We start from the raw sequence: 56,448 nt of genomic DNA on the forward strand, positions 1-56,448 counted from the left end.
GCGGGGGCGGGGGGCGGGGGGAAACGAAACGGGGAAGACGAACGACGGCGGTCACCTCATGGGTGACCGCCGTCGGCGTGACAGGACTTCGGGTGCTGTTGGGGTGACGCTACTTCGTCGGCTTCTTGCCGGTGATGCCCAGGTGCACCAACAGCGCGAGATTCGGCTTCAGTTCGGCCTGCTTCACCCCCCAGGTGGTGAAGCCCTTCTGGTGCGAGGCGACCGCGGCGAGCATGGCCACGAGCGATCCGGCCATGGCGGCGGGACTCACGTCCTTGTCGACCTTGCCCTTGGACTGGAGCTCCTGCACCGCGTCGGTGAGGGAGTTGGTGACGGAGTTGAGGATCTTCATGCGGATCTTGTAGAACCGCTTGTCGCCCTCCGCCGCGCCGAGGTCGACGACGCGCAGGATGGCGTCGTTGCGGCGCCAGAAGTCCAGGAAACCCTCGACCAGTTGCTCCGCGGTCTGCCAGCCCGCCTTGCCGACCCAGGAGCGCCCGGAGACCAGCTCGGTCAACGAAGCGCCTTCCTTGGCCATTTCCTCGGCGATCTCGAGGACGGCGCCTTCCACGTCGGGGAAGTACTGGTAGAACGTGGCGGGTGAAGTGCCCGCTTTCCGGGCCACGTCGATGACCTTGACGTCCCGGTACGGCGAGGAGCTGAGCATCTCGCTGAGGCAGTCGAGCAGCTTCTGCCGCGTCGCCTGACCGCGTCGTCCGGCCACGCGGCCGTCGACGGTGCGTACTTGTCCTGTCATGCCGTCAGCTTACCGAGGGGTGATCGGCGCGCGATTCGGCCGACTGCAAATGGGGTGGGGGCGTGCGACGGCAATAGTGTTATCAACAGCCTGTGGACAACTTCGGTGGACAACTCATCGAGGCGGCCCGTCGCGCACGGTCACCGGACACCCCCGATGTCCCACCTTCTGTTCAATTGTTCGATTTCATTCCGCGCGCCCCGCGTCCTGCGACGTTAGCTTGATGTGACGGGCACCACACGGAAGGAATCACGTCCATGGCCGTATTCACCGAGGGCACGCCCTGCTGGGTGGACGCTTCCCTTCCCGACGTCGAGGCCGGCAAGCGCTTCTACGGCGAGCTCTTCGGCTGGACCTTCGCCGAGGGCGGCGGTGCCCCGCTCCCCGGCGGCGGCTCCCGCGGCCGGTATGCCGACGCCTACAGCGGCGGCCGCCTCGTCGCCGCCCTCACCCCCAAGCGAGACGGCCGTATGCCCACGGTCTGGGGCGTGTACCTGGCCACCCCCGATGCCGCCGCGCTCGCCCGCCGCATCGCCGCGGCCGGCGGACAGGTGATCAACGACCCGCTGCCGGTGGGCCCGGCGGGCACGGCCGCGGTCGTGGCGGATCCGGGCGGCGCGGTCTTCGGACTGTGGCAGGCGGGGGAGCGCACGGGCTTCGAGAAGCAGGGCGAGCCCGGCTCGTTCTGCTGGACGGAGGTCTACACGCGCGACAAGGAGCGCGTCGACGCCTTCTACGAAGGAGTCTTCGGCTTCCAGGGCACCGACCTGCCCGGCATCACCTCCAGCGACTTCCGCATGTGGTCTCCCGCGGGCACGGAACCGGGAGAGAGCACCGCCGTCGGCGGCCGCAGCGTGATCACCGACTCCCTTCCGGCGGAGATGCCCGGCCACTTCCTCGTCTACTTCTGCGTCCAGGACTGCGACGCGGCGGCCGAGACCGTGGCCCGGCTCGGCGGCCGGGTGCGGACGGCGCCGTTCGACATTCCGTACGGCCGGATCGCGGTCCTCACCGATGACCAGGGCGCGACCTTCGCCGTGCTGGCGGAGGCCAGGGCGGAACGGGAGGCGCCGGGTCGGGCGTCCGCCGGGACAGGAGCGGAGTCCGCCGAGACGGGGGCGGGCGCGCCGGAGGGGCCGCCGGTGCCCGGGCAGGACGAAGGACCGCTGGCCCGCCCCGCGCCGGAGCCGGGCATCGACCCGGGGCCGCGGCTCGACCCCGAGCTGCACCCCGAGGCCGAGTTCGGCCGTGCCCGCGGACCGGCTCCCGAGCGGGCCGGTGACGAGCCGGGGCCGGAGGTCCACGAGACCGGGGCGCGGCCCGCTTCCGGGCCGGAGACGCCGGCGCGGTCGGCTCCGGAGCCGCGTCCGACGTCGAAGCCCGGGCCTGGGCCGGTGCCTGCCCCGGAAACGCGGTCCACTTCCGAGGAGCCGGAGTCGGAGCCGGAACCCGACGATTCTTAGCGTCCCCCTGCGGTACGGGTCGAGCCGGAGCCGGATCCGGCGGCAGGCCCGGCAGGCCCGCAGGCCCGGTGCGGACGGCAGGCCCGGTGGGCCGGGTGCGGACGGCAGGTCCGGTGGGCCGGGTCGTCCGCCGGGAGCCGGGGCGGGGCGGCAGGCGCCTGAACGAGGCAGCAGGGCGTCGTTCCGCCGCTGGACGGTGAGCAACCAGGGGCGGCCGGTCCGCGTCCCCACCGAGTGCGGGCCGGTTGCGCCCGCCGACGTGTCCGAAACGGGGTGAGACACCCCGATCCGCCCCCGGGTTCGCAACCGCCGCCCCGGACAGGAAGAATCAGGGTGCTCACCGCAGACGGGCTCAATGGTGAGACCCTGCACGGGGCTGTAGATGACGGGCTCCCTTTCGACGGAGCCCGTACGGGGAGGTGGCACGCAAGTATGGAGCAGCTGACGCAGCACGACCCGAGACGGATCGGTCCGTTCGAGGTGCTGGGCCGGCTCGGTGCCGGCGGCATGGGACTGGTCTATCTCGCCCGGTCGGCGTCCGGCCGCCGGGTCGCGATCAAGACCGTGCGCACCGAGCTCGCCGAGGACCAGCTGTTCCGCGTCCGTTTCACGCGCGAGGTGGAGGCCGCCCGCGCGGTCAGCGGCTTCTACACGGCCGCCGTCGTCGACGCCGACCCGCGCGCCGCCGTGCCGTGGCTCGCCACCGCCTACGTACCCGCGCCCTCGCTCGAGGAGATCGTCAACGAGTGCGGGCCGCTGCCGGCCCAGGCCGTGCGCTGGCTCGCCGCGGGCATCGCCGAGGCCCTCCAGTCCATCCACGGTGCGGGCCTGGTCCACCGCGACCTCAAGCCCTCCAACGTGCTCGTCGTCGAGGACGGCCCCCGCGTCATCGACTTCGGTATCGCGTCCGGCGTCTCCAACACCCGCCTGACCATGACCAACGTCGCCGTCGGCACGCCCGCCTACATGTCGCCCGAGCAGGCCCGCGACTCGCGCAGCGTCACGGGTGCCAGCGACGTGTTCTCCCTCGGCTCCACCCTCGTCTTCGCCGCCACTGGCCACGCCCCCTTCCACGGTGCGAACCCGGTCGAGACCGTCTTCATGCTGCTGCGCGAAGGGCCCGACCTGGAGGGCCTGCCGGACGAGCTGCGCCCGCTGATCGATTCCTGCATGCAGATGGAAGCGGCCCGGCGGCCAACGCCCGAGGATCTTCAGGCCCAGCTCGCCCCGCATCTGTTCTCCTCCGGCGGCGACGACAGCGGCACGGCCTCCGCGTGGCTGCCCGGCCGTGCCACCGCGATGATCGAGGCCCGCCGCGGCGGCGGGCGCGCTCCGGCCCCCGCCGCCCGCCCGGCCGAGCCCTCCCGTCCCGCCCCCGTTCACCAGGCACCCCCGCCGCCCCCGGCACCGCCCGCTCCCGACCGCGAACCGGCCTGGCACGGTGCCGGCGACCCACGCTCCGGCCAGGTCCCCGCCCACTCCGGCGGCGGACCCGTACGGCTGGCAGGCGCCGCCGTGCCCATCGGGCCGGGGCTGCGCGCCGTCGGCGCCGGGCACGCGCCGGTCGCCGACGCGGGCCCCGCCACGGGCTGGATCCGCCCGCCGGGTGGGCTGAACGGCGCCGAGGCCGCGACCAGCGCCGTATCCGCACCGGTGCCCGCGCCCGCGCCGCCGCAGGAGAACGGGCCCGGGCACTGGCGTCCCTGGCGTTTTCGCATGTCGAACGATGTGTGGGGGACGCCCGTCGTCTCCGGCGACCTGTTGTACGTCACCTCCTTCGAGGTCCACGCACTCGACGTCGGCACCGGCCGCCGCCAGTTCAAGACCCGTGACGTCGCCTGGTCCATGGCCGTGGCGGGGGGCCGTATCCATGCCTCCGACGGGCCCACGCTGTACGCGCTCGACGCCGCGAGCGGCGGCGAACGCTGGCGGCTGCAGACCGACGCCTGGGTGTACTCCCTGAAGGCCGACCGCGGCACCGTGCTCACCGGCACCCGCGGTGGCGGCGTCCAGGCGTGGGAGGCGTCCAACGGCGAGAAGCTGTGGGAGACCACCGGCGCCCAGACCGACTTCGAGACCCCCGAGGCGGGGCCCGCGATCTTCGGCGACACCGTGTACGTGTGGAAGGACGCCCGGCTGCGGGCCCTGGAGGCCCGTACCGGTGACGAGCGCTGGTCGTACCCGGTGGGTGACGACGCGTCGTGCGGCAGTGTGCCCGTGCGCGTACAGCCGGCGCCCGACGGCTACGTCTATGTCTGCGCCGGCACGCGGGTCCTCGCCATCGAGGTCACCTCCGGCCTGGTGCGCTGGCACTTCGAGGCGCCCGCCGTCTTCCTCTCCCCGCCGGCGTTCGCGCCCGGGCCCGCCGTGACCGGCGGCGGCGTGTACCTGGCCGACTACCTCGGCACGGTGTACGCACTGGACGCCACCACCGGCAAGGACCGCTGGCGCATCGCCACCGAGCCCCGCCAGTCCATCGAGCCCGTGCTCGTCGCGGCCGGCAACATCCACGTCGGCAGCGGCAGCGCGCTCTACACCCTCGACGCCGTCACCGGGACACCGATGTGGCGGTTCGCGGCGGGCGGCGAGGTCGTCGGCACGCCGGTCGTCGCGGACGGCCGTGTGCACTTCGGCTCGGCCGACCATGTGCTGTACACCCTGGACGCGAGCGGCGGCCAACTCCGTTGGAAGCTGGCCACCGGCGGCGAGATCACCGGGTCGCCGGTCGCCCAGAACGGCGTCGTGTACGCGTGCAGCAGGGACCGCTGCGTCTACGCACTCGACGCGGCCAAGGGCACGGCGACGGGCCGCGCCACACGCTAGGTGGTGTCCCGCAGACCCTCGCCCGGCCCGCGACGCCCTGCACGCTCCCCCCACGGCCTCCGGCGTGGGAGGTGCCCCCACCCCGTAGCCCTGGCCGGGCACGGGAGGCGCCCCCACACTGCGTTGGCCGAAGCCGAGTAGCTCCGCTACGAGGGCCTTTGGCCGCCTTGCGCTCCCCCGCAGCCCTTCGGCACGGAGGTCCCCCAGCGCCGGGCATCGCGCGCACCCGCCCTGCGGCGGACGGCGATGCCGTGCGGACACTCCCAGAGCCTCCGCATGACATCCGGCTCCGGGCGCGCCCGGCCGCGGCCGCGTGTCCGGGACGTGTGGCCCGAAGCGCGCCCGCCACCGGCCGGAGCCGTGAATGCAGCCCCGTATCCCCGGCCTGCGCCGCACCGCGGACGCCGCGCCTCCACGCGCCTTGCACCGCATGCGGATGCCGCGCCTCCACGCGCCTTGCGCCGGGCCGGGGCGCATGGGTGCCGCATGGCGGGGTACTCGCGGCGGGCGTAGCGTCATGACCGAGAGCGGTCATGGCCGGAGCGGCTGACACAAGGAGGCCGGCGATGATCCGCAACGTCATCGGGTCGGTCCTCGCTCTCGCAGGGGCGACGGCCGCCGTATGGAGCCCCTTCCGTGACTGGTACGACGGCCGTCACGGACGCGACTACCGCGTCCAGGACCTCTTCAACGGCATCAGCGGCACCGACGGCCCGCTCGTCTCGTCGATCCTGCTGCCGCTCGCCTTCGGCGCGCTCATCACGCTGCTCGGCGTCCTTATGCGCTCCCGCCTGCTCGTCACCCTGTCCGGCCTTATCGTGCTCGGCTTCACCGTCCTGTGGATGGTCCGCCAGGGCCAGGCGGCGGGCAGTCTGACCGTCGGTGGCGACGGAGCCGGCCTCGGCACAGGCGTCGCACTCGCCGCGGGAGGCGGCGTCCTGCTGCTCGTCGCCGCCGTCGTGATGAGCGGCCGTCGGCGCGAGGAGGCGTACGACGAGGAGGTCCACGCCCCTCCGCAGGAGGACTGGGGGCCGTACGGACCCGACGCCACCGGACCCGTTCCCTACCGTGGCAACAGCTCTTACCCGCCCAGCCCCTACGACGACGGGCACGGTAGGGACGGCCCGCCGACGCTTCCCGCACCGCCCCGGCAGGACGAGCGCTGAGGCGGTCGTCCGCGGCGGATGCGGTGGGACGAGCGGTGCTCCGCGCGCTGCTAGGGTGACGTGCGCTCGTCAACGAGCCCATCTGCCGACACTTTCAACGGGGGTTGAAACGTGAAGATCCGTCATGTCCGCGCGCTCGCCGTCTTCGGAATCGCGCTCGTCGCTCTCACCGGGGCCCGCGGCTCCAGCGGCGGCGGCTGCGACAACAGCAGCAGCTCCAGCAGCTCCAGCTCCGGCGGCAGTGGCCACCGCGACGACGACAGCTCCAGCAGCACCGGCGGCGGTTCGCTGCCCGGCGGCGGCTCCAGCGCCGACAAGGCCGCGCGCGACGTCACCATCGACGAGTGCAAGTACGACACCGCGACCAAGAACCTCACGGCAAGGATCACCGTCACGAACAGTGGCGCGCTGGACTACGACTACGACGTCACCATGAAGTTCGTGGGCGCCACGGGCAGCTCCGTCGTCCCGGCCTCCGCGACCAAGACGGCGATCGCCGTTGCCGCGGGCGCCTCCGAGAGCGCCGTGCTCACCACCCCGTACGCCGGCTCCGGCGACGGCTCCGAGTACACCAAGTGCGAGGTCTCCCGCGCCTCCCGCAGCTGAAACCGGGCCGTTGAGCCGGGCCGTGGAAACCGGGTTGCTGAACCGGGCCGCTGAACCGGGCTCCCTCAGCGCAGTGTGAAACCGCCCTTGCCCCGCTCGCCCCTGCCCCGCCCGTCCGTGAAGAGCTCGGCCTGCCGCTCCGGTGGCAGGTTCCCGAGCACGACCAGGTGCGGGGCAAGGGCCAGCGCCCTCGCGCGTGCGGACTCCGTCGCCGCCCACAGCGCGCGCACGGTCCCCTGCACCGCGTCGGTCGGGTACGAGGCGATCACCGCGGCGGCCCGCAGCGCCGCCGCCACGGCCCCGCCCGGCTCGGTCAGCTCCGAGACCAGCCCCGTTTCGTACGCGCGCCGGGCCGACAGCCGCTCCGCCGTGCCCATCAGCGCCATCCGCGCCGCCTCGCCCGGCGGCATCCGCAGTGCCGTGTACGCCGACTCGTAAGCGCTGACCATCCCGTACGTCGTATGCGGATCGAAGAACGTCGCCTGCCGCGACGCCACCACGAACTCGCTCTCGCCGAGCAGGTAGAACGCCCCGCCGCAGGCCATGCCCTCCACCGCGGCGACGACCGGTTTCCACAGGTCGTTGGCCTTCGGGCCGATCCGCAGCAGCGGGTCGTCCACGGAGTACGGGGACGAGGGCTGCGGCACCTCGGCCGTACGGTCGATGCCCGTGCAGAACGCCGCGGTCCCCGCACCCGTCACGACCGCCGCGCGCACCGTGTCGTCGAACCGGAACCGCTGCCAGACAGCGGCCAGTTCACCGGCCATGGCGAGGTCGATCGCATTGTGCTTCGCGGGCCGGTCGAGAGTCACGAGCGCCACCCCCGCGTCCCGGTCGGTCTCCGCCCGGACGTTCACGGCCGCTCCAGCAGCCAGCGGGGGACGCCCGTGCGGTCGAACGCCACGCTGACGGCGGCCCCGATGCGCAGCCGCCCCGGGTCCACGGAGTCCAGCCGCGCGTCCGGCGAGGCGACGACGTTGCCGACGAGGCGGATGCGGGGCGCGTCGCACAGCTCGACGAGGACCACGTTGTACGGGGCCTGGTCGGCGTAGTCGGGCAGGAGCGGCGGGTGGGGGACCACGAAGGACCAGATCCGGCCGTGGCCGGACACCGGCCGCCACTCGCTGTCGAAGGAGCCGCAGTGCGGGCAGCACGGGCGGGGCGGGAAACGCAGCTCGCCGCAGGTGGGGCGGGCACAGGACTGGACGCGCAGCTCCCCGCGGGCGGCGTACTCCCAAAAGCGGGCGCCGTCGTCGTCGACCACTGGTGCGAGCATCTCAACTCCTCAGCAGAAGGGCCGATGTGGGCACGCCCTCGCCCGCCGTGACCAGGCACGTCGTCGCGCCCGCCACCTGCGCGGTCGATGTGCCCCGCAGCTGCTTCACACCCTCGTTGATCAGGTTGAAGCCGTGCACGTACGCCTCGCTCAGCCCGCCGCCGCCGGTGTTGACCGGCAGTCTGCCCCCGATCTCCAGCGCACCGCCCTCGGTGAACGCCGCGCCCTCGCCCCGACCGCAGAAGCCGTAGCCCTCCAGCGAGAGAGGGATCAGCGGCGTGAACGCGTCGTAGATCTGGGCCACGTGAATGTCGCCGGGGCCGAAGTCGGCCTGTTTCCACAGCTGTCGGGCCGCGGTCCAGGCCGGTCCGGTGAGCGGGTCCTCGTTCCAGTAGTTGACCATCCCGTGGTGCTGGGCGGGCAGGCCCTGGGCGACGGAGTGGACGTACACCGGTCGGCGCCGGCAGTCGCGTGCGCGCTCGGCTCCGACGACGACGCAGGCCAGGGCCCCGTCCGTCTCAAGGCAGTTGTCGAACAGGCACAAGGGTTCGCTGATCCACCGGGCCGTCATGTACATCTCGCGGGTCAGCGGCCGGTCGTACATGATCGCGGCCGGGTTCTGGTTGGCCCGGTTGCGGCAGGCGAGGGCGACGTTGAAGAAGTGGTCGCGGGTCGCGCCGTACTGGTGCATGTAGCGGCGGGCGAGCATGCCGATCTCGTCGGCGGGCCGCAGCAGTCCGAAGGGGCGCGTCCACTGGGCGGGGGTCGGCAGCTGTGTGCCGGTGTTCTTCCAGGGCCGGGGGCCGCTGCCGCGCTTCCGCGACCGCCAGGCGACGCCTACGCTCGCCTGGCCGGTGGCGATCGCGGCGGCGAGATGGGCGACGGTGGCGCAGGAGCCGCCGCCGCCGAAGCCCACCCGGCTGAAGAAGGTGACGTCCCCGGCGCCGATGGCCTTCGCCACCTCGACCTCGTCCGTCTCCTCCATCGTGTACGCGGCGAAGGCGTCGACCTCGGCAGGGGCGATGCCCGCATCGTCGAGGGCGGCGAGTACCGCCCGGCAGGCCAGGGTCTTCTCCGAATCGGGGAGGCGCTTGGCGAAGTCGGTCTGTCCGATGCCGGCGATGACTGCCCGGTCCTTGAGGGTCGCCATGCGGGGGAGCGTACAGCTAATCTGACGTACCGTCAGCAACTCGGCCGGGAGGGGCGTGCGATGGGGCGACGACAGGGCGACGTGGAGTGGGGAACCGTCCCTGAGCTGGTGCGTGCGGCCGCCGAGCGGTACGGACAGCGGGAGGCGGTCGTCGAGGGCCGCAGCCGGATCCCTTACGCCGAGCTGGGCGAGCGCGTCGAACGCGCGGCCGCCGCCTGCATGGCCGCGGGCGTCGTCAAGGGAGACCGGGTCGCCATCTGGGCGCCCAACACCCTCGACTGGATCGTCTCCGCTCTGGGCGCGGTCACCGCGGGCGCCGTCCTCGTACCGCTCAACACCCGCTTCAAGGGCAGGGAGGCCGCCGGCGTGCTCCAGCGCTCCGGCGCCCGGCTCCTGTTCGTCACCGGCACCTTCCTCGGCACCTCCTACGTCGCCTCCCTGCGGCGCGCGGACGTGGAACTGCCCGCCCTGGAACAGGTCGTGGTGTTCGCCGACAGCGCGCCGGACGATCTCCGCTACCGCACCTGGAAGGACTTCCTCGCCGGTGGCGACACGGTGACCGGTGCCGAGGTCCGCGCCCGCGCGGCCTCGCTCACCCCCGCCGACCCCTCCGACATCATCTACACCTCGGGCACCACCGGCCGCCCCAAGGGCGCGGTCATCACCCACGCCCAGACCCTGCGCTGCTACGACTTGTGGAGCGAACTCGCCGGCCTGCGCGAGGGCGACCGCTACCTGATCGTGAACCCGTTCTTCCACACCTTCGGCTACAAGGCGGGCATCATCGCCTGCCTCACCCGCGGCGCGACGATGGTGCCCCAGCCCGTCTTCACCGCGGACACGGTCCTCGCCAACATCGCCGCCGAACGGATCTCGGTCCTGCCCGGACCGCCGACCCTGCACCAGTCGCTGCTCGACCATCCCGCCCGGGAGACGTACGACCTGTCCGCCCTCCGCCTCGTCGTCACCGGCGCGGCAGTCGTCCCTCTCCGCCTCGTGGAACGCCTCCGTGGCGAACTCGGCATCGACACGGTCCTCACCGCCTACGGCCTGTCGGAGGCGAGCGGCATCGTCACGATGTGCCGCCGTGGGGACGACCCGTCGGTGATCGCCACGACCTCGGGCCGCGCGATCCCCGGCACGGAGATCCGCGTCGCGGCCGCCCCGGGCGAGCCGGGCGAGGTCCTGATCCGCGGACACAACGTGATGCGCGGCTACTTCGAGGACCCGGCCGGAACGTCCCGCGCCGTCACCCCGGACGGCTGGCTCCGCACGGGAGACGTGGGCGTCCTCGACCCCGCGGGCAACCTGCGCATCACGGACCGGATCAAGGACATGTACATCGTCGGCGGCTTCAACGCCTACCCGGCCGAGATCGAGCAACTGCTCGGCCTGCATCCCGACATCGCCGACGTCGCGGTCATCGGCGTCCCCGACGCCCGCCTCGGCGAGGTCGGCAAGGCGTACGCGGTCCGCCGCCCCGGCGCGACGCTGACGGCGGACGACCTGATCGCCTGGTCACGCCGTGCGATGGCGAACTACAAGGTCCCGCGGCAGGTGGAGTTCGTGCCGGAACTGCCGCGCAACGCGAGCGGGAAGGTGGTGAAGGGGGAGCTGCGGGTGCGGCACGGGAAGTGAGGGAGCCCGGACATGCCACGGCCGCGGCGGCTCCCCCTCCGCGCCGCCGCGGCCGTTCCCCGTCGTGGGTGGCTCAGTCCCGCGGGGGCGCCGGGATGTGGTTGTCCATCGTGATGATGGCCCCGTCCTGCGGCGGCGTGGGGATGTGGTTGTCCATCGTGCTGATGGTGTCGTCCTGCGGCGGCGCGGGGATGTGGTTGTCCATCGTGGTGAAGGCCCCGTCCCGCGGGGGCGCGGGGATGTGGTTGTCCATCGTGGTGAAGGCCCCGTCCCGCGGCGGCGCGGGGATGTGGTTGTCCATCGTCGTGATCTCTTCGCGCTTCTGCTCGTTCGTGCTCATTGCTGTCCCCCATGGGATCGTGCTGATGTCAGAAGGCGCCTTCCGCCCGGAGACTCCCCCGAGGGCCGCCGGACGGAAGGCCAGTGGACCTTTCGGTCCCGGTGATCCGTCTGCCCCCCGACGCGACGGATCGACTGCCGTTGACTATGTCGGACGAGCATAAACAAACGCTGAACGCGCAGGAGGGGACTTTTGTCAGGCTGCTGCGAGAGGTGACAGCAGTGCCCGGACCTGCTCCGCCTCATCGGCTCCCACGAGCTCGTAGACCGTGAGCGCCTCTCGCCAGCACGCGCGGGCGCGGTCCGTCTGGCCGAGGGCAGCAAGGGCCCGGCCCAACGTCGTCAGGACGTTGCCCCGCATCCGGTCGCCGCCGATGCAACCGCTTGCGAGGGCCTGTTCTGCGTGCTGCGCGGCGGTGGCCGGCTTGAGTATCCGCAAGTAGGAATCCGCGATGCGGAAGTGGGTTGTCCCTTCCCACAGCCGCTGCCGATCGCTGGCGAAGATGTCCAGGGCTTCCGAGAACTGCTCCAGGGCCTCGGTGTGACGGCCCGCGTGCGTGAGTGCGACTCCGAGTGCGTACATGCCGTTGGCCAGCCGCACGGTGAGACCCATCGCGTCGTAGATGGCGATGCCCTGCTGCGCGAGGTCTATGGCGCTGGCCGTGCGGCCGAGCAGCAGGTGCACCCGGGAGAGGTTGCACAGCGCGGTCGCCGCCCCGGGCAGGTTGTCGTCGGCCCGGTAGCCCTCGACGGCCTTGAGGAGGTGTTGTTCCGCGTCCTCGTAGCGGGCCTGGGTGAAGGCGATGATTCCGCGGTCGTTGTCCGACCAGGAGACGGGTGCGGTGTCGCCGGACGAGACCGCCAGCAGCCGGGCGCTGCGCGCCTCGTCGTCGGCGTCCTTGTACCGGCCCGCGACCAGGTGCGAGTTGGCGAGGGTGGTCCTGGCCCGTCCCTCCGCGAGGGCATCCCCGGCGGCGCGCGCGGCGTCCCGGGCGGCGAGCGCAGCCGACTCGTACTGCTTCGCATTCGCGCCGGATTCGGCGAGGTCCTTGGCCGCCCAGAGCAGGTCCACCGCTCGACGGAGCCCCACGCCGTGCGTGGCCTGCCGTGCGCACGCCAGGAGGCAATTCGCCTCGGCGTAGAGCCAGTCGAGAGCTTCCTGGCGCTCGGTGAACGACAGCCCCGCGTCCCCCGTCGGCTCCAGGTGGGCCACCAACCGGTCCCCCGGGCGCTCGATGGCGAACACCCGCGCCGCCGTCCCCAGGTAGAAGTCCAGCAGCCGCGACAGCGCCGCCGCGCGCTCCTGCGGGGGCTGTTCGTCCCTCTCGGCGCATGCACGCGCGTAGAGCCGCACCAGGTCGTGGTAGCGGTACCTGCCCGGGGCCGCCGACTCCAGCAGGGACGTGTCGACCAGGGCCTCCAGCAGGTCCTCCGTCTCGTGGAGGGGGAGCGCCAGCACCGCCGCGGCAGCCGCCAGCGACATGTCCGGGCCGTCCGCCAGGCCCAGTAGGCGGAAGGCGCGGGCCTGGGCCGGCTCCAGCTGGCCGTAGCCCAGTTCGAACGTGGCCTTCACCGCCAGGTCGCCCGCCTGGAGTTCGTCCAGCCTGCGGCGCTCGTCCGCGAGCTTGGCCGCGAGGACGGAGACGGTCCAGGTGCGGCGCGCGGCGAGGCGGGACGCCGCGATACGGATGGCCAGCGGCAGGAACCCGCACGCCGCCACGACGTCCAGCGCCGCCTCCCGCTCCGCACGCACTCGCTCCTCGCCCACGATCCGCGTGAAGAGCTGGAGCGCTTCCTCCGGTGACATCACGTCCAGGTCGACCAGGTGCGCGCCCGCGAGGTCCACCATGCGCACCCGGCTGGTGATCAGCGCCGCGCACCCGGCCGTGCCGGGCAGGAGGGGCCGGATCTGGGCGGCGTCGCGCGCGTTGTCCAGCAGGACCAGCACCCGGCGTCCGTCCAGCGCCGAGCGGTACAGCGCGGCCCGCTCGTCCAGCGTGTCCGGGATCGCGGAGTCCGCTGTGCCCAGAGCGCGCAGGAACGCGCCGAGCACCGTCTCCGGTTCGGCAGCCCTGTTCCCCGCGCCCTGGAGGTCCACGTACAGCTGACCGTCCGGGAAATGCCTGCGCGCCTGGTGGGCGACGTGCACCGCCAGTGTCGTCTTGCCGACGCCCCCGATGCCCGCGAGGGCGGAGACGGCCATCACCGACCCCTCGGCAGCGGCCAGTTGGTCGCCGAGCTCCCGCACGAAGGAGGCTCGCCCGGTGAAGTCCGGCACCGTCGCGGGCAGTTGCGCGGGCCGTGTGACCTGCGGAACGGGCGACGGCTCCTCGACCGGCCTGGCCAGCTCCGCGTCCGCCTCCAGGATGCGCTGTTGCAGACGCGCCAGCTCGGGCCGCGGGTCGACGCCCAGTTCGTCGGCGAGCAGGCGCCGGGTGTCGGCGTAGACGGCCAGCGCCTCCGCCTGGCGGCCGCTGCGGTACAGCGCGAGCATCAGCAGCTCCCGCAGCCGCTCGCGCAGCGGGTGCGCGGCGGTGAGCGCGGTCAGCTCCGAGACGGCCTCTGCGTGGCAGCCGACCTCCAGGTCCAGGTCGAGGCGGGTCTCGAGCAGTTGCAGACGCCACTCCTCCAGCCGGGCGCGCTCGTTCTCCGCGTACGGCCCGGGGACGTTGGCCAGCGGTTCGCCGTCCCAGAGTCCGAGCGACTTGTTGATCAGAGTGCGTGCCTGGCAACGGTCGCCGCCCGCGCGGGCCTTGTCCGCCTCCACGGCGAGTTCCTGCGCCACGGCGAGGTCGAGGGCGTCGCGCCCGACCCGCAGGGCGTAACCCCCGGACTCGCTCACCAGCGCGTCGGCGGGCAGGGACTTGCGCAGCCTGGAGGCATACGTACGGACGGCGGCGAGCGCCTGCGAGGGCGGTTCATCGCCCCAGATCGCGTCGATCAGCTGGGCCGCCGTCGCGGTCCGTCCATCGCGCAGCAACAGCGCGGCCAGCAGGGCGCGTTGCTGCGGCGAGCCGGGCGGCAGGGTCTGGGCGCCACGCCTGACCCGTACCGGTCCGAGCACGCTGAAGTGAAGCTGGGCCGCGTCGTTTGCGCTGCCGCTGTGCAGCGGAGCGCGCTGATTCGGTACGCGTGGCCCGCTGTCACGGTCCATTGGCTGCCCCCTGCCCGTACTGCCGGAAATCGCCCTCGACAGTCTGCCCTGAAGGGGGCGGCCCCGTCAGCAGCGGGGCACCTCGGTCTCCCGCCTGCCCGTGTGAGCCTCGTCCCAACCCTGATCAGGGACGATAGACCGTTCCGGGCTCCGGCTCGGCGGGTGCGAGGAGTTCGGGGACCGTGACGAAGGTGTAACCGCGCTTCTTCAGCTCCGCGATGATGCCGGGGACGGCGGGGACGGTTCCGTCGTAGATGTCGTGGAGCAGGATGATGCCGTCGCGTCCGGCCTGGTCGAGTATGCGCTTCTCGATGAGCGCGGAGTCGGTGGTCGAGTAGTCCTTGGCGGTGGCGCTCCACAGGATCTGGGAGAGGCCGAGCTCCTTGCTGACGGCGGTCACGTCGTCGTTGACACGGCCCTGGGGCGGACGCATCAGTGTGGGCTTCGTGCCGGTGATGTCGGCTATGGCGTCCTGGGTGCGGCCCAGTTCGTCGCGTATCTCGTCCTTGCTGAGCTCGTCGAGCCGCCGGTGGGTCCAGGTGTGGTTGGCGACCTCGTGGCCCTCGGCGGCGAGGCGGCGTACCACGTCCGGGTGCTTGAGCACGTGGTTCTTGCCGAGGAGGAAGAAGGTGGCGTGGACCTTCTCCTTCTTGAGGATGTCCAGCAGCCGCGGAGTGTCCTTGCCGGGGCCCGCGTCGAAGGTGAGGGCGATGCACTTGGCCTTCTCGCAGTCCACGGCCGGCCCGGCCCCGACGCCCTTGCCGCTGCCGCCCCCTGACGTGGCGCCCTGCGAGGAGGCGTTGTCGCGGGCGTCCGCGCGGGCGTCGGCCGGTGCGGTGGTGTCCATCGAGCAGCCGCCGAGGACGAGGGCGAGTGAGACGGCGGCGAGCGCGGAGACAACCCGCGGCCTGCGTATGTGCGTCTTGACGGGCATGACGAGGTTCCCCCTGCGTGGTGGTCGCGGCGTGCGGCGGTGTGCCGCTGGTCTGCCGTGTGGTCCGAGCCTGCCTGCGGCTCGCACTATACACACCATGTATACGCGTGGTGTATAGCTGACCCTCAGCGAGGGTCGTGCGGAGTTGCTGACGAGTCGTCAGATCGGCGCTACGGTGAATCCATGGAGACCTTCCCCAAGATCATCTCGGTGGACGATCACACGGTGGAGCCCCCCAATGTCTGGCGGGACCGGCTCCCGTCGAAGTACCGCGACATCGGCCCGCGCATCGTCCGGGCCCCGCTGAAGGAGATGACCTTCCTCGGCGGAAAGTTCTCCCCGGTCATGGGGACGCCCGGCGACGAAGGCCCCATCGGCGACTGGTGGGTGTACGAGGACCTGCACCGGCCCCTGACCCGGCTCGACACCGCCGTCGGCTGCGACCGCGACGAGATCCGGCTGGAGATCATCACGTACGAGCAGATGCGGCCCGGTTCGTACGGCGTCCCGGACCGGCTCGCCGACATGGACGTCAACCACGTCCAGTCGGCGCTCTGCTTCCCCACCTTCCCCCGTTTCTGCGGCCAGACCTTCACCGAGGCCGCCGACCGCGAGCTCGGGCTGCTGGGGGTGCGGGCGTACAACGACTGGATGGTGGAGGAGTGGTGCGGCCCCGAGGCGCGCGGCCGGCTGATCCCGCTCACCCTCGTCCCGCTGTGGGACGCCCGTCTCGCCGCCGACGAGGTGCGGCGCAACGCGGCGCGTGGCGTGCGCGCCGTCGCCTTCTCCGAGATACCCCCGCACCTCGGGCTGCCCTCGATCCACACCGACGACTGGGACCCCTTCCTCGCGGCGTGCGACGAGACCGGCACGGTCGTCGCCATGCACATCGGCTCCTCCAGCCGTATGCCGTCCACCTCGGCGGACGCGCCGCCCGCGGTCGGCTCCACGATCACCTTCGCCAACTGCTGTTTCTCCATGGTCGACTGGCTGATGAGCGGCAAGTTCGAGCGCTTCCCGAACCTGCGGATCATGTACGCGGAGGGCCAGATCGGCTGGATCCCCTACATCCTGGAACGGGCCGACGTGGTCTGGGAGGAGAACCGCGCCTGGGGCGGCGTCGCCGACAAGGTCACGCGCCCGCCCTCCGAGCTGTTCGCCGAGCACGTGTACGGCTGCTTCTTCGACGATGCGTTCGGCCTGCGCAACCTCGACGCGATCGGGGCGGGCAACGTGCTGTACGAGACGGACTACCCGCACTCGGACTCGACGTGGCCGAAATCCAAGGAGGTCGGCGAGTCCCAGATGGGCCACCTGCCACCGGAAGTGGTGAACCGCATCGTGCGCGGCAACGCCATCGAGCTGCTGGGCCTGACGGAGGACGGGCTCTGGCCGGGGGCGTGAGCCCGGACCGGGCCGACGGGAGCCGCGTGGCGGGCGTCAGCCTTCGGCCGGCGCCTGGAACCCGGTGGTGTCGACGTGGCAGTCGAACGGCCGTATCCACCAGGGAGGCCTTCGCGCACGGGCCGGGCCGCTACCGGGACGCGCTGCGGACCGGCACCATCGGGGCATGACGCTCTCCATCGCCGAAGCCGACAAGATCCTCGCCGACAACTTCGCACCCTGGGTCCTCCAACTCGGGCTGTCCGTCCAGGAGGCGGGCGAGCTGCATGCCGTACTGCGGCTGCCCTGGTCCGACCTGCTGGCCCGGGAGGGCGGGGGGCTGAGCGGGCAGGCGCTGATGGCCGCCGCCGACACCGCGACCGTGATCGCCGTGTCGTCCGCCCGCGGCGGCTTCGTCCCCATGACCACGGTCCAGCAGTCCACCACCTTCCAGCGGGCCGTCGTCGGCGCCGACGTACTCGTCGAAGCGCGGATCACCAAGCTCGGCAAGCGCATGGCGTTCGCTGACATCACCATGACTGCTGAGGGAGCGCAGGAGCCGGCGGCACGGGCGTCGACGGTGTACGCGCTGATGGGCTGACGTGCGGGCGGCGGGCCTCTTGCCTGTTGCCGCCGCAGCGATGACGATGACCCCCACGCAGTTTATGACGGTCCGTCAGGTGCGAGGGAGTCCCCATGGTGGTGTACGGGATGCAGCTTCCGGTCCAGTCGCAGAGCAGCCTCTACGCGGAGCCCTGGGAGGCCGAGGCGGGCCCGGACGACCTCGCGGAGATCGCCCGCACTGCCGACCGGGCGGGCTTCGCGTACGTCGCCACCTGCGACCACGTCGCGATCCCGCGCCGGCTCGCCGACGCCATGTCCACCGTCTGGTACGACCCCGTCGCCACGCTGTCCTTCCTCGCGGCCGCCACGGAGCGGGTCCGTCTGCTCAGTCATGTCGCTGTCGTCGGCCTGCGCCACCCCTTGCTGACCGCCAAGCAGTACGCGACCCTCGACCACCTCTCCGGCGGGCGGCTGGTCCTCGGCGTCGGCGCCGGGCACGTACGGGAGGAGTTCGACGCGCTCGGTGTCGACTTCGACGACCGCGGATCCCTGCTGGACGAGACGGTCGACGCGCTGAGGGTCGCGCTCGGCCCGGGGGAGTACCCGGAGTTCACCGGGGAGCGCTTCTCGTTCGCCGGGCTGGGGCAGCGGCCCCGGCCCGCCCAGGAGCGCATACCGCTCTGGGTCGGCGGCTCCTCGCCCGCCGCCGTGCGCCGTGCCGCTCTCAAGGGCGACGGCTGGCTGCCGCAGGGCGACCCGCGCGACCGGCTGCCCGCGCAGATCGCCCGCATCAGGGCGCTGCGCGAGCGGGCCGGCATCGAGGCGCCCTTCGTGATCGGCGCCATCACCGAACCGCTCTACGTCGGCGAACCGGCCTGGCGCACCGGTCGCAGGACCCTGACCGGCAAGCCGCAGGCCCTCGCCGATTCGCTGCGTGCGTACGCGGGGACGGGCGTGGACCAGATCCAGGTCCGCTTCCGCAGCCGGAGCGCGGCCGAACTGACGGACCAGATGGCGGCGTTCGCCGCCGAAGTGGCCCCCCACCTCGAATGACCAGGGAGTCGGCATGGGCAAGCTGGACGGACGCGTCGTGTTCATCACCGGGGCCGCGCGCGGGCAGGGCGAGGCGGAGGCGCGGCTCTTCACGGCGGAGGGCGCCCGCGTGGTCCTCGCCGACGTCCTGGACGAGCAGGGCGCGACGCTCGCCGAGGAGCTGGGGGCTCTCTACGTCCACCTGGACGTGAGCCGGGAGGACGACTGGACCGCGGCCGTCGCCGCCGCCAAGGACGCCTTCGGCGGGATCGACGGGCTGGTCAACAACGCGGGCATCCTGCGCTTCAACGAGCTGGTCAGCACGCCGCTGGAGGAGTTCCAGCTGATCACGCAGGTGAACCAGGTGGGCGCGTTCCTCGGGATCAGGGCGCTCGCCCCCGAGATCGAGGCGGCGGGCGGCGGGACGATCGTCAACACCGCCTCGTACACGGCCCTGACCGGTATGGCGTACGTCGGCGCGTACACGGCCTCCAAGCACGCGATCCTCGGCCTGACCAGGGTCGCCGCCCTGGAGCTCGCCGCGCGGGGGATACGGGTCAACGCCGTGTGCCCGGGGGCCGTGGACACCCCGATGAGCAATCCGGACGGTACGGATCCGGGCGCGATCGAGGAGCTGTACCGCACCCTCGTGCCGATGGGCCGGGTCGGGCGGCCGGAGGAGATCGCGCGGCTCGCGCTCTTCCTGACCGGCGAGGACTCCTCGTACATCACGGGCCAGCCGTTCGTCATCGACGGGGGATGGCTCGCGGGAGTCAGCGTGCTGTGACGGGCCGTCAGGTATTGACGCGCCCCAGGGGCGGTGGAACAGTCGGAGCCATCCTGATCTGACGGAGCGTCAGAAATCGATTGGGCGGTGAACCCCCGTGGAATTCGGCATCTTCGTACAGGGATACCTCGGCAAGCGCGCCGAGACCGATCCGCTCGCCGAGCACAAGGCGCTGATGGAGGAGACCGAGTACGTCATCCAGGCGGACAAATCCGGGTTCAAGTACGCCTGGGCCTCCGAGCACCACTTCCTGGAGGAGTACTCCCACCTGTCGGCCAACGACGTCTTCCTCGGCTACCTCGCGCACGCCACGGAGCGCATCCACCTGGGATCGGGGATCTTCAACCCCCTCGCGCCCGTCAACCACCCGGTCAAGGTCGCCGAGAAGGTCGCGATGCTCGACCACCTGTCGGAGGGACGCTTCGAGTTCGGCTCGGGCCGGGGCGCCGGCTCGCACGAGATCCTCGGGTTCATGCCGGGCATCACCGACATGAACCACACCAAGGAGATCTGGGAAGAGACGATCTCCGAGTTCCCCAAGATGTGGCTCCAGGACGAGTACGCGGGCTTCCAGGGCAAGCACTGGTCCCTGCCGCCGCGGAAGGTCCTGCCCAAGCCGTACGGGAAGGCCCACCCGCCCATGTGGTACGCGGCCGGGTCGCCCTCCTCGTATGCGATGGCGGGCCGGAAGGGCCTCGGCGTGCTGGGCTTCAGCGTCCAGAAGGTCTCGGACATGGAGTGGGTCGTCGAGTCGTACAAGACGGCGGTCGCGGAGGCGAATGCGGTCGGCGCCTTCGTCAACGACAACGTGATGGTGACGTCGACGGCGATCTGCGCGGAGACGCACGACAAGGCGGTCGAGATCGCGGTCGGTGGCGGGCTGAACTACCTGCAGTCGCTGCTGTTCCGCTACCACGACACCTTCCCGCGGCCGGAGGGGATCCCCGAGTGGCCGGAGCTGCTGCCGGAGTACACGGCGGAGATCATCGAGCTGCTGATAGCGGAGGAACTGATGATCTGCGGCGACCCGGGCGAGGTCCTCCAGCAGTGCAAGAGGTGGGAGCAGGCGGGGGCGGACCAACTGTCCTTCGGGCTGCCGATCGGGATTTCGTACGAGGACACGATGACGACGATCCGCCTGATCGGCCACCACGTGATCCCCCAGATCGACACGGACCCGGTGCACCGGACGACCCGCTTCCGCGAGTCTGCGCCGCCCGGATGAGACCGGGCCGGGCACTGGGGCTCCGCCCCGGACCACGCGCCTCGAACGCAGGCGAGGCCGGGTTCCGCTGCACGCAATCAGCCTGTCCGGGGCTACTCCCCCTGGCTTCGCCGGGGGACCCCCACCCACGGCCGCCGGGCCGTAGGCGAGATGGAGTGCACCGCGCGAGGCGCGGTACGGGGTCCGGGGCTTGCCCCGGCTCGGGAAAGGGCGGGTAGGGGAGACCCCCGCCCCCACAGACCGCGGGTGGCGTCTTCCCGGACCGCCATCCGCGTCCCGCCCGGCCGGAGGGCGTCGCGTTCGCGGCCGGACGCCACGCCCTCCGACCGGGCCACGACCCGTCGGGACGCGCGCAGCGGGAACGGGCCGTGCTCGCCCGTCGGGACGCGCACCCGGGAACGGGCCGTGCTCGCCCGTCGGGACGCGCACCGGGAACGGGCCGTGCTCGCCGTCGGGACGCCCACCGACACCAGGCCAGGACCCGCCTGCCATGCCCGCTCAACGTCACCGCCAGAAGGGACGACGCCCCATGCTCGACCATCTCGTCCGGAACGCGACTGTCGTCGACGGGAGCGGCGGGCCCGCCTACGCCGCCGACGTCGGCATCCGCGGCGGCCGCATCGCCGTCATCGCGCCGCCCGGCAGCCTCACCGAGGACGCCCGGAGCCGAGAGGACGCCACCGGACTCGTCCTGGCCCCCGGCTTCGTCGATCCGCACACGCACTACGACGCCCAGCTGTTCTGGGACCCGTACGCCACGCCCTCCCTCAACCACGGCGTCACCACCGTCGCGGGCGGCAACTGCGGTTTCACCCTGGCCCCGCTCAACCCCGCCCGGCCCGAGGACGCCGACTACACCCGGCGCATGATGTCCAAGGTCGAAGGCATGTCCCTGGTGGCCCTCGAACAGGGCACGCCGTGGACATGGCACACTTTCGGCGAGTACCTGGACGCCCTCGACGGGCGGACGGCCGTCAACGCCGGGTTCATGGTGGGGCACTGCGCCCTGCGCCGCCACGTCATGGGCCCGGACGCCGTCGGGGGGCAGCCCACGCCAGCACAGCTCCGGCAGATGACCGGTCTTCTCCACGACGCCATGGACGCGGGCGCCTGGGGCCTGTCCACCACCCAGTCGTCCACGCACTCGGACGGCGACGGGCGGCCCGTCGCCTCCCGGCACGCCGGGCGTGACGAGCTCATCGCGCTGTCGAGGGCCGTGGGGGAGCACGAGGGCACCCAGCTGGAGGCCATCGTCGCGGGCTGCCTCGACCGGTTCGCGGACGAGGAGATCGACCTCCTCGTCGAGATGAGCGCCGCGGCCGGGCGGCCCCTCAACTGGAACGTCCTCACCATCGACGCCGCCGTCCCCGAGCGCGTACCGCGCCAGCTCGTACCGAGCGAGCGCGCCCGGAAGGCCGGTGGGCGGATCGTCGCGCTCACCATGCCGATCCTGACGCCCATGAACATGTCGCTCGGCACGTTCTGCGCGCTCAACCTTCTGCCCGGCTGGGGCGAGATCCTCGGCCTGCCGGTCCCCGAGCGGATCGCGAAGCTGCGTGATCCGGCGGTACGGGCGGAGATGCTGCGGCGCGCGGACTCCGAGGAGGCCGGCGTCTTCCGGCGGCTCGCCGACTTCGGCCGGTACGTGATCGGGGACACGTACGCGAAGGAGAACGACTGCCTGACCGGACGGGTCGTGCAGGACATCGCCGCCGAACGCGGCCAGGATGCCTTCCGGTGCCTCGTCGAGATCTGCGCCGACGACGAGCTGCGGACGGTCCTGTGGCCGATGCCCCCCGACAACGATCCGGCGTCCTGGGCCCTGCGGGCGGAGACCTGGCAGCACGAGGACGTCCTGCTCGGCGGGTCCGACGCGGGCGCGCACCTGGACCGGATGTGCGGGGCGCCGTACACGACGCGGTTCCTCGGCGACTGTCTGCGCGGCCGCGGGCTCCTCGGCCTCGAGCAGGCGGTCAGGATGCTGACGGACGACCCGGCGCGGCTGTTCGGCCTGCGGGAGCGCGGCCGGATCCAGGAGGGCTGGCACGCGGACCTCGTCCTCTTCGACCCCGAGCGCATCGATGCCGGGCCCGCGCGTCTGGTGCACGACCTCCCCGGGGACAGTCCGCGGCTGGACGCGAAGGCGATCGGCATCGTGTCCGTCCGGGTCAACGGCGTCGAGACCATCAGGGACGACCGGGTCACCGGGGCCGTGCCGGGCATCGTGCTGCGCTCGGGACGGGACACGAGGACGGTGACGACGCGATGAGACCGCAGAAGCTGTTCATCGGCGGCGCGTGGGTCGAGCCGGACCTCGGCCACTACGAGGTGATCGACCCGGCCACGGAGGAGGCCGTCGGTCTCGCGCCCGAGGCGAGCCGCGCCCAGGTGCACCAGGCCGCCGCCGCGGCCCGCGAGGCGTTCGCCGCCTGGTCGCGGACGAGGCCGGAGGAACGCGCGGCGGTCCTGGACCGGGCCGCGGACCTCGTCCGGCGGGACGTCGAGGCGCACACCGCGCTCGCCCGCGCGGAGAGCGGCGCGACCACGGCCACCGCCCGCGGTATGCAGGTCACCGTCGCCGCGGCCCGCTTCCGCCGCTATGCCCGGGGCGCGCTGGAGCCGGTCGAACAGCCGCTGCTGCCGCAGATCAGCACGGCAGGCCCGATGGGGAGTGCGGGAGTGTTCGGCGCCGTCGCCGTGCGCCGCCCGGTCGGTGTCGTCACCTGCGTCACGTCGTACAACAACCCCTGGGCCAACCCGGCCGGCAAGGTCGCGCCGGCGCTCGCTGCGGGCAACACGGTCGTCGTGAAACCCGCGCCGCAGGATCCGCTGTCGGTCTACCGGATGGCCGAGGCGCTTCAGGAGGCCGGTGCCCCGCCCGGCACGGTGAACGTGGTCACCGGCTGCGCACCCGAGGTCGGAGAGGCCGCCGTCGACTCCCCGGACGTCGACATGGTGAGCTTCACCGGCTCGACGGCGGTCGGGCAGCGGATCGCGCAGGTGTGCGGCCGGGACATGAAGCGCCAGTTGATGGAGCTCGGCGGCAAGGGCGCGGCCCTCGTCTTCGACGACGCGGACGTGGAGTCGGCGGTGCGCGGTATCGGGACGACGTTCTCCTTCTACAGCGGACAGATCTGTACGGCTCCGACGCGTGTCCTCGCGCAGCGGGGTGTCTACGAACAGGTGGTGGCGGGCCTCGCCGCGTATGCCGGGCGGCTCAGGATCGGCGATCCGGCCGACCCGGCGACGGTGGTCGGCCCGCTGATCTCGGCCGCGCACCGCGAGCGGGTGGAGGCGTATGTCGAGCTGGGCCGCAAGGAGGGCGCCCGCCTGGTCGTGGGAGGCGGGCGGCCGGCGTTCGACAGGGGTTTCTACGTCGCACCGGCGCTGTTCGCCGAGTGCACCAACGACATGCGCGTGGTGCGGGAGGAGATCTTCGGTCCGGTGGTGGTCGTGGTCCCCTTCGACGACGAGGAAGAGGGCGTGGCTCTCGCCAACGACAGTGACTACGGCCTGATCGACTACGTCTGGTCGGGCGATGTGGCGCGCGCGTTCCGGGTGGCGGGCGAGTTGCGGGTGGGCGGGGTGGGGGTGAACACGGTCGGCCGGAACATGGAGGCGCCGTTCGGCGGGTTCAAGCGGAGCGGCGTCGGGCGGGACGTGGGGTCGTATGCGCTGCACGCGTACAGCGAGTTGCAGGCGGTGGTGTGGCCGGGGTGAGGACGGCCGCCGAACCTGCGGCAACGGTGTCCGAAAATTGCCGTGGGAAAATTTGAAACCGGACAAAGCTGGCATGGCTGCGGTTATCGTAATCGAGGGAGGGGTAGCGCTGGCCTGGCGAACTGTGTGCGGGTTGGCGCGCACGTCTTTCAATGCTAAGCATCTTGCCCGCCGTGACCTTCGAATCGAAAGCTCGTGATCCGGACTTTGATCCTCCGGATGTGGAAACCGCAGGCCTTAACGTCCTTTTCATGACTCAGCTCGATGCGCGGCCGCAGGCCGGAGACGCAGCACGGGGCACGGCCGCCCCCGAAGACGCCGGAGGTGTCCGCCAGAAAGGCCTGGGCGGGAACTCCGTCGGCCTGATGGGCGGAGCCGTCATCGGCGTCTCCACGGTCGCCCCCGTCTACTGCCTGACCTCGACCCTTGGACCCACCGTCGGCGAGGTGGGCCTCCAGATGCCGGCCATCTTCCTCGCCGGCTTCCTGCCGATGCTGCTCGTCGCCTTCGCCTACCGCGAGCTCAACAAGGCGGTCCCGGACTGCGGCACCTCCTTCACCTGGTCGGTGAAGGCCTTCGGCCCCAAGATCGGCTGGATGTGCGGCTGGGGCCTGCTGGTGGCCACCGTCGTGGTCCTGTCCAACCTCGCAGGCGTGGCCACGTCCTTCTTCTGGCTCACCGCCGGAGAGATCAGCGGCAGCGAAAGCGTCGCCGCACTCGACGGGAACAAGGCCGTCCACATCCTGACCACGCTCGCCTTCATCGCTGTCGCCACGGCGATCAGCTACCGCGGCATCACCGCGACCAAGTGGGTCCAGTACGCCCTGGTCGGACTCCAGCTCACCGTCATCGCCGTCTTCGCCGTCATGGCGATCGCCAAGTCCGGCGAGGTCGCGGGCTCCCTGGACTTCTCCCTGTCCTGGATGAACCCGCTCGGCATCGAGTCCTTCTCCGCCTTCACGGCCGGACTCTCCCTCTCGATCTTCATCTACTGGGGCTGGGACGCCTGCCTGTCCATCAACGAGGAGAGCGTCGGCAGCGCCCGCACCCCAGGCCGCTCCGCCATGCTCGCCATGGTCGTGATCGTGGTCTCGTACCTGATGGTCGCGATCGCCGTCCAGATGTACGCCGGCATCGGCGACAAGGGCACCGGCCTCGGCAACCCGGACACCTCCGACAACATCTTCGCGGTCCTGGCCGACCCGATCATGGGCTCGGGCCTCGGCATCCTGCTGTTCGTCGCGGTCCTCGCCTCCGCCGCGGCCAGCCTGCAGACGACCTTCATCCCCGTCGCCCGCACCGCGCTCGCGATGAGTTCCTACGACGCCATGCCCCAGGCGTTCGCCAAGGTCCACCCCCGCTTCAAGACCCCCGGACTCGCCACCGTGGCCGCAGGCATCGCCACCGGTCTCTTCTACACGGTGATGAGCCTGGTCAGCGAGAACGTCCTGGTCGACACCATCTACGCCCTCGGCCTGATGATCTGCTTCTACTACTCGATCACGGCCTTCGCCTGCGTCTGGTTCTTCCGCAAGGAGCTGACCCGCTCGACCGGCAACCTGCTGGTCAAGGGAGTGCTCCCAGGCGTCGGCGGCCTGATGCTCACCGCCGTCTTCGGCAAGACCCTCTACGACATGTGGGACCCCGCCTACGGCTCCGGCTCCTCCGTCCTCGGCATGGGCTCCGTGTTCGTCATCGGTGTGGGCCTGCTGCTGCTCGGTGTCGTGCTGATGCTCCTGATGCAGCGCCGCAGCCCTGCGTTCTTCCGGGGCGAGGTGCTCACCAAGGAGACCCCGGCCCTGGTGATGGCCGACTGACGGTCAGTCCCTCGCGGGCCGCAGCCGCAGATGGGTCACGGCGGGCGAGTCGATCACCCGGGTCGTCTCGAACTCGACCGCCTCCGTGACCCCGCCGGCCTCCTCGAACAGCCGCACGCCGCCGCCGAGGAGCACCGGCACCACGTGCATCTGGAGCTCGTCGAGCAGGCCGGCCGCCAGCACACCGCGGATCACCTGACCGCCGCCGGCGAGGACGACGTCCTTCTCTCCGGCGGCGCGCCGCGCCCGCCCGACGGCCTCCTCGATCCCGCCCGTGACGAAGGTGAACGTCGTCCCGCCCGGCTTCACCAGCGGCTCCCGCTCCTCGTGTGTGACGACGAACACCGGGGCGTGGAAGGGCGGAGTGTCGCCCCACGGCCCCTCGCCCAGGTCGAACATCCGCCGCCCCATCACATAGGCCCCGGCGCGCAGCACCGCCTCCTCCATCACCTCGGAGTCCGGCCCGGTGGCACCCCCGTCGAGACCGTGCATCCCCCGCCAGCTCTCCAGCGGATACGCCCACTCGTGCAGCCGCTCACCTCGGTCGCCGAGCGGATTGCCGGGGCCGTCGTTCGGGCCGGCGATGAATCCGTCCAGGGACACCGAGATGTCCGCGACGACCTTGCTCATGACGTGCTCCTTCGGTCGGGTCCGGTACCGACTATGCCGCCGCCCGGCACGGGAGCGTCGACGCCTCGCGGTCGGCCGCCGCAGCCGGGTGGACTGCTGGGCGCGCCGCTGATCCTGCTCGGGGCGAAGCTTGGGGCGCTGCGCGAGCCGTGAGGGTGCATGTGCCGCCATCGGGGCGGGCGTTGTCGCACCCGCCCCGTACAGTCGCCCGCATGACGAAGCCGTTGATCCGGGCGAGCGAGGCGGGCGGGAAGTCCATCGACGACCCGACCTACGTCGAAGTGCACGACCTGCTCGCCGACATGAATCTGTCGTACCCCTTCGTGATCGTCGAGCGGACGGACCGGGAGCCGGTCGACCAGCACTTCATCCAGGTGCACTTCAACGACGACCTCAGCTATCAGGTCGAGTACCGCGAGGAGCTGCACTTCCAGGCCCATGTGCCCAGCCAGGGCCCGGTGATCGGACCCGAGCCGGTCGCGAAGATCATCGACGACTGGATGCGCGACGGCGACACCTGGCGCACGGCCCTGCCGTGGACCCCGCTCTTCCCGGTGGAGAAGCGCTAGGAGACGGGCTTGAGCTCCGCCATCTCGTTCCAGCCCTGGCCCGGCACCTCGACATTGATGATCTCGGGCTTGGTGGCGATGGCGGTGGCCATCGCCTCCATCCCGGCCTTGAAGTGCTCGGACGCGACATGCGCCGCGCCCGCCTCCGCGTCGGCGAAGGCCTCCAGCAGCGTGAACTTGTGGGGGTCGTCGACGCCGCGCGACCAGTCGTAGAAGAGGTTCCCCGGCTCGGCGCGGGTGGCGCGCGTGAAGTCGTCGACGATGTCGAGCCAGCGGTCGCTGTACTCGGGGCGGACGGTGAACCTGACGGCGATGAAGATCATGCCTCCACCCTCCGCCGCGTGGCCCTGCCGGACCACTCGGGCGGTCCGGTTTTCCGACCCCGTCGGAAACGGGATGCCGCACGCGGGGTCAACGCGTCGCGCTCGGCCCTGCGGGCGGGCCACAGCCCGCGGCCGGTGCCCGGCTCGTCTGCGACCCGGGGCCGGTCGCCGGAACGAGCCCGGGGGCGCGTGCCCCGGGCAGCAGGCTAGCTCCCCGCCGCGCGCACCAGCGCCGCACGCAGTTCGCCGTGCCGCCGCCGGAAGTCCGTCGTAGGCAGCGACAGCGACAGCGCGTGCACCACGCCCTGGGAGGACTGGACGGCGAGCGTGGCGGCCAGGCAGGTGTACGCCGGGTCCGCCTCGCCGACGGAGACCGCATAGCCCCGGCCGCGTACCCGCTCGACCTCCGCCTCGAAGCGGTCCGCGGCGGTGATCGTACGGTCGGTGAAGCGGGCCATCCCGTGCTCGGCCAGGTACCGGCGCCGCGCCGTCCTCGGCAGCGCCGCGAGCAGCGCCTTGCCGTGCGCGGTCGCGTGCGCCCGGGACTCGGGGCCCGGCACGAAGGGGTGCTCGCTGTCCGTGACCGGCACCGTGCTGTCCAGCATCACGATCCGGCCGTCCCGGTACGCCGTGACGTATGCCTGTGCGCCGGTCGCCCGCCGCAGCCGCGGCAGCACCTCGGCCAGCTGCGGCCCGAGCCCGAGATGTCGCTGGAAGGACCGGTGCAGTGCCACCGCACGCGGCCCCGGCGCGTAGCCCTCGCCGGTCCGCAGGAGATGCCCGCGCGTGGTGAGCGGCCCCAGCAGGTGGTACACGGTCGACAGTGAGCACCCCAGCTGCCGCGCGAGCGCCTTGGCCCCGACGGGACCGGGGGCGTCGGCGACGGCGTCGAGGATCTCCAGCGCGCGGTCGACGGACTGCGGCCCGGAGGCAGGGCTTGCCATGATCACGTTCCTTCCACGGTCCCGTTCGAGGGTACGCGGCAGGGACGCCGGCTCAGCCGCCCAGGAAGACCGGGTTGGTGAAGGCCGCCGGCGGCCCCGGTAGTCCGGGGACCACGGGCGCGTGCCGGACCTCGGCCCGTACGTACGTGGCGTAGCGCGCCGTTGTACGCCACGCAACCGTGCCCACCCCCGACACCGGGACGGGGGCCGTGTGCAGCACGCCCTGGTCGGTGACGAAGCGGACCGTGCAGCCGGGGACGCCCGCCACCTCCGCCCGTACGGTCACCGGATCGTCGTCGTCCACGCGCAGCCGTTCGCCGATCCCGGCGTGCCGCCCGCGCCCGCCCGCCGCCGAGAAGGCCACGGTCACGTCCTTGTTCTCGGCGACGTAGCTGCGTCCGGCCCTGATCCCGTCGAGGATCGCCGCACGGCTGAGGTCCTCGGCGAGGACGACGGTCTGGGGTGTGCCGACCGGGTCGGGGTGGCGGTGCGCGTCGCTGCTGCCCATGGCGGGGATCCAGCGCCCGCGAGTGCGGGCGGCGACGGCCAGGGTGCTGTCCCAGTCGGCGAGGGACACCTCGTCGTCGGGGGTGTAGGGCCCGTTCCACACCTCCACCGCGTCCGCTTCGCCGAAGCCGAACTTCCAGTTGCAGCCGATGCAGGTGGCGTGCGGATGGGCGGGGACGACCAGGCCGCCGGCCCGGCGGATGGCACGCGCGTAGTGCCCGAAGCGGTTGTCACGTGCGCGGTAGCGCCAGTCGACGAACGTCCCCGGGTCGGTGCCGAGCGCCACCACGTGCCCGTTGCGCGTCGTGACCTCCTCCCCGAGGAGGATCAGCAGGTCGTCACCGGCCGCATCGGCCCAATGGGCGTGGGCGGAATGGGTGTTGTGCTCGGAGGAATTGATGAAGTCGAGCCCGGCGGCCCGGGCGAGGGCGGCGATCTCGGCGGGGGTGCGCCTGCCGTCCGAGTACCACGAGTGCAGATGGCAGTCGCCCCGGTACCAGGCGCGCCCGCGCCCCTTGGCTCGCTCCGGCGGATACACCGCTGTGCGCGGCTCGGCCTGGTCCCCGTAGGTGAGCGTGACGCGGACCTCGTACGTCAGCCCCTGCGGCGCGACGGTGTACGGCCCGAGCGCGATGTGCCACAGGCCGGGCCGGACGGGACCGGGGAGGTAACCCGGAGTCGCGTCGTCCGCCTGGATGAAGAACTCCGTCCGGGCGCCGCCGGACCACCCCCGGAACCCCTTGCCGCCGAGCGCTGTTCCGCGCTCGTCGAAGATGCCGATGTCGAGGGCGTTGCCCGCGGTGCCGGCGGGCTGGGGCGGTTTCTCGTAGCTGTACCAGACGTGGATCCGGCTGACGCCCGCCGGGATCTCCACGGGGAGGTACACGAAGTCGGGCGCGCCAGGCGGCAGCGTGCCGCGCACGACCTCTGTCGCCCCTTCGCCCTTGCGTACTGCCGCGTTCGCGAAGCTCACGGTGGCCAAGGTAAGGGCGGCCGCGGCTCCCGTCACGATGAGTCCTCGTCTGCCCAGTGCGTGTCCCGCATGTTCGTCGTCGTTGCACATGCCGTCGGCTCCCGAGGGGTCGAGATGGACAGAAGTGATGCAGTCCGAACCCTGGTATTGAGCCGTGAACCTGGATGCAAGGGAAGGGAATTGACAGGTGACACGGTCGTGGCCGGGCGCGGGTGGCCGTCTTTGGGCCTACGGTGTCCCCATGCGGATCGCGACCACGATCTTCCTCACCGACGAGACGATCACCCCCGTGCGGCTGGCCCGCGAACTTCAGCAGCGGGGCTTCGCCGGGCTCTACGTCCCCGAACACACCCACATTCCGGTGTCCCGGAGGACGCCGTACGGCGGGGGTGGCGAACTGCCGCGCGAGTACGGCCGCATGCTGGACCCGTTCGTCGCGCTGTCCCAGGCGGCGGCGGTCACGTCGACCCTGCGGCTGGGGACGGGCGTGACGCTGGTGGCCCAGCACGACCCGATCGCCCTGGCGAAGGGGATCGCGACCCTGGACCACGTGTCCGGGGGCCGGTTCACGCTGGGCGTCGGCTTCGGCTGGAACGTGGAGGAGGCGGTGGACCACGGCGTGGACTGGCCGACGCGCCGGGAACTGGTCCGGGACAGGATGCGCCTCATGCGTGCCCTGTGGTCGTCCGAACCGCTCGCTTACGAGGGCGAGTTCGCGACGGTCAGCGCCTCGTTCGCCCACCCGAAGCCACAGAACGGCGCGCCGCGCATCCTGGTGGGCGGCGCGGCGGGCCCGAAGCTGTTCGCGCACATCGCGGAGTACGGCGACGGCTGGATGCCCATCGGGGGCCGCGGGATGCGGGAGTCGGTCCCGGTGCTGCGTGACGTGTGGTCCGCGGCGGGCCGCGACCCGGATGCCTTGGAGGTGGTCCCGTACGCGGTCCTCCCCTCACCGGGCAAACTGGCGCACTACGCGGACCAGGGCGTGCGGGAGGTGGTGCTTCAGCTCCCGGCGGGTGGCGAGCTGGAGGTGCTGCGGGCGCTGGACGAGTACGCGCGGTATCTGTAGGGGGTGTCGGAGTGGCTTCGGCTGTCGCGAAGTTCCGCCCCCGCGAACCGGTACGGTCCGGGCCATGAGCCCATCGCTGGATGCCCCAGCCGCTGGCCTCGGCGCCCTCCTTGCGAACGTCTTCTCCTGGACGAGCCATCTCTCGCGACCGGAAGTACGGGAGCTCGTCAGCGAACTCCTCCAGGCCACGGAGGATGCGGGCCCTGGGGCGCACCGGACTCTCGACCGCGTCCTCACGGAGTGGCGCGCGACGGCGGCGATACTGGCCGACCCCGTCCTGACGGCGCAGTTGATGCGCCCCCTGCCGGCCGAGGACCACGGCGAGGTCCTCGCTCCGTGGCGGCTTGGGCAGTGACTCAGAGTTCCACGCGCGCGTAGACGACGAAGGCGGCCCAGGCGGGAGCGGTGAGCGCGAGCTGAGGGCCGGGGAGGTTCTTGGAGTCGCGGACGTGGACGGTGGTGGGGGTGGTGGCGACCTCGACGCACTCCCCGCCGCCGCCACTGCTGTAGCTGCTCTTGAACCAGTTGAGCTTCTGCTCGGTGATCATCGCTCTCCCAGCATCTTCTCGATCAGGACAAGGGACTCGCCAGGCCTGAGAGCCTGCGACTGGATGATCCCATAGCGGATCGACAGCACACTGACCTCTTCCCTGTCGGTGATCAGGCGCGGGTACGTGTGTGTCTCCAGATATGCCACCTGCTGCCGGCCTTTGGGTGTGACGAGAGTGAACGGACCGTCCAGGCTTGGCTGTTCCTCCCGGTCGAGGGGCATCACCTGAAGCTGGACCGTCCGGAGCCGCCCGACATCGATGAGCCTGCGCAGTTGCTGGTGGTGAACGGTCCGCCCTCCGATCGGCCGGAGCAGGACGCTCTCGTCGAGGATGAAGCTGAACGTGGGGGACGGCCATGGTTCGAAGATTTGCTGCCGAGCGAGGCGGTCGGCTACCCGCTTCTCGATCGTGGCGTCGTCAAGCAGTGGCCGCCACTGTGTGAAGACGGCACGGGCGTAGTCCTCGGTCTGGAGCAAGCCGGGCACGGACTGGTTGTTGTAGACGCAGAGCTGAACAGCATCCGCCTCCAGCGTGGCGTAGTTCCGGTACCACTCCGGATGCCGGGTCCGTGCCTTCGACTGCGCCTCCCTTACGTCATCGACGGCCGCCTTGAGCACGCCTCCCGCGCCCATCAGACCGTCCACGCGCTCAAGGAAGTCGGGTTGTGGGGTCCGGACCCCGCGCTCGATCGCGGAGATCAGGTCCTCCCCGCAATGGGCAGCGATGCCGAGCTCCTTCTGGCTCAGCCCGGCCCGTTCCCGCAGTACCTTGATCTGCTTGCCGAGTGCCCGGAACAGATGCGCAGTCCCATCCACCTCGGCCGGCCTTTCCGGTCGCTCTTCCCGCCCGGCGTTCCCCATGCCGTACCCGCCCTTGCGTACGTACCCGAAGGTCACGGCCGACAGCCGTACAGCGGACCGACCGCGTCCGTACGGATACCCGGCGTCGAGCCGTAGGTCCTGGTCAGCGTAGGCAGAGCCGGACACGCTCGGTGACGTGAATACAGAAATCACGACCCCGACGGCTGAGTTCACCCAGCGCTTCACGTCCATCCGCCGCGGCGCCCGTCTGGCCCGCCACTTGGCCGTGCACCAACTCGACGCGTGGGGCTACGCGTACGGCAGCGAGCTGTCCGACACGGCGGCGCTGATCGTGGCGGAGCTCGCCGCGAACGCGGTGACGCACGGCCGCGTACCGGCCCGCGACTTCGAGCTACGCCTGCGGCTGACGGAGACGACGCTCCGCATCGAGGTCGCGGACGCGCGGGGCGAGCGCGCGCCGATGACGGGAACGCCGAGCCCGGACGCGGAAGCGGGCCGCGGGCTGGTGCTGGTGGCGGCGCTGGCGACGGACTGGGGTGTGGCGGACCGCCAGGTCGGCAAGACGGTCTGGGCGGAGTGCGCCCTGCCAGGGAATCGTCACTCGTCAGCGAATGCTGATTGGCATCGAGCAGCCACGACCGGTCACGTGGTCAGTTGATCGGCTTCCGCACTTCTTCGCGGACCTTCAATGTCTGCTGTGCGATGGCGTCGAGGTCCACCGTGTCGGGGTCCTGCGCGGCGGACGCCGGGGTCAGGAAGGCGACGTAGGCGGCCGTGTTCTCGTCGCCCCAGGCGCACACCGGGACGGTAGAGGTGCCGTCTTCGTCCTTCGACAGCATCACGGTGCACTGGAAGTCGACGTCAGAGCCCGGTGGGGTGATGGTTTTCGCCGGCTCGGGCTCGCTCATGCCGTCCCCTTTCCGCATCCCGTCCAGGAGGCTGTCGCGGGGCTGCGCCGGATTCCTGAACTGCCCGTACATACCCGTGATGACGAGTCCGCTGTTGCCGGTCGTGCTGGTGCCGTTGTAGGAGCCGAGGATCCCCTTGATGTTGCGGGCGTCCGGCCCGGCGCCGTAGCCGCTCCTTTCCGCGTCGGCATTCGCCTCGGCGGAGCTGTCCTTGATCAGCTCGTACTCGCCGTCCAGCAGCGTTCGCGGCACGGTCAGCCGATATTCGGCCGCGGGGAACGGATTGGCGGCCTCCCTGGCGGCTTCATCGGCGGCATCGCTGCCTCGGTTGCCGAGGTAGGAGAGGCCGAGGAGGGCGGCTATCGAGCCGAAGACAATGCCGAGGATGAGACCGGTTCTGTTCTTGCGCGGCGGCCCTGACGGCGGCTGCCCCCAGCCGCCCGGGCCGGGATACGGCGGATACGGCTGCGGAGGCGCAGCCGGCTGTCCGTAATGCGGCTGGGGCGGATACGGCTGTCCGTACGGGTGTGGCTGAGGCGCCGGCGATCCGTACGGCCCGTTCGGCTGAGGAGGGGGCGGCATTGTCATGATCACACGCTACGTCAGCCTCAGCTGACCTGGCTGAAAGCCTCTCCCGCGTGTGCAGCCGCCACCAACTCCAGCAGTGCCTCGTGCCGGTAGTCCTCCGGGTCGGTGACATACGGAGGAACGCCAGGGTAGGTCCGGCAGAAGGTCACGTATGCCGTGACCGTCCGCTCCTCGGTCCAGGACTCGGACACGCTGATGTACGCCGCGAGCACCGGGTCGGCAGGTGCCGCCGGGTCACCGGCGAGGCAGCGCAGCGCGTACGCCAGGCATCGGCGGACCAGTGGTTCCATGCGTTCGCGGCCGGACGGCGGCAGGTCGTGGTCCACCATGCCGCGGCCGTTCACGACGGCTTCCTCGTGGACCAGGTCCGCATACGCGCCTCCGGGCCCGGACGCTGCGAGGGCTGCCAGCACGTACGCACCGCTCGCAGTGGTCGTCCAGCCCTCCTTCGCGATGTCCAGGAACATCGGCGGGATGTCCGCTTCGGTAAGGCCCGTCGTGTCGAGGTTCGCCAGCACCTCGGCCATCGCCTGGTTCATACGCATCCGGTCGCCCCTCACGCCCCCGCCCCCAGCGCCGGCGCAACCAGCCCGTCCGCCGCCGAGCTGCCGCCGTACGTCTCGCCGTACGAGCCGCCGGACGACCCCGCATCCGCATCCGCCGCCGGGTCGTACGCGCACTCCATGTGCACGCCGCCAAAGAAGCGGCCGCCCACCGACATCCACTCGTACACCTGGCGTTCCCCGTCGCCGCGTTCCGTGCGCAGGATCCAGTCCTGCGACGCCTGCCGCCGCTCGTACGAGGTGACCGTCCAGCCCTCCTCCTTCAGCCGGTCGCGCAGCCGGGCCAGCGCCGCCAGTGCCTCCGCGCGCGGCACGTCCGACACCTGCCACGTGTGGGAGAGGGCGTACGCGCCGTCCACCGGCGTGTCCGCCATGCTCTCAAGCCCCCCGGGGTAACACGAGCCCGCGGCCAGGCTGTTGTCCACGCCCGCGGGCAGCACCGTGTCGAAGCCCGCAAGCGCGTACGCCTGATGCGAGCGGGCCGTTGCGCGGTCCGCCATCTTCTGCGGGGCCACGCGCGGGTAGTCCTCCGGCGTCGCGCTCTCGATCCCGTACGTCACCACGAGGCACAGCACGAACAGCACCGGTGCGCCGATCACGACGGCCAGAGTGATCCAGAGCCATCGGAGCAGGGGGACACGAGGGCGTTCGAGATCGTCGATCATGGCCCGGACGCTACGCGCGCCCCCGCGGAGCGCGTATCCGCAGGCGCCCCCAGGCCGAATAGGCGCTTGTACTCAGCCGCGGCGGCAGGCCCGCATCCCGGCGCTCGTATGCTCGCAGCATGACCGATCACCAGGGCGGGTACGACACAGGACGGCCCACCGCGAACGCCATGCGGCGCGCGCTCAAGCGGGCCAGGGACGGGGTGGCCCTCGACGTCGCCGAGGCCGCCGTGCTGTTGCAGGCCCGGGGAAGTGATCTCGACGACCTGGCCGCCTCCGCCGGCCGTGTGCGGGACGCGGGGCTGGAAGCCGCCGGGCGGCCGGGGGTCATCACGTACTCCAAGAGCGTCTTCATCCCGCTCACCCGCCTGTGCCGCGACAAGTGCCACTACTGCACCTTCGCCACCGTCCCCGGCAAGCTGCGCCGCGCGGGTCACGGGATGTTCATGTCCCCGGACGAGGTCCTTCGGATCGCGAGGAGAGGCGCGGCCCTCGGCTGCAAGGAAGCGCTGATCACCCTCGGAGACAAGCCCGAGGACCGCTGGCCCGAGGCCCGGGAGTGGCTCGACGCCCACGGCTACGACGACACGATCGCGTACGTGCGGGCCATGTCGATCCGCATCCTGGAGGAGACCGGGCTGCTGCCCCACCTCAACCCCGGGGTCATGTCCTGGACCGACTTCCAGCGGCTCAAGCCCGTGGCCCCGTCCATGGGCATGATGCTGGAGACGACGGCGGAGCGGTTGTGGTCGGAGCCAGGCGGGCCCCACCACGGCTCACCCGACAAGGAGCCGGCCGTGCGGCTGCGGGTGCTTCAGGACGCCGGCCGGTCGAACGTGCCCTTCACCAGCGGCCTGCTCATCGGCATCGGCGAGACCTACGAGGAGCGCGCCGAGTCGCTGTTCGCGCTGCGCCGCGTCTCCCGCGCGTACCACGGCATCCAGGAGCTCATCCTGCAGAACTTCCGCGCCAAGCCGGACACGGCCATGCGCGGGATGCCCGACGCCGAGCTCGACGAACTCGTCGCCACGGTCGCCGTCGCCCGCCACATCATGGGGCCGTCCGCCTGCCTGCAGGCTCCGCCCAATCTCGTCGACGGCGAGTACGCCCGGCTGATCCACGCCGGAATCGACGACTGGGGCGGGGTCTCCCCGCTGACCCCCGACCATGTGAACCCGGAACGGCCCTGGCCGCAGATCGACCAGCTCGCCGAGAAGTCGGCCGCCGAAGGGTTCGAGCTGCGTGAGCGGCTGTGTGTGTACCCGGAGTTCGTGCGGCGGGGCGAGCCCTGGCTCGACCCCCGGCTGCTGCCGCACGTCCGGGCCCTGGCCGATCCGGACTCCGGCCTCGCCCGCCCCGACGTGTTCCCCGCGGGCCTGCCCTGGCAGGAGTCCGACGAGGCGTTCACCGCCACCGGGCGCACGGATCTGCATCGGACCATCGACTCCGAGGGCCGTCTCCACGACCGGCGCGACGACTTCGACGACGTCTACGGGGACTGGGAGGCGCTGCGCGAGGCCGCCGCGCCCGGCATGGTGCCGCAGCGCATCGACACGGATGTCCGCCAGGCCCTGCGCACGGCCGCCGACGACCCCACCCGGCTGACCGACGACGAGGCGCTCGCCCTCCTCCACGCCGACGGGCCCGCGCTCGACGCGCTCACCCGTGTCGCCGATGACCTGCGCCGCTCGGTCGTCGGGGACGACGTGACCTACATCGTCACTAGGAACATCAACTTCACCAACGTCTGCTACACCGGCTGCCGTTTCTGCGCCTTCGCCCAGCGGCGTACGGACGCCGACGCGTACACCCTCTCCCTGTCCCAGGTCGCCGACCGCGCCCAGCAGGCGTGGGACGTCGGCGCCGTCGAGGTGTGCATGCAGGGCGGCATCCACCCCGACCTGCCGGGCACGGCGTACTTCGACATCGCACGGGCCGTCAAGGAGCGCGTCCCCGGCATGCATGTGCACGCGTTCTCACCCATGGAGGTCGTCAACGGCGCGTCCCGCACCGGGATGTCCGTCCGGGAGTGGCTCGCCGCCGCGAAGGAGGCCGGGCTCGACTCCATCCCCGGAACCGCCGCCGAGATCCTCGACGACGAGGTCCGCTGGGTGCTCACCAAGGGCAAGCTGCCCGCGGCCACCTGGATCGACGTCGTGAAGACCGCGCACGAGCTCGGCATCCGGTCGAGCTCCACCATGATGTACGGGCATGTGGACCAGCCCCGGCACTGGCTCGGCCACCTCCGCACCCTCGCCCGCGTGCAGCAGGAGACCGGCGGATTCACGGAGTTCGTGACACTGCCCTTCATCCACACCAACGCGCCCGTGTACCTCGCCGGGATCGCCCGGCCCGGCCCGACGGCCCGCGACAACCGGGCCGTCACCGCCATGGCGCGCCTGCTGCTCCACCCGCACATCACCAACATCCAGACCAGTTGGGTCAAACTGGGCGCGGAGGGTGCGGCGGAGATGCTGCGCTCCGGCGCGAACGACCTCGGTGGCACGCTGATGGAGGAGACCATCTCCCGTATGGCGGGGTCCGGTTACGGCTCCTACCGGTCCGTCCGCGACCTCAAGGCCATCGCCGAGGCGGCCGGGCGCCCGGCGAAGCCGCGGACGACCCTGTACGGGGAAGTCCCGCAGGAGCGTCAGCAGGCCGCCGCCGCGTCCGACGGACACCTCCCGGAGCTGCTGCCGCTGCTGCCAGACTGATCGGCATGACTGCAAACGGGGGCAGAAGGACATCGCTGCGCGAGGTGATAGAAGCCCGCCGCAGCGCCGAGTTCGTCGGACGCGACGCCGAACTCGCTTGGTACGCACGCAACTCCGGCATGCGGGTCGACGACCGGCGCCGGCGGTTCGTCTTCCACGTCCACGGCACGGCCGGCGTCGGCAAGACGTCTCTTGTGCACCGGCTCAAGGAGACGGCCGCGGCACGTGGCGCGCTGACCGGATACGTCGACGACTCGGTCAACAGCGTGCCCGACGCGATGGCCGCGATCAGCGCCGACGTCGCCCGCCAGGGCAGGCGGTTGAAGGAGTTCGACCGGATGCTGGCGACCTACCGGCAGCGGCGGCACGAGGCGGCGTCCCTCGTCGACGACCCGGACCGGACGCTGACGGCGCAGGGCGGCCCGCCGACATCGCACGTGCTGGCGGCGCGCGCCGGGCTGATCGCCCTCTCGCTGGTCCCCGGAGCCGGGCCGATCGCCGGCGCCGTCGACCCGGCGCAGATCGCCGAGGGCACGGCGAAGATGAAGGCCCGGCTCAGCTCCCACTTCCGGCAGGACGACGTCCAGCTCGTCATGGACCCGCTGCCCGTCCTCTCCCCGCTGTTCTTCGACGAACTGGAGCAGGCGGCCGCGGACTCGGGACGCGGCGAGATCGCTCTGTTCTTCGACACGTACGAACGCACCGGGGCGTTCCTCGACAGCTGGCTCGCCACCCTCTTCGCGGCTCGCCGGTACGGCGAGCCGCCCGCCGGTCTCGTCGTCACCACCGCCGGGCGACGGCCCCTGGACAGGGCGCGCTGGGCGGACAGCATCGACCTCGTCGCCGAGATGCCGCTGCGGCCGTTCACCGAGGACGAGGCTCGCGAACTGCTGACGGCCAGGGGCGTCGTGGACGAGCCCGTCGTACGGGAAGTGCTGCGGTTGTCCGGGCGGCTGCCCGTCCTGGTGTCGATGCTGGCCGCGCACCCCGACACCGCGGCGGGAGCCGTGGACGATCCCAGCTCCACCGCCGTCGAACGCTTCCTCAGTGGTGAGCAGGACCCCGTGCACCGGGCTGCCGCCCTCGACGCGGCGCTCCCGCGCAAGCTCAACGAGGACGTGTTCGCCGAGGCCGTCGACGACGAGTCCGGCACGCTCTTCGCATGGCTGCGGGACATGCCGTTCGTCGACGAGCGCGCGGGCCTCGCCGTCTACCACGACGTCGTCCGCACGCCGATGCTGCGCCTGCGCAGGACAGGGTCGCCCCAGCGGTGGATCGCGAGCCACGAACGGCTGGCGGCGGCATTCGCCCGGTGGGCGGCGACGGCCGCCGCCGGAGTCGACCCGAGACGGCTGTGGTCGGCGGAGAACTGGCGTGAACTGCGGTTGGAGGAGACCTACCACCGCCTGTGCGCCCGGCCGCGGCCCTCGCTCGCCGCCGCGCTGCGCGACGGGATCGGCGCCTGCCGCGAGGGCACCGCAGCGGCCCGCGCCTGGGCGCGGATGCTGGCCCAGGCGGGCGAGGACGCGGACACCGACCTGCTGCGCGGCTGGGGCCGGGACTGCCTCGCCGCACTCGCCGACGAGTCGCGGCTCGGCATCGACCTGCTCGCCCTGCTGCTCGCCAGGGCCGAACTGGACGTCGCGGGGCGCGTCGAGGCACTCGTGGTGCGGGCCCGCGACCTGCACAACTTGGGAGACTACGAGGCGTCGCTCGCCGACTCGCGCCGGGCGCTCTCCCTCGACCCTGACCATGCGCCCGCACTGCACGGACGAGGTCGTACGCTGCGCAGGCTCGGCGACCTCGACGCGGCGCTGGCCGATCTCGACCGGGCGCTGGAGCTGGAGCCGCACTTCGGGTGGACGCACGCGGAACGGGGCGAGGTGCACCGGCTCGCAGGCCGTTACGAGGAGGCGGTCGCGGACCTGGACCGCGCGGTCGGCGCCGGGCTGGACCACCACTGGCCCCTGGCGAGCCGCGGCCACGCGCTGCTGCGGCTCGGCCGGACCGTCGAGGCGCTGGCCGACCTCGACCGCGCCCTGGAGCGGAAACCGGACTATGTGTGGGCCCTGTTGCGTCGTGCCCGCGCCCGCGGCCGGCAGGGCGACGTCGCCGGGGCGCTGGCCGACCTCACCCGGGCGGGCGAGCTCGCCCCCGACCACCCGTGGATCGCGGGCGAACGCGGCGACACCTACCGCTTCGCGGAACGTCACGAGGAGGCCGTCGCCGAGTACACGCGGGCGCTGGAGCTGGACCCGGCATACGCCTGGGCGCTCGGCAGCCGCGCCATGGCACTGGAGGCCGCGGGACGGTCGCAGGAGGCGCTCGCCGACCTGACCCGCGCCCTGGAACTGGAACCGGACTACGCGTGGGCGCTGCTCCGCCGGGCGGAGATCCGCGCACGGCAGGGCGACACGGCGGGCGCGCGGGCGGACGTCGAGCGTGCCGAGGCGACGGCGGGCAGCCGCGAGGCCCGCGCGCTGGCGGCGAGCGGGGCGGCGCACGCGCTGGCCGGACGCCACGAGGAGGCGCTGACCGACCTGGACCGTGCGCTGCGGCTCGCGCCCGGGCACCGCCCTGCTCTGTGGTCGCGTGTCGGCACCAATCTGGCTCTGGGGCGGACCCAGCAGGCGCTGGCGGACCTGGCCGAGCTGGCCCGGCTGCCGCGTACGGAGCCGGAGGGCTCGCCTCAGGTCTACCGCCCGGTGAATCTGCCGCGCTGGACCGGAGGCGGCGCGGACTCCTCCGGCTACTGACCACGGCGCGCCGACCGCCCCGCGCGGGACGTACGACGCCTAGGTCGCGGGGGACGGCGACGCGCGGTAGGTGGGGGCGGGGCGCGTGGACGCGCGGCGCGGTAGGTGGGGGTGGGGTGGACGCGATGCCGGGTACGCCGGGGCGGTGGACGGGCGACGCGCGGTAGGTGGGGGTGGGGGTGGACGCGACGCCGGGTACGCCGGGGCGGTGGACGCGGGACGCGCGGTAGGTGGGGGTGGGGTGGACGCGACGCCGGGTATGCCGGGGCGGTGGACGGGCGACGCGCGGTAGGTGGGGGTGGGGTGGACGCGATGCCGGGTATGCCGGGGCGGTGGACGGGCGACGCGCGGTAGGTGGGGGTGGGGTGGAGGCGACGCCGGGTATGCCGGGGCGGGTGGACGCGCGGCGCGGTAGGTGGGGGTGGGGTGGAGGCGACGCCGGGTACGCCGGGCGCGGTGGACGCGGGAGGCGCGGTACGCCGGGATCGCGGGGGATGCGCGGTACCGACGGGGTGCCAGGGCGCGTGGGACTTTTGGGACGCGTCGGGCACGCGGGATGCGCGACGCCGCGCCGGGGCTCGTGGGGCACGCGGGACGTGCGACGCCCGGGGCGGCCAGGTCGCGTGGGACGTGCGATGCCCGGGGCGCCTGGGCGCACGTGGGACGTACGGCACCACATCCCATCGGCTCAGTGCATACCGGCGCGATCCGCCCTGCGTCCGCGGGCCCCAGGTTCCCGTTCGATTACAGTGCTGCGCCGGGCAGTGTTCGTTCGACGTCGGGAGGCGCACGGTGAGCGCAGCAGCCGCGGCCGTGTGGGGCCGGGCCGAGCAGCAGGACTTCCGCGCCCGGGTGCGCGGTGCCCTCCTCGGCGGTGCCATCGGCGACGCGCTCGGTGCCGGGGCCGCGGGGGCGGGCCTGGGCGCGCTGCGCGAGGCGCACGGCCCGGAGGGCCTCGTCGACTTCGTACCGGTGGGCGGACGCCGGGGTGCCGTGACCGCGGCCACCCAGATGACGCTGTTCTCCGTTGACGGACTGATCCGCGCCCAGGTGAGGCGGGACACCGGAGCCTGGCATCCGCCGACCGACCTGCACCGCGCGTATCTGCGGTGGGCCGCGACCCAGCGCGACTGGGGGCCGGACGAGCGCCGCAAGGACAACGGCTGGCTGGCGCGCGAGGAATGGCTCTACGCCCGCCGCTGCCCGTCCCCCGAGTGCCTCACCGGTCTCGGCGACGAGACCATGGGCACCCTTCAAGCGCCCAAGAACCCCACCGCCCGGGACGCGGGCGCGCTCGTGCGGTCCGCTCCCTTCGGGCTCCTGGTGGGCTGGGAGCCGCAGCTGGTGTGCCAGCTCGCGGTGGAGTGCGCGGCGCAGACCCACGGCCATCCGACCGCCTATCTGTCCGCGGGGGCGTTCGCCGTGATCGTGCACGGGCTCGCCCGCGGGGAGACCCTGGACGGCTCGGTCCAGCGCGCCCTCGCCCAGCTCGCGGCCCGACCCGGCCACCAGCCGGTCACGGACGCGCTCAAGCAGGCGCTCGGCTCCGTACGCCAGGGCATCCCGAGCCCCACCCGCGTCGCGTCGCTCGGCGAGAACGGCTACGCGGAGGAGGTGCTGGCGATCGCCGTGTACTGCGCGCTCGTCGGCGAGGACATCCGCCACGGCCTGCGCCTCGCGGTGAACCACGACGGTCCCTCGGAGGCGACGGGTGCGGCGTGCGGCGCCCTGCTGGGTGCGCTCCACGGGGAGACGGCGCTGCCGCCGGCGTGGCTGTGCGAACTGGAGGGACGCGGGACACTCCTGGAGATCGCGGACGACTTCGCGATGGAGATGACCCAGGGCCCGGCGCTCCACAGCCCGACGGCCACGGCGCCGGGCTGGCTCGCCCGCTACCCCCGGGCGACCCCGGAACTGGGCTGACGTCGTCTGCACCCGGGGCGGGCCACCGGCCCGCCGAAGGGCTTGGCGATGCCGATGGCGATCGGGAAGGACCAGGTGACGCAGGACGTGATGCCGTAGGTGTATGCGATGGCCGCGTATCCGGTGAACATGACGGCACTGTGAACAGGGGGCGTCAGCGCATCAGTTCGCCCGCGTTGACGAGCAGCGACTGCCCGGTGATGGCCCGTGCGCGGTCGGACACCAGAAAGGCCACGGCCTCCGCGACGTCGGCGTCCGTCGCCAGTTCCGGAAGCGCCATCCGCCCGGTGAGCCGTCCGAGCACCTCGTCCTCCGCCACCCCCTCGGACTGCGCGGTGAGACGGACGTACGCCTTGACCGGTGGTCCCCACATCCAGCCCGGCAGCACGGTGTTCACCCGGATCCGATGCGGGCCGAGCTCGCGCGCCAGTGAGTACATCGCCGACGTCAGCGCCCCTTTCGATGCCGCGTACGCCGCCTGTCGCACCTGCGAGGGCGCGGCGACGGAGGACTGCGTACCAATGACGACGACCGCGCCGCCCCGCTGTTTCAGTGCCGGCAGGCAGGCCCTGGTCATACGCAGTGTGCCCAGCAGATTCACGTCGATGACCTGCTGCCAGGTCGCGAAGTCGGCGTCCTCGAGACCTCCGAAACAGGTGTCCCGGGCGGCGACATGGACGACGGCGTCGATCCGCCCGAACCGCTCCAGCGCGAGCGCCGCCAGCGCCTCGCACTGGGACTCGTCGGTGATGTCGGTGGCGCGGTAGGCCGTGCGCGCGGCGCCGGGGTCGATGTCGCGCGCCGCCGCGGCCAGGTTCGCCTCCGTGCGCGCGCCCAGTACCGCGTTGCCTCCGTCCCGCACGACGGTCGCCGCGACCTGGTGCCCGAGGCCCGCCCCGACGCCGGAGACGATGACGGTCCTGTCCCGAAGCGGCATCCCGGCGCCTCCCGTGTCTGGCCATTCATCTGACGGAGCGTCAGAGTAGGTCTGTCCGGCGGAGGAGGGAAGGGAGTGAGCACCGTGAACGACGGCCCGAGCGGGGAAACCCGCAGCGAGGTGTACGCGGAGCTGGCCGGCGTCGGCCCGTACGGGGTGCGCCCCGGCCACGCCCTGATCACCATGGTCGAGCCGCACCCGGGTCACGAGTACGCGTACAACCGCTGGTACGAGGACGACCACTACTACGCGGGCGCGATGGCGATGCCCTGGATCTACGCCGGGAGACGGTGGGTGGCCACCCGCGACCTCCAACTGCTGCGCTATCCGGAGAAGTCGGCGGTCGCCTGTCCCGTGACGGCAGGGTGCTACATCTCGACCTACTGGATCACGGAGGGCCGTTACACCGAGCACATGCGGTGGACGGTCGCCATCAACAAGCGGCTGAACCGCGACGGACGGGTCCATCAGCAGCGTACGCACGTCTTCACCGCGTTCCAGGACCATGAAGCCACCGTCTACCGCGACGGAGCGGCGGGGCCGCGCGACCATCATGCGCTGGACCACCCGTACGCCGGGCTGGTGGTGGAAGTGATCGATGCGCAGGGGCCCGAGCGGCGGGCGGAGCTGCTGGAGTGGCTGTGCGGGAGGCATCTGCCGAAGCGGCTGGCCGGTTCACCGGCGGCGATGGTGACTGTCTTCCGCCCGACGCCGCTGCCCGGCGACCGGATGACCTATGTGAAGCAGGTGGAAGCGGTGGACACGCGGCTCACCCTGCTGTGGTTCCTCGAGGCGGATCCCAGGGAGTGCTGGGAGCCCACGTTCCGCGGACTGGACGCGGCGGTCGATGCGACGGGACTCGGCCGGGTGGAGCTGGTCGCTCCCTTCATCCCGACGGTCCCGGGGACGGACCGCTATGTCGACCGGCTCCGTTGACACCGGGGAGACGGCTGATGCGCGAGGAGACATCTGACGCCGGAGGGGACGCTGACGCGGCGAGGGGACGGCCGAGCCCCCTCGGCCGGGACGGCGATCCAGTCGAGAGGGCTGTCGGTGGTTCTGTCGGTGGTGCTGTCCGGTGTTGGCTGACACTCGCTGGTGTGGCAGCGGTGCGCGCTCAGTCGCGACCGAACGCGCTCTGCGCCACTTCGTCGACGAAGGCATTCCACGAGTCGGAGAGGAAGGTGATCGTCGGGCCCGCGGCGACCTTCGAGTCACGCACGGAAATCGCTTCGACCACCGGGGACTTGACCTCTACGCAAGCGCCGTTACCCGTGGAGTACGAGGACTTCGTCCAGGTCTCCGTGGCGCCCTGAATGATTGCCATGATCGCTCCGCTTCGGCAAGTGATGTGATGTGCGCCAACGTTCTTGCTGGCGTGATCGACGCTACTCGCCGAGCTGGGTGCGCGAGACAGGCATTCACTCGACCGGATGGCATATACCAGGCGACTCTTCCGTCACGCCGACCCGGTGGTGTACGGTGCGGCGCTTCAGTCGTCGAAGTGCCCCGCGGACTCCCGGGCGTAGTCCTTCGCGATCGTCTCGATGAACTGCCGCGTCTGCTCCACGTTCAGAGCCTGCGCCCGCAGATGCTCGTACATGACGCTGTACTTCTGCACGTCGTTGGCCTTCTCCAGATAAAGGTCGCTGGTGACGCCCTCGATGTAGACGACGCTCGAGTCCGAGGCGTCGGGGAACTCGAGGATCGCGTACTGCCCGTTGATGCCCGGATGCGCGCCCATGTCGAACGGAAGCACCTGCACCGTGACATGAGGCTGATGGGACAGCTCCACCAGATGCTCAAGCTGCTCCCGCATGAGCTGCCGGTCGCCGACCCGGCGGCGCAGCGCGGCCTCGTCGATGACCGCCCAGAGCCGCAGCGGGTGCTCGGCGTCCCTGATGCGCTCCTGGCGGCGCACCCGGACGCTGACCCGCTTGTCGACGTCCGTGATCCCGCTCTCCGGCAGCGCACCCGCGATCAGCGCCTCGGCGTACTGCCGGGTCTGCAACAGGCCGGGCACCACCTGCGGTTCGTACACCCGAAGACTTGCGGCGTCGGTCTCCAGGCCGATGTAGACGCTGTACGGGATGTCGCCGAACGCATGCCACCAGCCCTGCTGCCGGGAGTCCTTGGCCATCTGCATCAACGAGTCGACGATGCGGTGGTCCTCGACCTCGTACACCCCGCACAGGTCGCGGACGTCGCGCTGGCTGATGGAACGGCGGCCGTTCTCCAGCCTGCTGATCTTGGACTGGGAGACGAGCAGCCGCTCGGCGACCTCCTCGGCCGTCATGCCCTTCAGCTCCCGGAGCCGGCGCAGCTCCTGGCCCAATCGGCGTCTCCTGACGGTGGGATTGACGTTGGACGCCACGGAATCTGCACCTCCGACTGCGTTGCTCTGCGTATCTACTGTTCAGCAGACTGCCACCAATCGCCCTTCCTGCGCTGGCAAATGGCCACACACGCGAACGCGCGGGGCAGCAATGAAGCTGCCCCGCGCGTTCTGCGGCTCCCGAACCGGGTCATGGGGACGTCGGTGCGGCGGTGGTGGTGCCGTGGTCGTGCGGTGCTGGTGCTGGTGCTGGTGCGCTGCTGGTGCGGACGGTGCGATGTGCCCGAGCGGGTGCTGCTGCGGTACGCGATGCCGCGGCGGCGGGCTCAGTGCGCGGCGACGCGTGCCATGCCGCTGCGGCGCGGCTGCATCGGCACCGGTCCCGGCTGACGACCGCTGCCGCCCGCCGGTTGGTTGCGGCGCGGCTGGGCGCCCACACCGTTCTGGACGTCCATGACGGCGTGCGCCACCAGACCGCCCATCGGGTCGTGCCTGATGAGGTCCCGCAGCCGGGACCTCGAGGAACGCCCTTCGTTCCCGGGGTACAGGTGCTTGCCGAGACCGACCGCGTGGGCCAGCGCGGCGAGCGCCGCGGTCCGCGGGTCCGGCGGTACACCGGTGCGGATCGCACTGTCCAGCCGGGCCCTGATGTCCCGGCTGATCGCCGTGTCCGTCGCCTGGTAGCGAGTCGTCGGCAGCACTCCGCACATCTGGCCCGCCACGGCATGCACCATGCCGCACCGCTCCAGATGCGAGAGGTAAATCTGGCGCAGCCCCAGCCGGGGCCCGCCGATCCAGTGGACCGCCCGGACCGGACTGCCGCGTCGGCGCAGCAGTTCCAGTGCGGAGTCCAGAGTCGGATCTCCGGTCGGCCGTGGCATCACCACGGCGATACGATCCCCGTCTGGGGCTATCCGTCCTGCCAGAGCCAGCTCTACTAGCTGTGCCCCGGCCAGGCCGAGGTCGAGCGACTGCGGCTGCGCTGTGGTACCCGTGGTCGGGTCCAGAGCGAGCAGCAAAAGCTCCTCCGGAAGTGTTCTGCGGCTCCTGCCCATCCATGCCTCCCCGCGTGGATGAATGACAGGGTGACCCCTCTCACATTGGTCTGTCGAGAGCGCCTGGGTGGTTTGTTAGGGAACCGATAGGTATGTCGTTCTCGTCTAGCACCGGAGCCAAGCGCTCACACAGGACACTGGTAGATGGTTCGGACACGGCGGGCACTCGGCTTCGAGGCTCGTCGTGACACTTGTCATGACACTCGTCGTACGTTCACGGTTCCGCGGACGTACCGGGATACGCATGGCGCATGGCAATGACTCATGAAGGAGGCACGGTGGCGGGCGAGTCCCCCGACAGGTCGGAGCAGCGGAAGTCGTCGGGGGAGACGACGGGGAGCGAACGCGACCCCCGGCTCACCGTGTTCCGCGAGGGTTCTCCGGGGTCTTCCGGTTCTCCGGGTGCTCCGGAGTCGTCCGCGTCGGCTCCTGAGCCGCCTCCGAACGAGCGGACGGCGGTCTTCCGGACGCTGGCCCCACGGGGGGCGGCGGACGCCGGGACGGCGGCGGAGGAGACCGCGGGGCCTTCGGCGGAGTCCGCGAAGGCGGATGAGCCGGATGAGCCGGCTGAGGCGGACGGCGCGGGTGCGGCCGGCGACAGGCCTGGCGATCCCTCGGCCTTGCGGCCGGAGGCGCCCGCGGGGTCGGGCGACGCGGATGTCGTCAGGGACGCGTCCGACGAGACTTCTGGCTCGGCCACAGCCGTGCAGACGGCGGTGGCCGCCGCTGAGGACGCGGGCGGCGCCCCGGGCGGGTCCGACGGGGCCTCGGCCCTGCGGGCGGACCCGGGCGAGGCGGACAGGGCCGACGAGGCCGCTGCCGGGAACGCCACCGACGGCGGGGCCTCGGCCCCGCAGGAGGGGCCTGACGACACGGGCGGCGTCCGGGACTCCGCCGATGCGTCGGCGGCTTCCGAGACCGAGACGGATGGCGCGGAGGCGGCCGAGAAGGGCCTCGCCACGGCGGACCGCGCGGACTCGGCTGATGCCTCCGCGAGCGACTCGGACGACGACGGGGACTCGGCGGCCGACGACGATGCCGCTTCGGCCTCCGAGCCGCCTCTGAACGAGCGGACGGCGGTCTTCCGGGCGCTGCCCGGACGGGGAGCGCCCGCGGCGGGCTCGGACGGCCCGGCGGCCGGTGCCGACGACGCCGCGTCCGGCGGCACCGACGCGCGCCTGCGCGCGGCCGTGGCCGCGTGGGTCGGCGAGACGGACGCCGAGACGGACAGCGAGACGGACGCCAAGACGGACGCCGCGACGGACGGCGAGAGCGCCGCGACGGACGGCGAGAGCGCCGCGAAGTCTGACGCCGAAGCTTCCGCGTCGCAGAAAGCCTCCGCTGAGGCCCCCGACTCCGGCGGCCCTGCCTCTGTGAACGCGAAGGCAAAGGAGAGTGCGAAAGCGAGCGCCGGCGAGAGCGGCGACGACAGCCCCGCCAAGCGCCCCGCCGTCGACCAGCCCACCACCACGCTCAAGGCGCTGCGCCGTCCTGCCGTCGACCAGCCCACGACCGCGCTCAAGCTGCCTCCGGTGCCCAGGCCCGCCACCGAGTCGAAGCCCGAGGCCGCGCCCGGTGCCGGGCGCTCGAGCACCTTCGTGCCGCTGCGACGCGACGACGCGCGACCCCCCGCTTCCCAGAAGCCGCAGGCCAAGGCCCCGGCTGCGCCATCCACCTCGTCTGTCCCGTCCGCCCCGCCCGCGGTACCCGCCGATCCCCCCGCGTCGCTCACCGAGGCGGAGCGGACCAAGCAGCAGCCGCTGCCTCCGCTGGACCTGCTCGCCGAGCTGACGAACAGCCCGCCGCCGCCGGAGACCCCTGTCCGTACGGTCGTGCGGCGCGTCAAGATCTGGACCCCGCTGGTTTTGCTTCTGTTGATCGTCTTTGCGGTCGTACAGATGTTCCGTCCGCTCCCGGACCCTGCGCTGGCGCTGACCGCCGACGCGGAGGTCACCTTCGAGGGGGGCAGGCCGACGCTGCCGTGGCCGGGCGAGGGCCAGGGGCAGATCGCGGTGTCCGGGCTCGGTGTCGTGGGCGAGTTCGGCGAGGAGAAGCCCGTACCGATCGCCAGCGTGACCAAGACGATGACCGCGTACATCATCATGCGCGACCACCCCTTCAAGCGGGGTGAGGACGGCGCCTCCATCCGCGTCGACGCCCTGGCCGAAAAGGAGGGCGGTTACGACCAGACCAACGGCGAGTCGACCCTCAACACCATCAAGGAGGGCGACACGATCTCCGAGCGTGACGCCCTCAGCGCGATCATGATCCCGTCGGCGAACAACGTCGCACGGCTGCTCGCCCGCTGGGACGCCGGTTCCGAGAAGGCGTTCGTCGAGAAGATGAACGACACCGCCAAGGAACTCGGCATGACGAACACGACGTACACCGACCCCTCGGGCCTGAACGCCAGCACCGTCTCCACCGCCGCCGACCAGGTGAAGCTGGGGCAGGCCCTGGTGAAGAACAAGGCCATGGTGGACATCACCCGCCAGCAGGAGTGGCACGACCCGTCCGGCAAGCGGCACAGCAACTACAACACGCTGATGCCCGGAAACGGCGCGATCGGCATCAAGACCGGCTCCACCACCAAGGCCGGCGGCAATCTCCTCTTCGCCGCGTACAAGGACATCGGCGGTACGACGCAGACGATCGTCGGCGCGGTCCTCGGGCAGCACAAGCCGTCCATCCTCGAAACGGTCAACGCCGTCAGCGAGCAGGTGCTCGTCGCGACCCGCGAGACCCTGAAGGCGAAGACCGTCGTCAAGAAGGGCGATGTCGTCGGTCACGTCGACGACGGCGTCGGCGGCCTCACCCCGGTCGTGGCCACCAAGGACATGACGGTGGTCGGCTGGTCGGGCCTGAAGGTCGAGCTCGGCATCACCGAGGGCGGCAAGAAGCTGCCGCATACGGCGAAGGCGGGCACAGTCGTGGGCAGCCTCACCGCCGGCTCGGGCGCGGGCACGATCAGCGTGCCCGTCGCCCTCCAGAAGGACCTCGTGGAGCCGGGCTTCGGCGACAAGCTGACCCGTATCGCGTAGGGCATTCCGGCGCATGTGGGCGTCCCGGGCCACCGGGACGCCCACGTGTTAGCGTCCCCGGGCAACTCGAGGGCGAGGGGACGGCGTCCTTCCCTTACGGACGGGTCCGTACGACGGTCTGCGCCACGGGTCCGTACGACGGCCCTCTCGGACGCCCTGACGCCCTTGTGGACGGCACACGACGGAACCGGCGGGCCCGGGGGACGACGCAGACAGGGACAGAACGGGGAGAGCCGCAGTGACCACCGCTGAGCCGACACGGGTGGACGGCAGCAGCACGCGCACGCCCGACCGGCGTCGCGGGCCGCGAATACAGCCCGCTCAGCAGGTGGATGACAGCCAGTCGGACCCGTCTCCCGGCGCCGATCCGCCGCCCCCCCTCCGCCGCCTCGCCGCCCGGCTCGCGCGCCACCCCGTTGCCCTCGCCACGGCCCTGGCCGCCCTCGTGCACCTGCTCTGGTTCTTCTTCGTCGCCAACAGCGGCGGCGACATCGCGGCGCAGGACGCCTGGGCCGAGTTCGTCGGCCGGCATCCGGACTCCGCGTACAACCTCGCCTGGTACGGCGGGATGCACCCCGTCTCGTACAGCGTCGTCTCCCCGTACCTGATGTCCGTGCTCGGAGTACGGACGACGATGATCCTCGCGGGGACGGTGTCGGCCGCCCTGACGGCGCTGATGCTCGTGCGGATACGAGCCGTCCGCAACCCGGTGGCGTGCGCGCTGGCCGGGGTGTTCGCGTTCCTGTGCAACGCGCTGTCCGGGCGGGTCACGTTCGGCCTCGGCATGATGTTCGCGCTCGGCGCGGTCGGCGCCGTCTTCTGCTGGCCGCCCCGCTGGCGTCACCACCGCTGGGCGAAGGCGGCCGTCGCCGCGCCGCTCGCCGGTCTGGCGACCGCGGCCAGCCCGGTCGCGGGTCTGTTCCTCGGCGTGGTGGCCGCGGCCCTGTTCCTGAACGGCCGCCGCCCGGGCGCGTATGCGATCGGGCTCGCGCCGGTCGCGGTGGTGGCGCTCTCGGCGTGGCTGTTCCCGTTCTCCGGCACGCAGCCGATGTCGCTGCTGTCGACGTCGCTGCCGTTCCTGTTCGGCGTGCTCGTCCTCGTCCTCGTGCCGAAGCAGTGGCGCACGGTCCGCACCGGCGCGGCCGTGTACGCGCTCGGAACGCTGCTGACCTGGCTGGTCGATTCGCAGATCGGGTCGAACGTGTCCCGGCTGCCGATGCTGTTCGCCGGTGTGGTGCTGCTCGCGGCGCTGCCGTACACGGTGCCGCGTTCCCGCAAGTGGTACGCCCTGCTGCTCGCCTTCGCGGGGCTGAACGCGTGGATCGGGTTCAAGGGCGTCGACGACATCGTCCGCACGGCGCCGACCGCGTCCTGGAACCGGGAGCTGGCGCCGCTCGTCGACCGGCTGCAGAAGGTGGGCGCGGAGCGCGGCCGGGTCGAGGTCGTCCCGGCGAGCAGCCACCGCGAGGCGTCCGCGCTCGCCCCGTACGTCAATCTCGCCCGCGGCTGGAACCGCCAGGCGGACATGAAACGCAATCCGCTCTTCTACGACGAGGAGAACGTCCTCACCTCCGCGAGCTACCGCACCTGGCTGGACCGCTGGGCCGTGCACTACGTCGTGCTGCCCGCGGGACGCCCGGACTCCAGCGGTGCGATGCGGGAGGCGGAGCTGGTCAGCGAGGGGCAGCCGTATCTGAAGCGGGTGTGGGGGGACGCGAACTGGCAGCTGTTCGCGGTGAAGGACCCGATGCCGATCGCCGACCCGCCGGCGACGGTCGAGCACGCGGGCGCGGGGGAGCTGACGATCCGTGTGCCGTCGGCGGGCCGGGTGCTGATCCGGATCCCGTACTCGCCGTGGCTCGGCCTCGTGGACGAGGAGGGCGGGAGCGTGCAGGGCCCGCAGGAGACGGAGGAGTCGAAGCTGCGGGAGACCGGGCCCAAGAGCTTCGACAATCCGCACGGCTGCCTGCTGAAGGCGGAGGAGGACCCGCAGGGCGACGAGTGGACCGAGCTCCTCGCCCCGCGCGCGGGGGTCTACCGGCTCGCCGCGCCCTACCGAATCCCGCGCGGTACACCCTGCCCCGACGAATTGCGATAGCCGCGCAGCCTTACCCGCGTTAACACTTATGCGCTCCGTCCCGCTCGTGCATAGTGGACGCGTTTTGACATACCGATCAGTCGGTCTACGGGGTTCGGTGCGACATGGCGTGCGAACGATGCGGCGACGACGGCGCGGGAACGGGAACGGGCATGGCGCGGCCTTGGAGAACGGCGAGGCGGCTGCTCAGGATGGTCGCGCTGACAGCGCTGACGCTGACCCTCACGGCGTGCGGCCCCTTCGGCAGCGACACGGAGCCGGCTGGCGCGCGGGCGCCGGGCCCGGACAAGGACCTGGACGAACTGGGCGGCGCGCCGCAGCGGATCGTGCCCTCCGACGTCCCGGACCCTTCCCCCTCCCCGTCCCGCTCCCTCGCGACACCGAGCCCGAAACCGCCGGCGCCGTCGAAGCCGCCCCGCCCGAAGAGCCCCTCGTACGCGGCCTGGGCCGGACCCGGCTGCACAGGAGGCGGGCGCTACGAGGAGGAAGGCCGCTACAGCGACGGGGACGAGGGCTGGTACACCGTGCGCTCGGGCGGCCACCGGGGCGACGGCTGCGACGGCCGCTTCACGGCCATCCCCATGTCCGGCTCCCCGGTCAAGGACCGGGGGAACACGGCGACCTGGTCCTGGTACGTCGGCAGCGGCTACACCAGCTGTTCCGTGGCGGTCGTCGTTCCGGACAGCGACCGGGCACAGGATGTGGCGGGCCGGCCGTCCACGTACCTCGTTCTGAAGGACCCCGGTGATCCGGGCAGCGCGATCAAGACGTTCGAGATCGACCAGACGTCGCTGCGGGGCAGGGGCGTGGTCATCGAGAAGGTCCCGGTGCACGACCAGCGGCTCACGGTGCAGCTGGTCGACCGAGGCCAGGACTGGGGCGGCGACGGCCGGCGCGGGGCGCACCACGCTGCGGCCCAGATGCGGGCGGAGTGCTGACCGGCGCTGCCGGGACCGCCCTGGTGTGCGGGATGCCGCAGTGGGACGATTGAGGTGATGACCCTGTAAAGGGGGCGACATGTCTGCGATCAAGGAAAGCGTCGACATCGATCGGCGTCCCGAGGATGTCTACTCGTACGTCGTAGAGCCCTCCCACCTGCCGGAATGGCAGGAGAGCGCTGTATCCGCGCAGCGGGTCGGCGACGCCCCGATCGGCGTGGGCTCCAAGGTTCAGGTGATCCGTCGGGTGGGCCGTCGGGTGTTCCCGATGACCATGGAGATGACGGAGTTCGACCCGCCGAGGAGCTGGCGCCTGCACGGTGTGGACGGCCCGGTCCGGGGCGATGTCCACGGCACGATCGAACCACTCGACGAGGGCAGGCGCTCACGCGTGACGCTCGACCTCGACTTCGAGGCCCACGGCATGGGCAAGGTGCTGGTCCCGCTGGTGGTCCGCCCGTTCGCGCGCAAGGAGATGCCGAAGAACGAGCAGAGGCTCAAGAACCTGCTGGAGCACTCGGCCGGGGCGTGACGCCGAGGTAGAGGTTGGCACGCCAGTGGCCCCCGGGACGGAGCAGCCGCCGCGGGTGCCGCCCGACCGCCCTGCTGTCGCTGCGCGCGATGAGTCGAGCCCGTCGACAATGAGGCGTGTGTGTTGTGCGCCTTGTCAGGTCACGGCATTGAACTGTTTCATCAGCGCGTGACCGCCGACCGGCTCCGGCCGACGACGTGGAGCGCCAGGGGCTTCCTGCGGATCGTCCCGCAACGTCAGGCGCGACCCGTGGTGATGAACCGCTCGACCTCGCGCGCCAGATGCGCGTCATCCAGCTCCGGCAGACCCGACACGATGGCCACCAGCTCTTCCGCGAGATCGGGAAACAGCTCCCAGGCGGCAGGCTCACTGCCTATGACGGCGAAGAGCAGGTCACCCTCGTAGTACTTGCCTTCCGCCATCGGATCATCCCGCAGCACCTCCAGCGCCAGCGGAAGAAGGAAGGGCAGCCCGACATCCTGAGTGATCAGCGCGCGGAGGTCCTCAACAGTGAGCTCACCGAGCCTCTTGCGCCGCAGGGCGTGCACAGTCCTGACGAGCATCGTGGTGTTCTCGGGTGGGGCCGGCCAACGGTCATCCTCGAGCTCTTCCAGGGAACGGTCACGGTGCAGCAGACGGCTCATGCGGCAAGACTAGAGATCTTCAAGGGTGCGGGTTGGTGGGCAAGTCATCGCGCAGCACGCTGTAACGCACGACGTCCCGCCACTGCCCGTTCCGGAACACGGTGCTGCGCAACACCCCCTCGCGGGTGAAACCGCATTTCTCCAGTGCGCGTTGCTCGGCGATGTTCTCCGTCTCGGTGTCCGCCTCAAGCCTGACCACCGGTGTGTGCGCGAACAGGTACCGCGTCAGCAGCCGCTGGGCCCGGGTTCCGACACCGCGGCCCCGGCCTTCTGGCAGCAATTGGGCTCCGATGTTCCAGTGGTACGAGCTCCGCGCCGTCACGACCTTCCGCCATGCCACGAAGCCGAGCAAGTCAGCGCCGGCCATCACCATCAATTGGCCGCCTTCATCGCTCAGTAGGCCGTCCTGCGTCCAGCGCCGTCGCCAGCGCCCCGGATCTGACCAGCCCAGCCATTGGAACGGCCCGGTCGCCTCTGGATCTGTCAGGAATCGCTTGAGCACCGGCAGGTCGTCCTCGGTCGCTGGACGCAGTATGACGGGACCATCGTTCATCTCCGTCACCCTAGTACTGCAACGGTCTTTGCCGTGACGGTCGGGCAGTTTCGGGTGGTGTGCGGCCGCGTCGTTTGTAGTGGCTGATGCGGGCTTGGTGTTGTCGTCGGCGGCGCCGGTGTGACCAGTGCAGGACGTGGTCGATGGGTGCTGGCCGGCGGCGAGTGAGGCGGTGGATCAGACGCCTGATTTCGGCGAGGCTGAGGGGAACAAGGTCGGAGGATCCGTTTCTGCTTTCTCTGTATCGAGCTCGCGGGCCCGCAGGACGGTGAGGCAGGCGTGGGCGGCCATGGCCAGGGTCATGTGTCGGTGCCAGCCGGGGTAGCGGCGGACCTGACGGCGGGCGATCAGATGGCCCAGCGGGTGACGACGGTGTCGTGCCGGGTGGTGGCCATGACGTGGAAGACATCGGCCTGCTCAAGCTCGGACCGCCAGCCCTTGGAGAAGCCGTAGGCGGCGTCCGCGGTCACCCACCGGAACGGAATCCGGTCCGCGATCGCCCGGCGGACCATGGTCTTGGCCATCACCACCTTCGTCTCAAAGCCGACCGCGTCGTCGATGCCGGCCAGGCGGCACCGGTCGCGGTCATCCGTCCACGACGTGGGCAGATACAAGCGGCGGTCGATCAGTGTGCGGCCGCGGCTGGCGGCATAGGCCAGGAAGACTCCGATCTGGCAGTTCTCCGTGCGGCCCGCGGTTCCGGAATATTGCCGCTGGACACCGGCTGACCGCACGCCATTCTTCAGGCACCCGGTGTCGTCGACGATCAACACCGCCCCCGGATCGCCGAGGTGCTCGACCACATAGCCCTGCACAGCGTCGAGGACCTCATCCGCGTCCCAGTCAATCCGGTTCAGCAGCCGGTGGATCCGGTCCGGACCCGCATGACCGGCCTCCTCCGCCAGCGTCCAGCCGTTCTTCCGCTCCAACGGAGATATCAACCCCGCATATACGCAAGCGTCGACTCACGCGGCTCCGACCCGGAGAAACGGTGCACGAACCTCTCATGCAGAGCCTTCAGCTCACCCGCCCACGACCGGGCATCAACAAGAACCCCACCGCCAGGCACAGTCCTTTCTTTCCCAGAAACCACTCCCCGCTCACCGGAAGTGAAACCTTCCTGTGTAAATCGAGTTGAGTAGGTGGCCGTTGCTGCGCCGCTGTGCCGAGTCATGTATGACACGCGAGAAGCGTTGCAGCCTGCGTCAGGGTTCCGTCGGTTAGAGTTCGACGGCTGTCCGCATCGCGCGCCGGACCGGCGAAAAACGAGAGAGGGAGACGATGCCGCTCTATCTATCGAGGTTCAGTTATACGCCGGAGACCTGGGCCAGGATGATCGGCAACCCAGAGGACCGCAGAAGGGCCGCTCAGTCGTACATCGAGTCCGTCGGCGGGAAGCTCCATGGGTTCTGGTACGCCTTCGGCAAGCACGACGGCTACAACCTATGGGAAGCCCCCGACAATGTTTCCATGGCGGCGGTTGCGCTGGCAATCAATGGCGGCGGTGCGCTGAGCTCACTGGAAACGACAGTTCTTCTGACGGTTGACGAAACGATGGACGCTCTGCGCAGGGCCGAGGAAGTCCAGTACCAGGTGCCTGGCGCGTAGCGGCTCCCGCCCGATCGAGGATTGTCCGGAGCGCAATCATTCGTCACGCTGCTCGAGTCGCTTTCCTCGGCGCACCGTGTACCAGTCCTTCACCCGGCGACTCGACTCTGCCGGCCTTCGCGTCATCCGGCTGGGCGACGCCCGGCGCGGCAGCGCGCCGCAGCCGCCGATGTCACTCGCCGTGCCCGCCAGCTCGACCGGCCTCCGCCGCATCGAGAGCCCGGCCGGGGCTACGGCGGAGAGCACCGCCAGGATCGCGCACGCGCCGACCGTGATGCCAAGGGGCTCCCACGGCACCGCGATCGAGGTCCACACTTCGAGGATGCCCAGCGCGGCCCACAGCCCGAGCAGGTTCAAGGCGGCGACCAG

At 71.5% G+C, this 56,448-nt stretch carries 48 protein-coding genes and 4 pseudogenes (1 of these 52 only partly in view); 27 read left to right on the forward strand and 25 right to left on the reverse strand.

What is annotated here, in order from left to right:
• Positions 1-109 precede the first annotated feature (109 nt).
• Positions 110-757: a TetR family transcriptional regulator gene (locus J7E88_RS06240; protein WP_215178213.1), complete on the reverse strand. Its 648-nt coding sequence runs from the start codon at positions 755-757 to the stop codon at positions 110-112.
• A 257-nt stretch (positions 758-1,014) separates the two neighbouring features.
• Here J7E88_RS06240 and J7E88_RS06245 point away from each other — a divergent pair.
• The 4 genes and pseudogenes from J7E88_RS06245 to J7E88_RS06260 all read left to right on the forward strand — a co-directional run.
• Positions 1,015-1,806, forward strand: a pseudogene (locus J7E88_RS06245) (VOC family protein); the annotation flags it as partial.
• A gap of 846 nt (positions 1,807-2,652) precedes the next feature.
• A complete protein-coding gene (locus J7E88_RS06250) occupies positions 2,653-5,043 on the forward strand; it encodes a PQQ-binding-like beta-propeller repeat protein (RefSeq protein WP_215178214.1) in 2,391 nt (796 codons plus the stop codon).
• A gap of 566 nt (positions 5,044-5,609) precedes the next feature.
• Positions 5,610-6,209, forward strand: a complete 600-nt coding sequence (locus tag J7E88_RS06255) for a hypothetical protein (RefSeq protein ID WP_251022239.1) — start codon at positions 5,610-5,612, stop codon at positions 6,207-6,209.
• A 111-nt stretch (positions 6,210-6,320) separates the two neighbouring features.
• A complete protein-coding gene (locus J7E88_RS06260; RefSeq protein ID WP_215178216.1) occupies positions 6,321-6,815 on the forward strand; it encodes a hypothetical protein in 495 nt (164 codons plus the stop codon).
• A 65-nt stretch (positions 6,816-6,880) separates the two neighbouring features.
• Here the strand turns inward: J7E88_RS06260 and J7E88_RS06265 are convergent, their stop codons facing one another.
• Genes J7E88_RS06265 through J7E88_RS06275 form a run of 3 tightly spaced genes read right to left on the reverse strand, consistent with a single transcriptional unit; the run spans position 6,881 to position 9,241 of the window.
• A complete protein-coding gene (locus J7E88_RS06265; RefSeq protein WP_215178218.1) occupies positions 6,881-7,672 on the reverse strand; it encodes an enoyl-CoA hydratase/isomerase family protein in 792 nt (263 codons plus the stop codon).
• The gene (locus tag J7E88_RS06270; protein ID WP_215178220.1) at positions 7,669-8,091 is read right to left on the reverse strand and encodes a Zn-ribbon domain-containing OB-fold protein; all 423 of its coding nucleotides are present in this window, start codon (positions 8,089-8,091) and stop codon (positions 7,669-7,671) included. Before J7E88_RS06270 ends, J7E88_RS06265 begins: the two co-directional genes overlap by 4 nt.
• A gap of 1 nt (position 8,092) precedes the next feature.
• Positions 8,093-9,241, reverse strand: coding sequence for a lipid-transfer protein (locus J7E88_RS06275; RefSeq protein WP_215178222.1), 1,149 nt, complete (start codon positions 9,239-9,241; stop codon positions 8,093-8,095).
• Between the two features lie 60 nt (positions 9,242-9,301).
• Between J7E88_RS06275 and J7E88_RS06280 the strand changes: the two genes are divergently transcribed.
• Complete coding sequence (locus tag J7E88_RS06280) at positions 9,302-10,879, forward strand: FadD3 family acyl-CoA ligase (RefSeq protein WP_215178224.1); 1,578 nt, start codon at positions 9,302-9,304, stop codon at positions 10,877-10,879.
• A 73-nt stretch (positions 10,880-10,952) separates the two neighbouring features.
• Here the strand turns inward: J7E88_RS06280 and J7E88_RS06285 are convergent, their stop codons facing one another.
• The 3 genes from J7E88_RS06285 to J7E88_RS06295 form a co-directional block, all read right to left on the reverse strand.
• Positions 10,953-11,219 (reverse strand): hypothetical protein, encoded by a 267-nt coding sequence (locus J7E88_RS06285; protein WP_215178225.1) that lies wholly within the window; start codon positions 11,217-11,219, stop codon positions 10,953-10,955.
• A 195-nt stretch (positions 11,220-11,414) separates the two neighbouring features.
• On the reverse strand, positions 11,415-14,372 hold the full coding sequence (locus tag J7E88_RS06290; RefSeq protein ID WP_215178226.1) for a BTAD domain-containing putative transcriptional regulator: 2,958 nt from the start codon (positions 14,370-14,372) through the stop codon (positions 11,415-11,417).
• Positions 14,373-14,496: 124 nt separating this feature from the next.
• Positions 14,497-15,306, reverse strand: coding sequence for a polysaccharide deacetylase family protein (locus J7E88_RS06295; RefSeq protein ID WP_215178227.1), 810 nt, complete (start codon positions 15,304-15,306; stop codon positions 14,497-14,499).
• Positions 15,307-15,489: 183 nt separating this feature from the next.
• On the opposite strand from J7E88_RS06295, the gene J7E88_RS06300 reads away from it, so the two are divergent.
• The 8 genes from J7E88_RS06300 (at position 15,490) to J7E88_RS06335 (ending at position 25,834) form a co-directional block, all read left to right on the forward strand.
• Complete coding sequence (locus tag J7E88_RS06300) at positions 15,490-16,710, forward strand: amidohydrolase family protein (protein ID WP_215178228.1); 1,221 nt, start codon at positions 15,490-15,492, stop codon at positions 16,708-16,710.
• A gap of 166 nt (positions 16,711-16,876) precedes the next feature.
• Entirely contained in the window at positions 16,877-17,290 is a 414-nt protein-coding gene (locus tag J7E88_RS06305) for a PaaI family thioesterase (RefSeq protein ID WP_215178229.1), read from the forward strand.
• Between the two features lie 95 nt (positions 17,291-17,385).
• On the forward strand, positions 17,386-18,306 hold the full coding sequence (locus J7E88_RS06310; protein ID WP_215178230.1) for an LLM class F420-dependent oxidoreductase: 921 nt from the start codon (positions 17,386-17,388) through the stop codon (positions 18,304-18,306).
• 13 nt (positions 18,307-18,319) lie between these two features.
• Complete coding sequence (locus tag J7E88_RS06315) at positions 18,320-19,072, forward strand: SDR family NAD(P)-dependent oxidoreductase (RefSeq protein WP_215178232.1); 753 nt, start codon at positions 18,320-18,322, stop codon at positions 19,070-19,072.
• 97 nt (positions 19,073-19,169) lie between these two features.
• Positions 19,170-20,297: an LLM class flavin-dependent oxidoreductase gene (locus J7E88_RS06320; protein WP_215178234.1), complete on the forward strand. Its 1,128-nt coding sequence runs from the start codon at positions 19,170-19,172 to the stop codon at positions 20,295-20,297.
• Positions 20,298-20,826: 529 nt separating this feature from the next.
• Positions 20,827-22,566, forward strand: coding sequence for an amidohydrolase family protein (locus J7E88_RS06325; protein WP_215178236.1), 1,740 nt, complete (start codon positions 20,827-20,829; stop codon positions 22,564-22,566).
• The gene (locus J7E88_RS06330; protein WP_215178238.1) at positions 22,563-24,017 is read left to right on the forward strand and encodes an aldehyde dehydrogenase family protein; all 1,455 of its coding nucleotides are present in this window, start codon (positions 22,563-22,565) and stop codon (positions 24,015-24,017) included. The genes J7E88_RS06325 and J7E88_RS06330 overlap by 4 nt, the downstream gene beginning before the upstream one ends.
• A gap of 251 nt (positions 24,018-24,268) precedes the next feature.
• A complete protein-coding gene (locus J7E88_RS06335) occupies positions 24,269-25,834 on the forward strand; it encodes an APC family permease (RefSeq protein ID WP_215178240.1) in 1,566 nt (521 codons plus the stop codon).
• A gap of 3 nt (positions 25,835-25,837) precedes the next feature.
• On the opposite strand, the gene J7E88_RS06340 is transcribed toward J7E88_RS06335, so the two are convergent.
• Positions 25,838-26,464, reverse strand: a complete 627-nt coding sequence (locus tag J7E88_RS06340; protein WP_215178242.1) for a dihydrofolate reductase family protein — start codon at positions 26,462-26,464, stop codon at positions 25,838-25,840.
• A 212-nt stretch (positions 26,465-26,676) separates the two neighbouring features.
• On the opposite strand from J7E88_RS06340, the gene J7E88_RS06345 reads away from it, so the two are divergent.
• On the forward strand, positions 26,677-27,033 hold the full coding sequence (locus J7E88_RS06345; protein WP_251022240.1) for a hypothetical protein: 357 nt from the start codon (positions 26,677-26,679) through the stop codon (positions 27,031-27,033).
• On the opposite strand, the gene J7E88_RS06350 is transcribed toward J7E88_RS06345, so the two are convergent.
• From J7E88_RS06350 to J7E88_RS06360, 3 genes are all read right to left on the reverse strand, one after another.
• Positions 27,030-27,356, reverse strand: a complete 327-nt coding sequence (locus J7E88_RS06350; protein ID WP_215178244.1) for a putative quinol monooxygenase — start codon at positions 27,354-27,356, stop codon at positions 27,030-27,032. The two genes, J7E88_RS06345 and J7E88_RS06350, sit on opposite strands and share 4 nt — an antisense overlap.
• Before the next feature lie 206 nt (positions 27,357-27,562).
• Complete coding sequence (locus J7E88_RS06355; protein ID WP_215178246.1) at positions 27,563-28,300, reverse strand: IclR family transcriptional regulator; 738 nt, start codon at positions 28,298-28,300, stop codon at positions 27,563-27,565.
• Between the two features lie 52 nt (positions 28,301-28,352).
• Positions 28,353-29,870 carry a CehA/McbA family metallohydrolase gene (locus tag J7E88_RS06360; protein WP_215178248.1) on the reverse strand — a complete coding sequence of 506 codons (1,518 nt, stop codon included), beginning with the start codon at positions 29,868-29,870 and terminating at the stop codon, positions 28,353-28,355.
• 151 nt (positions 29,871-30,021) lie between these two features.
• On the opposite strand from J7E88_RS06360, the gene J7E88_RS06365 reads away from it, so the two are divergent.
• A complete protein-coding gene (locus J7E88_RS06365; RefSeq protein WP_215178250.1) occupies positions 30,022-30,849 on the forward strand; it encodes an LLM class F420-dependent oxidoreductase in 828 nt (275 codons plus the stop codon).
• Positions 30,850-30,913: 64 nt separating this feature from the next.
• Positions 30,914-31,204, forward strand: coding sequence for a prevent-host-death family protein (locus J7E88_RS06370; protein ID WP_215178252.1), 291 nt, complete (start codon positions 30,914-30,916; stop codon positions 31,202-31,204).
• 1 nt (position 31,205) lies between these two features.
• Here the strand turns inward: J7E88_RS06370 and J7E88_RS06375 are convergent, their stop codons facing one another.
• Both J7E88_RS06375 and J7E88_RS06380 read right to left on the reverse strand, forming a co-directional pair.
• Positions 31,206-31,397, reverse strand: a complete 192-nt coding sequence (locus J7E88_RS06375) for a DUF397 domain-containing protein (protein ID WP_215178254.1) — start codon at positions 31,395-31,397, stop codon at positions 31,206-31,208.
• A complete protein-coding gene (locus J7E88_RS06380) occupies positions 31,394-32,260 on the reverse strand; it encodes a helix-turn-helix transcriptional regulator (protein WP_215178312.1) in 867 nt (288 codons plus the stop codon). The genes J7E88_RS06375 and J7E88_RS06380 overlap by 4 nt, the downstream gene beginning before the upstream one ends.
• A 136-nt stretch (positions 32,261-32,396) precedes the next feature.
• Between J7E88_RS06380 and J7E88_RS06385 the strand changes: the two genes are divergently transcribed.
• The gene (locus J7E88_RS06385) at positions 32,397-32,879 is read left to right on the forward strand and encodes an ATP-binding protein (protein ID WP_215178256.1); all 483 of its coding nucleotides are present in this window, start codon (positions 32,397-32,399) and stop codon (positions 32,877-32,879) included.
• On the opposite strand, the gene J7E88_RS06390 is transcribed toward J7E88_RS06385, so the two are convergent.
• Genes J7E88_RS06390 through J7E88_RS06400 form a run of 3 tightly spaced genes read right to left on the reverse strand, consistent with a single transcriptional unit; the run spans position 32,872 to position 34,945 of the window.
• The gene (locus J7E88_RS06390) at positions 32,872-33,717 is read right to left on the reverse strand and encodes a hypothetical protein (RefSeq protein ID WP_215178258.1); all 846 of its coding nucleotides are present in this window, start codon (positions 33,715-33,717) and stop codon (positions 32,872-32,874) included. The two genes, J7E88_RS06385 and J7E88_RS06390, sit on opposite strands and share 8 nt — an antisense overlap.
• Positions 33,718-33,737: 20 nt before the next feature.
• Positions 33,738-34,262: a hypothetical protein gene (locus J7E88_RS06395; protein ID WP_251022241.1), complete on the reverse strand. Its 525-nt coding sequence runs from the start codon at positions 34,260-34,262 to the stop codon at positions 33,738-33,740.
• An 11-nt stretch (positions 34,263-34,273) separates the two neighbouring features.
• The gene (locus J7E88_RS06400) at positions 34,274-34,945 is read right to left on the reverse strand and encodes a hypothetical protein (RefSeq protein WP_215178260.1); all 672 of its coding nucleotides are present in this window, start codon (positions 34,943-34,945) and stop codon (positions 34,274-34,276) included.
• Positions 34,946-35,064: 119 nt separating this feature from the next.
• Between J7E88_RS06400 and J7E88_RS06405 the strand changes: the two genes are divergently transcribed.
• The 3 genes from J7E88_RS06405 (at position 35,065) to J7E88_RS06415 (ending at position 42,338) form a co-directional block, all read left to right on the forward strand.
• Entirely contained in the window at positions 35,065-37,659 is a 2,595-nt protein-coding gene (locus J7E88_RS06405) for a bifunctional FO biosynthesis protein CofGH (protein ID WP_215178261.1), read from the forward strand.
• Positions 37,660-37,664: 5 nt separating this feature from the next.
• Positions 37,665-40,415: a tetratricopeptide repeat protein gene (locus J7E88_RS06410; RefSeq protein WP_215178262.1), complete on the forward strand. Its 2,751-nt coding sequence runs from the start codon at positions 37,665-37,667 to the stop codon at positions 40,413-40,415.
• 792 nt (positions 40,416-41,207) lie between these two features.
• Complete coding sequence (locus J7E88_RS06415) at positions 41,208-42,338, forward strand: ADP-ribosylglycohydrolase family protein (protein ID WP_215178263.1); 1,131 nt, start codon at positions 41,208-41,210, stop codon at positions 42,336-42,338.
• Here the strand turns inward: J7E88_RS06415 and J7E88_RS06420 are convergent.
• Positions 42,308-42,469 carry a hypothetical protein gene (locus J7E88_RS06420; RefSeq protein WP_215178324.1) on the reverse strand — a complete coding sequence of 54 codons (162 nt, stop codon included), beginning with the start codon at positions 42,467-42,469 and terminating at the stop codon, positions 42,308-42,310. The genes J7E88_RS06415 and J7E88_RS06420 overlap by 31 nt on opposite strands.
• Before the next feature lie 23 nt (positions 42,470-42,492).
• Positions 42,493-43,275, reverse strand: a complete 783-nt coding sequence (locus tag J7E88_RS06425; RefSeq protein ID WP_215178264.1) for an SDR family oxidoreductase — start codon at positions 43,273-43,275, stop codon at positions 42,493-42,495.
• Positions 43,276-43,350: 75 nt separating this feature from the next.
• Between J7E88_RS06425 and J7E88_RS06430 the strand changes: the two genes are divergently transcribed.
• Entirely contained in the window at positions 43,351-44,211 is an 861-nt protein-coding gene (locus J7E88_RS06430) for a hypothetical protein (RefSeq protein ID WP_374196239.1), read from the forward strand.
• A 181-nt stretch (positions 44,212-44,392) separates the two neighbouring features.
• On the opposite strand, the gene J7E88_RS06435 is transcribed toward J7E88_RS06430, so the two are convergent.
• The 3 genes from J7E88_RS06435 to J7E88_RS06445 form a co-directional block, all read right to left on the reverse strand.
• On the reverse strand, positions 44,393-44,602 hold the full coding sequence (locus J7E88_RS06435; protein WP_215178265.1) for a DUF397 domain-containing protein: 210 nt from the start codon (positions 44,600-44,602) through the stop codon (positions 44,393-44,395).
• A 165-nt stretch (positions 44,603-44,767) separates the two neighbouring features.
• Positions 44,768-45,649 (reverse strand): helix-turn-helix transcriptional regulator, encoded by an 882-nt coding sequence (locus tag J7E88_RS06440; RefSeq protein ID WP_215178266.1) that lies wholly within the window; start codon positions 45,647-45,649, stop codon positions 44,768-44,770.
• Between the two features lie 287 nt (positions 45,650-45,936).
• On the reverse strand, positions 45,937-46,665 hold the full coding sequence (locus J7E88_RS06445; protein WP_215178267.1) for a GPP34 family phosphoprotein: 729 nt from the start codon (positions 46,663-46,665) through the stop codon (positions 45,937-45,939).
• 251 nt (positions 46,666-46,916) lie between these two features.
• On the opposite strand from J7E88_RS06445, the gene J7E88_RS06450 reads away from it, so the two are divergent.
• From J7E88_RS06450 to J7E88_RS06465, 4 genes are all read left to right on the forward strand, one after another.
• Positions 46,917-49,706 carry a serine hydrolase gene (locus J7E88_RS06450; RefSeq protein WP_251022242.1) on the forward strand — a complete coding sequence of 930 codons (2,790 nt, stop codon included), beginning with the start codon at positions 46,917-46,919 and terminating at the stop codon, positions 49,704-49,706.
• 238 nt (positions 49,707-49,944) lie between these two features.
• On the forward strand, positions 49,945-51,804 hold the full coding sequence (locus J7E88_RS06455; protein ID WP_215178268.1) for an MFS transporter: 1,860 nt from the start codon (positions 49,945-49,947) through the stop codon (positions 51,802-51,804).
• 191 nt (positions 51,805-51,995) lie between these two features.
• Complete coding sequence (locus J7E88_RS06460) at positions 51,996-52,742, forward strand: adhesin (protein WP_215178269.1); 747 nt, start codon at positions 51,996-51,998, stop codon at positions 52,740-52,742.
• Positions 52,743-52,821: 79 nt separating this feature from the next.
• Positions 52,822-53,274 (forward strand): SRPBCC family protein, encoded by a 453-nt coding sequence (locus J7E88_RS06465; RefSeq protein ID WP_215178270.1) that lies wholly within the window; start codon positions 52,822-52,824, stop codon positions 53,272-53,274.
• Between the two features lie 236 nt (positions 53,275-53,510).
• On the opposite strand, the gene J7E88_RS06470 is transcribed toward J7E88_RS06465, so the two are convergent.
• From J7E88_RS06470 to J7E88_RS06480, 3 genes and pseudogenes are all read right to left on the reverse strand, one after another.
• Positions 53,511-53,918: a contact-dependent growth inhibition system immunity protein gene (locus tag J7E88_RS06470; protein WP_215178271.1), complete on the reverse strand. Its 408-nt coding sequence runs from the start codon at positions 53,916-53,918 to the stop codon at positions 53,511-53,513.
• Between the two features lie 19 nt (positions 53,919-53,937).
• Positions 53,938-54,471 (reverse strand): GNAT family N-acetyltransferase, encoded by a 534-nt coding sequence (locus J7E88_RS06475; RefSeq protein WP_215178272.1) that lies wholly within the window; start codon positions 54,469-54,471, stop codon positions 53,938-53,940.
• A gap of 177 nt (positions 54,472-54,648) precedes the next feature.
• Positions 54,649-55,540: pseudogene (locus J7E88_RS06480) on the reverse strand (IS701 family transposase).
• 212 nt (positions 55,541-55,752) lie between these two features.
• Between J7E88_RS06480 and J7E88_RS06485 the strand changes: the two are divergent.
• On the forward strand, positions 55,753-56,079 hold the full coding sequence (locus J7E88_RS06485; protein WP_215178274.1) for a GYD domain-containing protein: 327 nt from the start codon (positions 55,753-55,755) through the stop codon (positions 56,077-56,079).
• Between the two features lie 70 nt (positions 56,080-56,149).
• Positions 56,150-56,236, forward strand: a pseudogene (locus J7E88_RS37335) (oxidoreductase); the annotation flags it as partial.
• Between the two features lie 110 nt (positions 56,237-56,346).
• Here the strand turns inward: J7E88_RS37335 and J7E88_RS06490 are convergent.
• A pseudogene (locus tag J7E88_RS06490) lies at positions 56,347-56,448 on the reverse strand (FtsX-like permease family protein) (its annotated part continues 213 nt past the right edge of the window); the annotation flags it as partial.

The organism is Streptomyces sp. ISL-10, from assembly GCF_018614575.1.
GTDB lineage: Bacteria > Actinomycetota > Actinomycetes > Streptomycetales > Streptomycetaceae > Streptomyces.

Coding starts and splice junctions, on each gene's coding strand:
- J7E88_RS06285 (WP_215178225.1), bottom strand. CDS start 11,219: ATGAGCACGAACGAGCAGAAGCGCGAAGAGATCACGACGATGGACAAC.
- J7E88_RS06370 (WP_215178252.1), top strand. CDS start 30,914: ATGAGCCCATCGCTGGATGCCCCAGCCGCTGGCCTCGGCGCCCTCCTT.
- J7E88_RS06275 (WP_215178222.1), bottom strand. CDS start 9,241: ATGGCGACCCTCAAGGACCGGGCAGTCATCGCCGGCATCGGACAGACC.
- J7E88_RS06250 (WP_215178214.1), top strand. CDS start 2,653: ATGGAGCAGCTGACGCAGCACGACCCGAGACGGATCGGTCCGTTCGAG.
- J7E88_RS06375 (WP_215178254.1), bottom strand. CDS start 31,397: ATGATCACCGAGCAGAAGCTCAACTGGTTCAAGAGCAGCTACAGCAGT.
- J7E88_RS06240 (WP_215178213.1), bottom strand. CDS start 757: ATGACAGGACAAGTACGCACCGTCGACGGCCGCGTGGCCGGACGACGC.
- J7E88_RS06270 (WP_215178220.1), bottom strand. CDS start 8,091: ATGCTCGCACCAGTGGTCGACGACGACGGCGCCCGCTTTTGGGAGTAC.
- J7E88_RS06330 (WP_215178238.1), top strand. CDS start 22,563: ATGAGACCGCAGAAGCTGTTCATCGGCGGCGCGTGGGTCGAGCCGGAC.
- J7E88_RS06380 (WP_215178312.1), bottom strand. CDS start 32,260: ATGGGGAACGCCGGGCGGGAAGAGCGACCGGAAAGGCCGGCCGAGGTG.
- J7E88_RS06395 (WP_251022241.1), bottom strand. CDS start 34,262: ATGCGTATGAACCAGGCGATGGCCGAGGTGCTGGCGAACCTCGACACG.
- J7E88_RS06445 (WP_215178267.1), bottom strand. CDS start 46,665: ATGGGCAGGAGCCGCAGAACACTTCCGGAGGAGCTTTTGCTGCTCGCT.
- J7E88_RS06470 (WP_215178271.1), bottom strand. CDS start 53,918: ATGAGCCGTCTGCTGCACCGTGACCGTTCCCTGGAAGAGCTCGAGGAT.
- J7E88_RS06355 (WP_215178246.1), bottom strand. CDS start 28,300: ATGGCAAGCCCTGCCTCCGGGCCGCAGTCCGTCGACCGCGCGCTGGAG.
- J7E88_RS06420 (WP_215178324.1), bottom strand. CDS start 42,469: ATGTTCACCGGATACGCGGCCATCGCATACACCTACGGCATCACGTCC.
- J7E88_RS06475 (WP_215178272.1), bottom strand. CDS start 54,471: ATGAACGATGGTCCCGTCATACTGCGTCCAGCGACCGAGGACGACCTG.
- J7E88_RS06350 (WP_215178244.1), bottom strand. CDS start 27,356: ATGATCTTCATCGCCGTCAGGTTCACCGTCCGCCCCGAGTACAGCGAC.
- J7E88_RS06325 (WP_215178236.1), top strand. CDS start 20,827: ATGCTCGACCATCTCGTCCGGAACGCGACTGTCGTCGACGGGAGCGGC.
- J7E88_RS06465 (WP_215178270.1), top strand. CDS start 52,822: ATGTCTGCGATCAAGGAAAGCGTCGACATCGATCGGCGTCCCGAGGAT.
- J7E88_RS06305 (WP_215178229.1), top strand. CDS start 16,877: ATGACGCTCTCCATCGCCGAAGCCGACAAGATCCTCGCCGACAACTTC.
- J7E88_RS06410 (WP_215178262.1), top strand. CDS start 37,665: ATGACTGCAAACGGGGGCAGAAGGACATCGCTGCGCGAGGTGATAGAA.
- J7E88_RS06450 (WP_251022242.1), top strand. CDS start 46,917: ATGGCAATGACTCATGAAGGAGGCACGGTGGCGGGCGAGTCCCCCGAC.
- J7E88_RS06310 (WP_215178230.1), top strand. CDS start 17,386: ATGGTGGTGTACGGGATGCAGCTTCCGGTCCAGTCGCAGAGCAGCCTC.
- J7E88_RS06365 (WP_215178250.1), top strand. CDS start 30,022: ATGCGGATCGCGACCACGATCTTCCTCACCGACGAGACGATCACCCCC.
- J7E88_RS06485 (WP_215178274.1), top strand. CDS start 55,753: ATGCCGCTCTATCTATCGAGGTTCAGTTATACGCCGGAGACCTGGGCC.
- J7E88_RS06290 (WP_215178226.1), bottom strand. CDS start 14,372: ATGGACCGTGACAGCGGGCCACGCGTACCGAATCAGCGCGCTCCGCTG.
- J7E88_RS06460 (WP_215178269.1), top strand. CDS start 51,996: ATGGTCGCGCTGACAGCGCTGACGCTGACCCTCACGGCGTGCGGCCCC.
- J7E88_RS06280 (WP_215178224.1), top strand. CDS start 9,302: ATGGGGCGACGACAGGGCGACGTGGAGTGGGGAACCGTCCCTGAGCTG.
- J7E88_RS06390 (WP_215178258.1), bottom strand. CDS start 33,717: ATGACAATGCCGCCCCCTCCTCAGCCGAACGGGCCGTACGGATCGCCG.
- J7E88_RS06300 (WP_215178228.1), top strand. CDS start 15,490: ATGGAGACCTTCCCCAAGATCATCTCGGTGGACGATCACACGGTGGAG.
- J7E88_RS06340 (WP_215178242.1), bottom strand. CDS start 26,464: ATGAGCAAGGTCGTCGCGGACATCTCGGTGTCCCTGGACGGATTCATC.
- J7E88_RS06295 (WP_215178227.1), bottom strand. CDS start 15,306: ATGCCCGTCAAGACGCACATACGCAGGCCGCGGGTTGTCTCCGCGCTC.
- J7E88_RS06335 (WP_215178240.1), top strand. CDS start 24,269: ATGACTCAGCTCGATGCGCGGCCGCAGGCCGGAGACGCAGCACGGGGC.
- J7E88_RS06255 (WP_251022239.1), top strand. CDS start 5,610: ATGATCCGCAACGTCATCGGGTCGGTCCTCGCTCTCGCAGGGGCGACG.
- J7E88_RS06425 (WP_215178264.1), bottom strand. CDS start 43,275: ATGCCGCTTCGGGACAGGACCGTCATCGTCTCCGGCGTCGGGGCGGGC.
- J7E88_RS06405 (WP_215178261.1), top strand. CDS start 35,065: ATGACCGATCACCAGGGCGGGTACGACACAGGACGGCCCACCGCGAAC.
- J7E88_RS06400 (WP_215178260.1), bottom strand. CDS start 34,945: ATGATCGACGATCTCGAACGCCCTCGTGTCCCCCTGCTCCGATGGCTC.
- J7E88_RS06345 (WP_251022240.1), top strand. CDS start 26,677: ATGACGAAGCCGTTGATCCGGGCGAGCGAGGCGGGCGGGAAGTCCATC.
- J7E88_RS06315 (WP_215178232.1), top strand. CDS start 18,320: ATGGGCAAGCTGGACGGACGCGTCGTGTTCATCACCGGGGCCGCGCGC.
- J7E88_RS06360 (WP_215178248.1), bottom strand. CDS start 29,870: ATGTGCAACGACGACGAACATGCGGGACACGCACTGGGCAGACGAGGA.
- J7E88_RS06435 (WP_215178265.1), bottom strand. CDS start 44,602: ATGGCAATCATTCAGGGCGCCACGGAGACCTGGACGAAGTCCTCGTAC.